This is a genomic window from Mesotoga sp. UBA5557 (assembly GCF_002425715.1).
Lineage (GTDB): Bacteria > Thermotogota > Thermotogae > Petrotogales > Kosmotogaceae > Mesotoga.
This window is the reverse complement of record NZ_DIMV01000056.1, coordinates 1-45,911: the sequence shown is the minus strand read 5'-3', so window position 1 is coordinate 45,911 and position 45,911 is coordinate 1. Positions and strand designations below refer to the sequence as shown.

Sequence of the window (45,911 nt, the reverse complement as noted above, 5' to 3'; positions counted from 1 at the left end):
CGGAACGAAGAACCGGTCTTCTTGGCGGTGGCCCGTTGACGGGCAACGTGGTTTTCATCAGCGACCAGCGGGTTTTTGCTCTTAAGCGTACAGCGGTTCTTTGACAACTTGCAACTGCTCTTTCGAAGGACGGGTCCATGATCTGGGACTAAGGACGACTCTTCACAGCGTTCAGCGGCTCTTTTTTTTTTTGCTTCCTGCGAAGCGGCATCACTTCCCCGGACGTTTCTCCGGTCCTCACTTCCTGCCGAAGGCAGCCTTGCGTCCTAGCGTGGTCTTCGCCAGCCTTGCGTCCACTGATGCTCCTCAGTGCATTGCGTCCGCAGATGTTCTTCACCGCCTTGCGTCTCGCTCTTATCGAAAGACGTCTCCTACTTTAGCATGAAGAAATGTGAGAGTTCTCAGAAGGATATTGGTTTTCTGACCTCTTTCCTCATACCTCTGACATCTAAGGTTTTTTGATCTCAAAGAAAAAGACCCGCCGTCTTGGCGGGCCGTTCAGACTATACTCAATCAATCATGACTGCCTTTATTACTTTGTCTCTTTCATTTTCCGCCTTGACCATCATCTCACCGATTTCTTCCAGCTTGAAGGTGTCTGTTATCAAAGGCTTCACATTTACAGCTCCGCTCTTTATCATATCGATGCATCTGGGGAAGTACAGAGCTGGAACTGCGTGGGAGGCTCTCAACTGAAGTTTGTTGAAATGGAACTTGTTTGCATCGAACTTTATGAAGCGGCCTTCGCCGTAATCGATTCCTATGAAGCCGACGACTCCTCCAAAATTCATGACATCGAGCACTTCGGGGATTACGTAAGGAGGTGCGGTGACAAGAGCTCTATCAACGCCGCCCTTGGGAAATTTGTAGGAGCCAATCGGGGTCTTGTCGACGAGTATGACATCCTCCACTCCGAAGCTCTTTGCAACATCTATCCTTATCTTAGATCTGGAATGATTGGCAACGAAGACCTTTCTCGCTCCCATTGCCTTGACTATCTGAACTGCCATGAGACCTATGGGGCCTAGACCAACGACCAGCACATCGTCGTTGAACTTTGGATCGACAGTGTATGTCAGATCGAGCGCTACTCCCATTGGCTCGACGAGAGAAGCTTCTTCGAACGGAACTCCTTCGAATGGCACCGCATTTTGTTTATCGATTATTACCTGCTCGGCAAAGCCCATGGTCAGATTTTCTCTCTCGGCTCTTATAAAGACGTTAGGTGCTCTGTCATGGCAGAGATCGACTCGCCCGTTTCTACAGTCCTCGCATGTCCCGCAAAAGGAGCCACTCTCTACCAGTACGCTCTGGCCGACTTCCACATTTTCGACATTTGAACCGATCTGTTCCACAATGCCGACTATCTCGTGGCCGAAAGTCTGCCAGTCTTTGGCTTCCGTTCTAGCTGTGTGAAGATCTGTCCCGCAGATTCCTGAGGCCTTTATCTTAAGCAACACGTCATTCGGTTTCAGAGAGGGAAGATCTACGTCACGGATCTCGAATTTGAATGGTGATTTTACAAACGCGGCTTTCACATAGACACCCCCTAGAGCTCCAAATTGGAATTAGAGATTATCTCTTCTATCCTTTCGTATAATCCGTCATCCATATCCCATTCGACTGCGCCAAGATTCTGTTCTATCTGTTCGACCTTCTGAGCACCCGCGATAACCGATGTCACCGCTTCATTTCGGATAAGCCAATTGATGGCTATATGACTCAGAGGCTTCCCTATCTCATTCGCCAGCCTGTTCAGTTCTACGACGACTTCGAAGTACTTGTTGAACTCCGGTGTATTCAGCTTCGGATTTGCGGCCCGTACATCGTGTTCGCTGAACTTCTTGTCGCTCATTGCTCCAGCCAAGAGGCCCTGGAAGAGCGGACTGTATGGCAGAAAGGCCATTCCATTCTCCAGAACAAAGGGAAGTACTTCCTTTTCGACTCTGTAATCGAGCGGAATATTGTGGTAGCTCTTTGGATTCCTTTCGAGCATGTTGTAGAGACCCTGCATGCTGCATACCTCTCCAACCTTCATCGCCCTTTTTGCCTCGGGAATTGAAAAGTTTGACAGCCCTATGTATCTGATCTTCCCCTCTTTCTTCAGCTCGACCATAGTCTCCATTGTCTCTTCGATTTCGACCTCTGGATCGGGCCAGTGTAGCTGATAGAGATCTACATGATCCGTTCCGAGTCTTCGGAGACTATCTTCGATCTCTCTTCTTATGCTCTCCGGTTTGAGACAGTTTCTCGTTCTTCCCTGATCGTCCCAGAGAAGACCGCACTTGGTTGCAATAAAGATCTTATCCCTAGAGCCTTTCATTGCCTTTCCGAGGACCTCCTCTGCATGTCCGAGACCGTATACTGGCGCTACATCAAAGAAGTTTATTCCTCCGCTTATCGCCCTCTGGATCGTCTTGATCGAGTCTTCATCGGTCGTTCCATCCCAGAAAGAAGGACCGGAAATTCCCCAACAGCCGTAACCGAGTGCCGACAGTTTCTCTTCTATCTTTTCCACTTTTTTATACTTCAATTCCTTGACCTCCCTTATTCGAGATTTGCGTGGTTCTTGAACATCATTCCAGAATCTATGCTCGATCTCTCCATTAAGTTCATTACGATGATATCCGTCAATATCAACAGCGATTGTTCGAATAGATTCCCCATCGGTTGAACCGAAGAGACACCAGCCCTGTCGGGCACTTTGGGTGTCTTCGTGGGGATTGTAATGACTATGTCGCTATGTCCCGCCACTGTAGATTCCTTGCTGGCAGTTATAGAAGCTATTGCGGCTCCTAATTTTCGAGCCTTTTTGCAGTTTAGAACCACTGAAGGAGTCTCCCCCGAAGCGGATCCGATGATTAAGAGGTCTCCCTCTCCCAAAGAAGGAGTAGTTACTTCCCCCACAACATGGACCTTCAATCCCAAATGCATTAGTCTCATCGCGAAGGCCTTGATTACCAGACCAGACCTGCCCATTGCAAAGAGAAAGACTCTTCTTGCCCTTAGAATACTTTCGGAGAGCTCTTCGATCGATGAATCCTTAACTCCCGAAAGGACGGATCTTATCTCGTCAATAACAATGTCAAGCGTGCTTTCGAATTTCATGAGCCCTTCTCCAGTCTCTTCTTTATCTCCGAAGCCGCTCTTGCAGGGTCCTCAGCTTCCCAGATCGATCGTCCCGCGATCACTACATCGGGCTTCAACGGGAAGACATGGGAGAGATTGTCGGAAGATATTCCGCCCGCAACGGCGATCTTTGTCTCCGGAAGGACTCTCCTTATAATTTCTATCTTTTTCGCATATTCGAGCAGATGCATGCTCTCCCCCACACCGCTCAGATCGGCAGAAGTGTGAACGCAGACATACTCAGGCGACAGTGGAGATACCTTCTCCGCAAATGATTCGAGATCGGAGATCTCGATCGTATCGAGCATCATTTCTCCGCCAAATTCGTCTGCCGCTCTTCTCACCTCTGAAATCGTCTTGAAAGAGGCAAATCCCAAAACCGTTACTATATCGGCCCCATTCTCAAAAGCCATGACCGCCTCGACATATCCTCCGTCAACGATCTTCATATCTGCAAGAATAGTATGATCGGGGAGTCTATCGCTAATCTCTCGAACCAGCGCCGTGCCGTGGGCAAGAATAACAGGGGTCCCGACTTCTATGATATCTATGTAATCTGCAACTTCTTCGGCAGTGCGAATGAAATCGGACTTGACATGGGTATCGTTTGCGAGCTGTAGAAGTATCATCAATAGGTTACCCCGCCGACGAGAATGATGCTGGAATAAGGTATCTGCTCCCCGGTTCTGATTACTCCCTTTGATTTTGTATTTGTCAGTTCCTTGAATTCAACATGAGGAACGAATTCCACTTCTATACCTTCGGGTAGATGCTTCATAGTCTCTTCGAGACACTTGGGACTCACGGTTTTCATCTCTTCCGAAAAGATGACCTTCTCGATCTCCAGCTCTTCAAGAATGGGATCCAGCACATCGAATACCCCTGGCTTTCCGCCTACAATACTTACATCTATCCTGTATCTGTTTGAAGCAATAGGCAATCCGGAGTCAGATATTACCAGAAGGTCTGTGTGGCCCATCGAACCAATTAGATTGCATATCTCCTTATTCAGAATTCCACTTTTCTTCATGATCATCTCTCCCTTCAAATCTTAGTAGTCAAATGTATTCGAAACTTGTAGTGTGTAGCCTCATACCAGCATTGCACCAGTTCCACGTGTTCGCCATTGGCTGCACAACCGACTCTCTCGTAGTATAGTATCGGTGCCCCTTCTTCGATCTTCAGGAGTTTCGCAATTCTTCCTTCTGCGAGCCTCCCCTCGATTATCGCGTCTCCTTCAACAACGGCCGTTCCCCTTTCTCTCATAAGTTCATATAGTGAACCCTCGAAGTTCTCTTCTCCAGTGAGGTTCGAGCGAGAAGTGAGAAAGGATATGAAAAGAGCTAGAGGAAAGTAAGCTTCATTTCCCCTCAGTCTGGTAACATGAAGCAACTCTTCGTCTTCCGAGACATGGAGGATTTTTGCCATTTCCGGACCGGCCTTGACTTTTTTTACCTCAACAACCTTCGTTATCGGCACATGGTTCTCGAGCCTCATCTGTTCGGTAAAACTCCTGATGGTCGTAAGCTGCTCCTGCGAAGCACTGTTCGTGACTATCGTCCCTTTTCCGCGGGATCTGGAGATCTGACCGCTGCTTTCCAGAGCCTGCAAGGCTCTCCTCACGGTCGCCCTACTGACATCAAACACTTTCATCATTGCTTCTTCCGTTGGAAGTTTCCTTCCAACGGCGCCTGGTTCCTTCATATAATCCGAAATTATTCTATAAATCTGGTAGTATAGTGGAACCGGACTTGCTCTATCAAGGGCTATTCTTCTATCTGCATTGAAAAGCATGATGAAATCACATCCTTCTTTACGGTACTCGAGAAACGAATAGGCTAATTCGAATACTGTCTCAGTTTGGCAAGGTCTTCATAGGTCTCTATGAGAGAACCGTAGGCCTTATCAAAAACTTCGAAAAGCCTTTCGTAGTACCTGTGATTCTCCGGGTTGTACTCGATGAACTGAACATCCCTCACAAAAGTAGACGCTTCCTTGAACGTCATCTCTCCGGCTCCAACAGCCCCAATAATGGCCGCTCCCATTGACGTTGCCTCTTCAAGATACTCAGGTACCGTAACCGTCTTACCGAAGATATCGGCCACAATATGTTTCCAGTTCCTTCCTTTTGCTCCTCCGCCGATAAGACGAATCTTGTCGAATTTCCCCTTAGTCTCGAGAATATCGAGGACTATTTTCAGGTTGAAGGCAACTCCTTCAAGTACCGCTCTCAACATGTCGGCCTTTCTATGTGTCGAGGACAGTCCTATAAAGGCGCCTCTAGCATTTATGTTCCACCTCGGGCTTCTCTCCCCAAGCAAATAAGGCAGGAAGACTAGGTTTCCCGCTCCGGGTCTGGTCTGGTCAACAAGATCGTCCATAATAGTGAAGGCGCTCAGCCCAAGTGCCTTTGCCTTCTCTTCTTCGTGCTGACAGAGAGCGTCCTTAGCCCAGTGATACGAAGCTCCCCCGGCCTGCATTGTTCCAGTCGGGCAATAGAAACCCTCAATGGGATATGCGAAGTTAAATGTCCTCGACTTCTCGTCGAAGAGCGGTTCTGTGGAGCATGTGCTGACCCAGCTCGACGAACCGAGATAGAGATAAGCCTCGTCTGGACTGACAATCCCTGCTCCCAGGCAGGCGCAGGCGCCGTCTCCGCCGCCGCGGACTATTAGAGTCTTCTTCGACAGTCCAAGTTCCTCAGCCACTTTCGGAAGAATCTTTGAGACGACATTCGTTGAGGAGGTCACGGCAGGAAGTTTCTCCATATCAAGTCCGAGAACCTCAACGAGTTTTTCCGACCACTTCAGGTTCTCGATATCGAAGAGAAGCGTCATCGACGCATCTGAATGGTCAGTCCCGAACTCTCCGGTAAACCTGGAGACGATGTAATCCTTCGCATTCAGAAATTTATGTGCCTTGTTGTATATTTCAGGTTCGTTGTCTTTTATCCAGGCAATCTTCGGGCCGGAGTACGTTGGTGTTATCCTCGATCCTGTAAGCCTGTAGACGAAATCATTGCCGACGTCTTCAAGCCTTTCCGACTGTTCGACGCTTCTCTGATCGGCCCATATGATGGCTCTTCTAAGAAGCTTTCCGTCCCTGTCCACGGGGATGGCTCCCATCATCTGTCCGCTGAAGCTTATAGAGACTATCTCTTCAGGATTGACAGCAGCCCTGGCGATGAGCTCCGAGGTGGTTTTTTTTACGGACTCCCACCATTCCAGAGGATCTTGCTCTACCTGATTCGGACCGGGATGATAGGTCTTGTAACCCGAAAAAGAACTCGCCAGGAGTTTTCCGTCCACTCCATAGAGTGTCGCCTTGTTCCCGGTAGTTCCCAGATCGTATGCGATGACGTATTTCATTTCCTATCGCCCCCAGTTATCTCCATCACCAGAGCTTCGATTTCTTCCCTTTCCGGCATTGAAGGAGACGTACCGAATCTTGTCGTGGAAATGGCCGCCCCGGCACGGGCGTAGTCTATAGCTCTCTCCAATCCCTCTCCCCTCGAGAGATATGCCGCAAAAACGCCGGCAAATGCATCTCCAGCTCCGGTTGTATCGATAGTCTTCACCTTGCAGGCGGGGACAAGCCCTCCATTGACCGATGGACAGTAGACCCCCTTGCCTCCGAGAGTTATGAGCACAGTGTCCACCGACTTCTTCAATTCAGATGCTATTTCCTCTATCGAATCCATGCCGTCGAGGGGAATCCCTGTCATGAGGCTGGCCTCTATCTCGTTTGGCATAATAACGTCGACATATTTGAGGATCGAATGATCAAATTCCTTTACGGGTGCGGGATTTAACAAGACTCTTGCCCCGGAGTCCCTGGCGAGTTTTATCGCCTCATAAGTTGCGTCGAGATTTGCTTCAAACTGTGTAAGAAAAACATCGGAAGAAATGAAGATATCTCTATTCCTTTTTACATCATCAATAGTCAACTCATTGCATGCCTCCGGTGCAACTGCAATAGCGTTGTTTCCGTTGTTCTCATCTACTATTATCAGAGCGACACCGGTTCCGGCAGTATCCGACTCGAGAAGATACTCCTTAGTAATTCCAAATCTGTCAAATGCATTCTTGACAAATGGAGCAAACAAGTCTTTGCCGATCTTCGTCATGAACTTGACATCAGATCCAGCCTTTCTGGCAGCCACAGCCTGGTTGAATCCCTTGCCTCCGGGGCCCATCTTGAATGGACCGGAAAAGACAGTCTCTCCTACAACGGGAATGTGGGGAGAAAGGGTAGTGAGATCCATGACATAGCTACCGAATACAGTCACTTTATTCATTTGATACCTCCAAGCAATCTAATGATTCTATCTGGGTCTCTTCTCTTCAGCGATCTCCAGCAATTCACCGCCCAGACCCTTGAACGTGTTGTAGAAGATTTTTCCGTCAAAAACCGGGATGGGATCGGGCGATTCGAGTTCAATGCCGTTGCTCTTCAGGTAATCCATTGCCTTTTCAATGTCATCCACAACAAAAGAGAGGTGCTGAAAGTGAGACTGTGATTCGGGAGCAAATTCCCTCTCTTTGCTATCTTCGTAACACATCAGTTCTATTTCACAGCCTTCGCCGGCAACAAATGCGACTTCGAGTTTCTTTTCAGGAAGCTTCTCTCTGTTGACAAGTCTCAGTCCGAGAAGACCTATATAGAACTCTAACGCATCATCGAGATTTGGAACTTTTACTGCCACATGAAAGAACTTGTTTATCTTCATTATCTATCACGCCTTTTTTAAGAGTTTCTTCAGACCTTCGCCCTTCTTTCTACTCTTCACAAACTGGTCGAAGAATACTGCTAGTATGATAATCGCTCCGATGACAATCTGCATTATGAAGGGATCTACTCCTAGCAGATTACCGCCATTTCTGATCGTTTGGATTATCAGGGCACCCATGGCCGTACCAAGAACAGTACCAACTCCACCACTAAGACTGGCTCCGCCGATGACGACCGAGGCTATAGCGTCCAGCTCGTAGCCGTTTCCTCCAGTCGGTACTCCTGCAGCCATTCTCGTTCCGAGCATCAAACCGGCTATAGCACTGAAAATCGCAGCAACGATGTAGAAGGAATACATATTAAGTCGGATATTGATACCGGATAGTCTGGCTGCCTCCTCGTTACTTCCTATGGCATACAGATTCCTTCCGAATTTCGTATACTTCAACACAAACATCATAAAAGCTGCAAGAACGATCCACGTCCATGCCAGGGCCGGTATCCCGAGAAATTCGGCAACTGCAAACTGCCTGTACTCAGTAGGAACACCGGTAACCATTCTCCCGCTTGAGATGTACATAACAACGCCTCTTACAAGCGTCATCATACCAAGCGTTGCTATGAAGGCAGGCACTTTTCCGTCATGAACCGCCACGGCATTTATCAGCCCTACCAACGCACTTATTCCAAGAGCGATAAGTATTCCTACAAAGGTCGGAAACTGGAACTCTCCTCTTGTGGAAGTGAATATCGCGAATACCATTCCGCTGAGACCTACTATAGAACCAACAGATAGATCTATACCTCCAGTGATGATAATCAAAGTCATTCCTATCGCAACAACACCGTTTATCGAGGACTGCCTGATCAAATTAGTAATGTTAGCCCATGACGAGAAGTTTCCTTTTGTTGCGATGGCCAGAAAGACCCACATCACAACTAAGATTATCAGAAGGTTTCTTTCGGTAAAAGCCTTTCTATCCCTCTTTCCAGCCATTTCAGACTGCCTCCTTTATCTTTTCTTTCGAAACAAGGTTCTTCATTGCCAGTGTCAAGAGATGCTCCTCTGAGAAGTCTTTCTTTTCTACCTCGGCTGCCATCTTTCCGTTCGAAATTACGTAGATTCTGTCAGACATTCCCATTAGTTCGGGAAGATAGGAAGAGATTAGAATAATTCCCTTTCCGGATGCCAGAATCTCTCCGAACAACTTGTAGATTTCAGACTTAGTTCCAACGTCGATTCCGACAGTCGGTTCATCGAATATCAGTACATCAGTGTTCTTGCAGAGCCATCTCGCGATAATAACCTTTTGTTGGTTTCCACCGCTCAGCTCAGAGACTTTCTGGAATATGCTCCCGATCTTTATGGAGAGTTTGTCGACATAATCTCTTGCTTGCATGTGTGCTTTCCGATAGTTGATTAGAGGACCCGTCATAGTGTTGTCAAAATTGATTATGTTTATATTGAAATCAACATCCTGCTGCAAGAATATCCCCTGTTTTCTTCTGTCTTCCGGCAGATAACCGATTCCGTGTACCAATGCATCTTTAGGATTCTTGATTGGAACATCTGAACCCCTTACATGGATACGTCCTTCACTTCGGTTGTCGACTCCGAAAATAGCTCTCGCTATTTCCGTTCTTCCTGCACCGACAAGACCGAAAAGTCCGACCACTTCGCCGGCCCTTACATTGAAAGAGATATTCTCAAATCTGTCGCCGGAGAGATTCTCTACTCTCAAAAGCTCTTCGCCGGGTTCCGTATCTTTCTTATAGTACATTTCTTCTATCGATCTTCCAACCATTAGGGGGATTAGTTTCTCAACATCTTCAAGTTCCTCTGTGGTATATGTTCCAACTGTAGCTCCGTCCTTCAAAACCGTCACCGTATCGCAGATGTCGAAGACCTCTTCAAGGTTATGGGAAATGTAGATAATCGCAGTCCCCTTCTTTTTTAGATCTCTAATGATCCTGAACAGAATTTTCGTTTCGTTCCTTGTCAAAACGGCAGTGGGTTCGTCGAAAATGACCAGTTTCGATTTCTGCCATAGCGCCTTGGCAATAGTTATCATTTCGCTCTCGGCTATACTTAGCTCTCTGATGTTTCTGTGAACGTTTATATCCAACCCTATTTCATCAAGAAAGTCCTTGGATTCTTTGTACATCTTTCTCCAGTTGACAAATGGACCGATCATGGGCTGCTGTCCAAGAAAGAAATTCTCCGCAACGGTAAGATCGGGCGTTACCATAACGTCCTGGTAGACAGCATATATCCCGAGTGCCTTGGAAATCAGAGGAGAGTTCCTGGTCACTTCGCTTCCCTCGAAGATCATGGTCCCCGAATCTTTCGTGTAAGCTCCTGTAATTATCTTTATCAGAGTTGATTTACCTGCTCCGTTCTCTCCTACAAGACCCCTTACTTCACCACTCTTGACGGAGAGGGAGACGTCGTCAAGAGCCTTAACAGCAGGGAAACTCTTATTTATCCCTTCAAGCTCGATTACAGTCTTTTCATCAGGCATGCCATCGCACTCCTTTAGCTCCCGTATTTCTTCTCATACTCTTTGAGAATTGAAACACTGGCACTTGAGCCGAAAACGGTCGCTCCCAGCTCCATGAACTTCTCAACATGCTCAAGGGTTCTAACACCACCGGAAACCTTGATCTTCTTCTTGCCGGCAACGACAGAGTTTATTAGTTCAACATCGCGATAAGACGTTGCTCTTGGGCCAAAACCAGTCCCGGTCTTAACGAAATCTATTGTTGGCACATCAACTATAAGTTCACAGACTTTCACAATTTCATCTTCTGTGAGTCTGCTGGTCTCTATTATAAACTTGCAGATTCTGTTTCCTTTCTTCACTCTCTCAGAAAGAACTACAAACTCTCTCTCAACGAGATCCCATTTATTCGACTTCACAGCGGAAACATTGATCACAATATCGAAATCAGTAACTGTTTCTCCCAGGGAAAGGTAGTACTCTACTTCCCTCATCTTCATATCTGTGGGAACCATCCCGAGCGGGAAGCCCCCCGGCCCTACGTTAATCCCAACTTCCGTTCCCTGCACTTTGTCTATTACATACGTGGGGATAGCATACCAAGGTACAACGACATTTCTGAAGTTGTACTTCAGCGTTTCATCAACGAACTTCTCGATATCTTCCCACCTAGCCTCGGGATTAAGCAAGGTATTATCAAATCTTCTATTGAAAGCCAGCTCGTTTTTCATCTAGTAATTACCTCCATGTGGCCAAAAATTCTGAAAATGGGCAGCTTTCGCTGCCCATCGTGTTCATTTAAAACAACTTAAGAATCAATACCTCTTTCTAGAAAATGGATCAAGTATCTCCATAGACTCTTCAAGAATGTCCTTGGTGATGATATAGACACCAGTGTCATAGTATTCGGGAAGAGGCTCGCCGTGAATTGCCATGAAGGCGTACATAACACCCTTATATCCCATACCATGGGGGTCCTGAACGATAAGGGCTTTAAGTGCTCCGCTGTCAAGTGCCTCGATTTCCAGAGGATCCGAGTCGTAAGCAACGGCCATTATCTGGTTCTCTAGACCTCTCTGTTCGATAACTCTCGCAACACCGATACCAGTGTGGTTGTTGTCAGCGAAGAAACCAACCAGGTCGGAATGGGCTATCAAAAGGTCTTCTGCTGCGTTGGCTGCTCTAGAAATGTCATTGTCAACATAGATCGTCGGAAGAACTGTCAGATTGGGTGCGATCTCCTTCAGTCTGTTGATGAAACCAGTGTCTCTGTCGGTAAGAACCTGGACACCAGCCATGGCGCTAATCAAACCAACTTTTCCGTCGAGAGGCTTGTTGTTAGCCTTTAGAGCCTCAACGAGCTTGTCGGCTGCCGCCGCTCCACCAACAGCGTTGTTCGTTGCGAGGAATGAATTGAAACCAGTATCATAGACGAAGTTGTCGATGAGAATTATCTTAATTCCCTGTTTGTATGCTTCGTCCAGAATCAGAGAAGGAGCTTCTGAACTTGTAGAAGAGATGACTATTGCATCAGGCTTCTTGTTAACAACATCTTCGAGTATGGATATCTGAAGATCGATATCGGCTTCGGACGGAGGTCCGTAGACCGTGACGTTAACTAGTCCCTGGAGATCGTGTTCGGCATTCTTGCCACCCACAATTGTGTACTGCCAGAAGTCAGAATCCGTTGCCTTGACTATAAAGGCAATTTCGTAAACTGCAAAACCTAGAGTGGCTCCGAAAAGGATAGAAGCCATAACGAGTAACATAAGTACTTTACGCATAAGCAAAACCCTCCTTATATGGTTGTTCTGTACATACGCACGTACACATGTACGTACAAACAAAATAATTATAGCAAGCGAACGAACTCGCAACAAATTTGAAAAACAGAGAGAATTTTCGTAATTAGAAGTTTGGAGTCAGAAAGAAGACATAATCGTCTTTAATCACTCTTGATCATCGCGGATTGCTTCTGGGAAGTTTAGCCCTCTGGAATCAGTCTTACTGTTCAGTTCTCTTTTCTTCGAATACATTGCAAGTTCTGCATTCCTAAGTACGTCATAAAAATCAGTTACAAGATCTTTCTTAGTGGCAACTCCAAAAGAGGCGCTAGCTTCCACAGAGAAACATCCCACCTTGCTCAGGTTTTCCTCTATCCTTGAGACGATTTCCTCTGCCTTTTCGGTGTCTGTTCTCAGAAGAAGGACAACAAACTCATCTCCACCCCATCGAACGACGAGATCCTCGTGCCTGCAGGATTCCTTAATTGTGCGAGATATCGTCTTCAGATAATCGTCGCCGTAGAAATGGCCGAAGGAATCGTTTAGTGCCTTCAGCCCGTTGACATCCGCAAAAATGACTGAAATCGGAAGATTTCTCGAAGTGTCAACCCTGGACACTTCTTCATCGAAGAAGGTCCTGTTGTAGAGGCCAGTCAGCGAATCGTGGAAAGCAAGGAAACGTATTTCTTTAGTTTTCTTGATCTTTTCAAAGGCTCCAAGAGCGTGAAGCATCAACAACTCGGCAAGCTCGGCATCTTCTTGTTTGAAGCTTCCCGATTCAATGGTGACCGTTTGAAAAACACCGTAATCTCCAATAGGAACACTAAGTACTGCCTTGATCTTACTGCTTGAAGGTCTTGCATCGATTTCCTTCGAAACGTTATCGATTATTATTGTTTTCCCCGTCTTCAAAGTCTTTCCAGCAATCCCCTCATATTTCGGAACGCGAGAGTTGACCTCAATGTTACCAGAATGTCTCTTGGCAACTAGATAGTCTCCTTCAACAACATCCAGACTGTAATAGTCGAAACTCAGAATATCGGTGGCCGCTTTCACTATTAGATCAAAAACTTCCTCTTCTTCTGTGCAGCTCTCCATCTTGAAGGCAATATCGTGGAGACTTCTTATCTTGGCCCTCAGGCGCTCGTTTTCAGTTGCCTTCTTCTCAAGCTCCTCGGTTCTTGCCTTGACACGTCTTTTAAGAGTGTGATTCCAGATCCAGAGGAAAAACAGACCAATGGCAAAGAAAACGAGAATTCCTGCGGCCACCAACAGATGCTTCTTATTCTGTTCGAACCAGTTTGCAGAGCCAAACCACTTCTCGAAAATCATGCCGTATTCCCCGCTCTCTCTTACAAGCAGGAGGCCCTTATTCAGTTTATTGAGAAGAACGAAGTCGTCTTTTGCCGTTGCGAAAGCGTAGTCTCTATCGAAGAGCGCGGTACTCGAAACTTCAAGATTATCGATCTTGTTCTCCTTGGCAAAGTAGAGACATTGGTACTTCTCGAAAAGACCAAAGTCGCCACTTCCTGAGGATAGAAGCTTCAGTCCCTCTATCGGAGATTCAACGGCAATGATTTTGTCTGTAATTGAATTCTCGAGCAGATAATCATACATAACTCCGTTGCGCTGAACTACTATTTCTTTACCGAACAAGTCTTCAACCGTCGTTTCCTTTTGACCCTTTCTATAGAATATCCCCATATGGAGGGTATTGTGGGGAATCGAGAAGCTATATATCTTCTGTCTCTCGGGAGTAACGGCCATCCCTAATAGACCGTTAAGTTCTCCCGACTGAAGCTTTTCGACAACACTGTTCCACTCACCAAGCTCAATCTCAATATCCAGTTCGGCCGAGTCTGCAACCGCACGCATCAAATCGACATTGAAACCGGTGGGCTCGCCGTTTTTATCAACAAACTCATACGGGGGATAAGCATTATCTCCGCCAAAAACGAGCTTTTCTGCAATTCCTGATGTAAACAACAGAGTCGAGACAAGCAATGTTAGAACGATTTTATTCATTTTCGATTCACCCCGGTCCAAAATATCATATCACGATCATTACAAAAAAAGAAAGTCTTCATGAAAAGCAGTCTATTGAGTATTGTCTGGAATAGCTATATTCATTACAAGTAGCAAATCTCGTAAGTTCTCACCTAACTTAAGAGTAATATAATCATAATTGTGCTCGATAGATTTGTTCACTTCCGGCAAAGTGTTGGTATTTCATTCTCTTCATTCAGTCATTAGTTTGGTTTTTTGAACCGTAACGGTTTCACGGATTCTCTTCTTCCCGAATCAGACAGAACCAATCTCTCAAGCCGAGTTTGTTTACCTGCTGCTCTCCTGCGAGAAAGTGATCTACCTGTGTATTAATATTGAATAGAGATGACAGTTCGAGGGGGAGTTCATTTTGAAGATTCTTGTTCTTCTAAAACAAGTTCCGGATACCGATGAAGTTAAGCTCAATCCCGAAACGGGGACGATGATAAGAGAAGGAGTTGGGACAGTTATTAATCCGCTTGACCTTCATGCGCTGGAGGCCGCTTTGAGGTTGAAGGAAGCAGGTGATCATTCGATCACCGTGGTCTCTATGGGACCTCCTGTGGCAGAAGAGGCCGTAAGAGAGGCTGTTGCCATGGGAGCCGACAGGGCGGTTCTCCTTACAGACAGAAGATTTGCGGGAGCCGATACATGGGCCACAGCCATGGCTCTAGCGAGATTCGCGGAAAGAGAAGGTCCGTTTGACCTGATCCTTGCTGGGGAAAAGGCAACAGACGGCGAGACAGGGCAGGTCGGACCCGAGACGGGAGCCATGCTGGGCATACCGGTAGCGACCTATGTTTCCAGCATAGTCGATCTCGGGGATAACGGGATTACCGTTGAACGCGAAGTAGAGGACGGCAAAGAGATATGGAATCTCCCTCTGCCTTCACTAATATCGGTGACAAAAGACGTTAACGAGCCGAGACTTCCGACATTGGGTGGCAAGAAACTGGCGAAAGATGCGCCCATTGAGAGAATCGGAAACGATTCTCTTGCAATGGATCCATCGGAGACCGGTCTGACTGGTTCACCTACGAGAGTAGTAAGGATAGGAACGCCAAAACTCTCAAGAAAGGTCGAGATGTACGAAGGAAGCAATCTAAAACATGGGATAGATGAGATAAAAAAGAGACTGCTTCCATATCTGGTGGTGAATCATGAGTGATCTCCTGGTAATCGCAGAAAGAAGAGGAAGCGAAATCCATTCGAGTACTTATGAACTACTGGGGAAGGCTCGCGAGCTTTCACTCAAGCGTCCCTTCAACGTTTCGGTAGCGGTCCTCTCTGACAATCGACTTGAAGAAGATGCAACGGCATCGCTCTTCTCCGGTGGGGCCGACAAAATTATCATGGCTATAGATAAGAGTCTTGGAAGATTCAACTTTGAGCCCTACACAAAGACTCTTGCCGCGATCGTCAAGAAACTCTCGCCGGAAATCGTGCTTGCCCCGGCGACGACTTCGGGGAGAACCTACATGCCCGGACTGGCCGCGCTGTTGAAGACCGGCCTTACTGCCGACTGCACCGGACTGGATATTGAGGAGGACACAGGAAATCTGCTGCAAACCAGACCGGCAATCGGAGGCAATATAATGGCTACGATCAAGACCCCTAACCACAGGCCCCAGATGGCAACGGTTAGGCCAAAGACATTCTCGGCCTTGAAGGAACCCTACATGGGAAGCGGCGAAGTGGAATCCTTCGAGGTTACTCCAGAGATGATCGAGACAAACGCAACGCTTCTCCAGTTCAAACCAATAGGCAAAGGAAAGAAAGGCGTTCAAGACGCAGAGGTAATAATCGCGGGAGGGATGGGTCTCAGAAAAGTTGAGAACATGGAACCGATCTACAGACTTACAAAGCTGATTAATGGGACCGTAGGTGCTTCAAGAAAGATCGTTGATTCAAAGTGGATCGGACATGAAGCCCAGGTAGGACTGAGCGGCCACACGGTCAAGCCGAAGATCTACATCGCTGCAGGAATTTCCGGAGCCGTTCAGCACATTGCAGGAATGCAGACTGCTGAATTCATAGTTGCAATAAACAGAGACAGAAACGCAGCGATATTCAACTTTGCAGACATCGGGCTTGTAGGAGATGCCGTAGAGATCTTGAACGATCTCGTAGAAGCTCTCGAGTCGGAGGTGAAGAAGTGAAATACGGACAGCTTAATGCCAACCTAATAGAAGAGCTTCAAAGGCTTCTACAAATCCCTGTGAAGTACGACGAAGAGTCTCTGGATCGATACTCGAGAGATGAGACGGCAGAAGTGAAAGCCATAAGACCCGAGGTAATTACTTTCCCGGTGAGCACTGCCGAGGTTTCGAAGATTATGAGATTTGCAAATGAGCATCTGATTCCAGTAACTCCGCGTGGAGCAGGAACCGGACTATCCGGAGGTGCAGTTCCGTCTTTCCGGGGAATTGTCATGAGTTTTGAAAAGATGAACAAGATCCTTGAATTCGACGAAGCCAACATGATGATTACTTTGGAGCCGGGGGTTATCACCGGAGAGATCCAGAAACTGGCAGACAGGCACAACCTTGTTTACGGGGGGGATCCCTGCAGCAGCGAAAGCTCATCGATCGGGGGTAACGTTGCTGAGAATGCCGGCGGAAATAAGGTCATGAAGTATGGGCCCACCGGATTTCACGTTTACGGTCTCGAGGTGGTTCTACCTTCCGGTGAGGTGACAACTTTCGGCGGGAAGAGGCTCAAAGATGTCAGCGGATTTGACTTCGTCCACCTCTTGGTCGGTTCGGAAGGAACTCTTGGAATAGTGACCAAAATTATCCTAAGGCTCCTTCCGAAGCCGAAGTATTCCGTGGCACTGCTCGTGCCCTATCCAGATATTGATACTGCGATATCAGCAGTGCCGAAACTAATGAGCGGCTCCGGAGTTGTTCCGACTTCTCTTGAATTCATGGACGCCTCATCTATCAAAGCAGCCTGCAGATTCCTGAATGTGGAGTTCCCATACGCAGATGCCGGAGCCCATCTGATAATTGAAGTAGAAGGCAACAGCAAGGATTCGGTATTCGATGATTACGTCAAACTCGGAGAAGCCGCTATCGAAGCGGGCGGTCTTGAGGCCTTCGTGGCGGACAACAGAAATACAAGAGACAAACTATGGAAGGCAAGAAAATCGATTGCTGAAGCCCTCGCTGCAATAAGCCCAATACACAGCATGGAAGACGTCTCCGTTCCGATGGCAAGTATACCAAAACTGATAAAAGCCTCCGAAGAGATAGCCGAGAAGTATGGTCTTGAGATGATCTCCTTTGGTCATGCAGGCGATGGAAATGTGCACGTAACCTTCATAAAGGGGAACCTTCCTCAAGACCAATGGGACAGAACTCTCCCGCTGGCCGAGAAAGAGCTCTTTGACGAAACCACAGAGTTGGGGGGCTGTATCAGCGGAGAACATGGTATAGGAATCAAGAGAAAGAAGTATCTCGCATCGATAATCGATGAATCCCAGCTTGAACTAATACGCGGCATAAAGAAGGCCTTTGACCCGAACAATGTGCTCAATCCAGGGAAGATTGTCGATCTTTGAAAGAGGGGAGAGCCGTGGTAGGGGGTTGGTAAGAGCAAGAGATCAGTTGCAAGATGCAGAAGCGATGCTGCCTCCGGCAGGAAGTGAGGCTCGCTGGCGCGAGGAAGNNTGCCCGGAGGAACATCCGGGGAAGTGATGCTGACGCTTTCGCGCCAGGAGGGAGAAGAAATTACCGAGGTCGGGGATTGCAGGTTGGGGGTTGGTAAGAGCAAAAGATCAGTTGCAAGTTGTTGTTAGTTGTAAGAGCGAAGGCCGGGGTCGGAGGTTTGTGATTGGGGGTTCGAAAGAGCAAGAGAAACTGGTTCTCCGTTCGTTGACAAAGAACCCGTTATTCGTTCCAAAGCGAGGATCTGTTCTTCGTTTTTGGTCAAACCATCCATTTAAATAAAGAGAAGAGAAAAGCAAAGAGGGCAGGCAAGGGTTCGGGATCTCCAAAAGCCTTGAAAAGCTCTTGATCCCCTCTCGAGAGTTCATCATTACCCATAAGTTAGGGAGCTAAAAAGAAATCATATTATGCTTCTTCTCTCTTGGCAGTGCATGCTGTATTTGGCTCCTGATGATCCTGATCTTAAGTCCTTCCTTGAGGGAGGAGGGCCAAGCAGTGGCGGAGGGTGTGCACTAATTCGCAAGATCGAGATCGCAAAAAAAAAAGACGTAAGAGGCAAGAGGTAAGAAGAGCAATTAGATCTTGCCTTTCTGACCTCTAGCCTCAAACCTCTTACATCGTCCGCAGCTCAAGACGGTCGAGATTAGCTCCCGTACAGAACCACTACGGGATGAGAAAGTGAGTGGATTCCAGCGCAGGCTCAGAAGTTTAAGCTCTCGAATGACAGTCCTTGACGTCATCTTGGCACACTGCAACTGACAACTTGCAACTGTTCTCGGCAACGAAAAGTAACTCGCTATAATAAAATCGACTTATTATTATTTCATTCTATATATAGAGCAGAATATCGAACAGAATGGAGGTCATTATGGATTTGAGAGAAGAACTGGTCCTTTTTGCAAGGCTGGCGTGGGACAGAAGACTAACGGAAAGCACCGGCGGAAACATGAGCGTTCGAATCGGAGATCATATTGTGATAACTCCTACAACAATGGTGAAGCATTTTTTGACGGAAGAGGATCTGGTCGAGGTCGATCTTGCGGGAAACAAAGTGAGAGGAAGAAGAGAAGCATCGTCTGAATACAGAATGCACTTGAAGATTTACAGAGAGTGTAACGAAGTTGTATCCGTTTTTCACGCTCATCCTGTCCATGCAACGACTATGGCCGTTCAACAGAAGGAGTTCCCGGTAAACGTCCTGCCCGAAACGGCGCTCATGCTGGCTCCAATAACTTATCTGCCCTACAAAATGCCAGGCACAGACGATTTCGCAGAGGTATTCGGTGAAGGCTTGAAGCAGGGTTCGAGAACCTTTGTTCTCAGGAATCACGGTGTCACCGTTACCGGTAAAAGCATTGAAGAGGCTTACGCCAAGCTCGAAACACTGGAATTTCTGGCGCAGATAACCCATCTCTCAGGCGCAAGGCCCGGCCATCTGGAGATCCCTTCTGAAGAAGTTGAAAGGTTCTTGAGAAAAGTTAGGGGGTACTAGAAGCACCGTAGGTTCTGAACTGATTTCGCTGGAGCGATTTCTGATTCTTTTATGCTGAGACGACTTTCGATACCCTATTTGCGGGTCTGTTCAAAAGAGAGTTCTTGAGACTTAAGAGGAGTTCTTCTCCTTGTAGCCATGCTTCATGAAGTAACAAGACCCCAGATTTTCTGGGGTATCTTTTGAGCTATCTTCACTCGGCCGTGAACTTGTCCCATTCTCATTCATCGATAGACGTTGAGTTTGTCCAACAGTGACTGCCATCTTGCAGAAAGCAGAAGATGCTCGAGATCTACCTTACAGAGCAAAATCTTTCTCATCGCACCTCATTTCTCGAACCCGCGTTTCCTTGAGAACCCTTGGAGCTTATTCCATTCTCTTGTGCAATCTCTTCAAGTGTCTTGTCTGTCTCTGCAAACTCCTTAGCTAATCTAAGTTTGAACTCAGGATCATAACGCTTGCCTCTCGGATGCTTCATCCATATTCACCCCTTCTTAGTCTACTATTCCTAACTTACTTGTCCAATTCCCCTGGGGGGTGAATACGGAGAAACTGAAGGAGAGGCAGTGCAAAAAACACTACCTCTCCAAAATGCGAACTACTCTTCAAATAGCTCTTCAGAAAGCTATCAGAAGAGGACCACCGAAGTGGAAGCCGAAGCTGGGATAGCTCCTTCAAGCTCGGCAATGGCCATGATAACGTATGATCCAGACTCGAGTTTCTCAAACACACTTGCCGGTATCGTGCACTCGAAGACGCCATGCTGGACCATAACAGCCTTGAACTCGACGCTTTCCTGACCGAAAATCAAAGAAACCGTTACTTCTCCGACTGTCGCAGGAATCGCCTCGTCAATCGGGTACGTGACTTCCGCGACGTGGACCGTTACTGGAAGATCGCTACCCTTCCCTATGAAGGCGGGGGTTTCGATACTGTCAATCTCCAGTCTTAGCACCTTCAGTTCCTCTATCCAGTAGGTGTCTTCAAATGGATAGCTTGGATCTCTGAAAGCTCTTAGTTCCATGAAGTTAGATGTTGAATCGAACTTTGAGAGATAGAACGGACCGTTGCTGATGTAAGCATGACCGTAGTTGTCTATGAATTTGATCGCCGCATCGTATCTCTCGAGAACATACTGCTCATCCACAAACTCCTTGATGTAGTTTGGAATGTGTTTCCTTTCCTTCATCTCGACAAGTTTAGCTCTGATGTCTTTCACACACGCAGGAGCAATAGCATCGACTTCGGTGAAGGCAGGATCCATAGTTATTGAGTAAGAAGTGCCGGACTTGCTGCCTTCAGTTACAAGCAACGACATTGCTTCTGCGATTTCCCATGCACAACCGACCGCATGGCCCGATGCAGAGACACTTATACCCGGCGCTCCCCAACTAGCAACTCTTTCCTTGCTCGCGGGGAAGTTGTAGTCGAAATACACCGTTATGGTATCATCCTCGTTCAATACCCAGCCTATTATAGTATCCAACGAACTCTTAAGCGACGAGGAATACGCCCGCTCGTACTGGAGGTCATCATCGCCCTCTTTGTTGGCCCATTCCATCTGGAAGCCCTGAGCGTACAGAAAATCAACTATCGAAATTGGTTGTCCATGATGTAAGTTGCCGAATCTGAACTCATACGTAGCCATAGACATCGATTTTTTCCCTTCTCCAACCTCCAGCCAGGCTTCGTTGAACGGGCAGTAATTTATCGCATTTGTGGGAACATCAAAGTCGCCTAATACATCTCCCTCTTCGTTACGCCTTGCCCTGGTTTCAACTTCAACCGGTACCGCTCTTAAAGGTGTGGGGATAGCTGAGGCCGGACTTTCGAACATCGCGGAATCATAAAGGTTTCCGGCTATGTAATTCGAGTATACGCTGTCAAAACCGTCCGTCCCTATCGGGTCCCAGGCATCCATGAAGAGCGACCCCATAGCCGAGAACTGCGTTATGAATAGCGTTCGGTCATCTGTAACGGCAGTTCTTATCGACCAGGTGTTGAGACCGTCCCCAAGCCCATAAGCGAATCTCTGCTTCAGTCTCGCCGAGTTGGCAACGAAGAAATCCAACTGATTTACAACATATATCCTGACTGCTTCCTCAAGACCCAGCTCAAGACCTCTCAGCGCCAGTTCCCAGTACTCCTCCTCGGTCAGGAAGTTTCCGGTATAGGCATTCAGTGTAACCTCATCAATCTCATCCTGTTGATAGTTCCAGAAGCCTTCCGTCATTCCACCTGGCATGTACCCGTACCACGGGGCGTACATCTGGGCGACGATATGCTCCCAGAAGGCTCTTGTTGCTCCTGCTCCCCAGCCTTCTGTGTACATCTGCCAGGTGAATTCCGCCGGATCTCCACCGTAAACAACGCTGCTGCATTTGATCCTGTCCCAGTAAAGCCTTTCAGCCTTCAGTCCTGCCTTTTCCAGCTGATCGGCGATGTAATCTCCTTCCTTTAGGCGGCCTTGAGGGTCGTCCACTCTAATGGCGATTTTGATCGTAACGGGCTCATTGTCAAAGTACCAGAAGCCATCGGCTCTCTTCACAAGCCTTCCGACATTTTCCGGAAGATTAGCCGCAGCTTGCATAGAGCTTTCTATTACTTCCAAAGCTCTTGCCTCGTTACCCTCTGCTGTAAAGCCAAACTTCGTTGCGAGAAGGTTATAACGGTACGTTCCAGGCTGTCCCGTTGTAGCCATAGTGAAGGCCGGAGTGCCTGCACCTCCAAGAATCTCATCGACTAGGTACTGTCTGTTAATCAAGTCGTTAATCGCAAACCTGATATCCCTGATAGCAAAGGCATTGAAGTACTCCTTGCCCCCAACTTCTACTACATAGGGCGCTTCGTTGGGAATCGGGTTCATCAGTAGCGACCACGAACCGGATGGAACGGCATACAAATCAAGCTTGTCTCTGGTGGCCTGATCGAGTCCGAAGATCTGAGGACCAGATAGACCCCACATGAAGATATCGGTCATCCCTTCCGCAGTATCTTTCAGAGCGATATCTTCGGACATCCTAACGTTGAAATAGACAAGATCAGGATAGGGCCCCTTCTGCACTGCAAGCGCAAGCCCGCCGAGCAGCAACAACATCACTAACACAGAAGTTGTTAGTCTTCTCTTCACTTTTTTCGCCTCCTTTTGTAGTTGCTAGTTCGTAAGAGACACAGTTTTGACTGGGATAAAGCTGTTTCAACTAGGTAATGACAAGAAACGAGAGAGATTATCAAAGAGCAAAAAAAACAGTGTAATCGATGATCGATACTGAAGTAATCAACGCTTCATAAAAAAGCAAATGTCTTACGATACTATTATATTACATTTGGACTCAAAAGACGAAGAACTTCTCTCTTGAGTAGATTTAATTGTGATGCATTACAGAACAAACTAGCCTTAGTTACTGAGAATTTGCCGGATAAACCGATGTCTGTTACTTCTCTCTATCGACGTATCCCTTTTCCTTCGATAAGCTCACCGTGCCAAGGACATTCTACGCAACTGTGAAACCATCTTCATCAAGAATAAAGTAGGCTGCAAGGGCCCAATCGGCAAATCTTCTCCCGATCAGAAGTAGCCGGCTGTTTGAAATTCCTTCCTTCAGGAACCTATGTGCTCCTAGAAACCAACCTTGGGTACACTCTCAGCAATATCGTCAGTCTCTTTGTTCTACAATGAAAGCATTCAAGAACGCAGGCATCCTCTTATCCGAAGAAAGACTTAACAAAGATCCTAATGACCTCGGCTCCCCCGATAAAAGTCCCCACACTGCTTCCAACGTTCGCGAATACTACAACCAGAAGGATCTTCGTAACTCTGTTTTTCCAGAACCCTTTGAATGAACTTACATCTTCGTTCAAGTTTTCAAAGTCGAAGACCTTTGGCTTTCTCACCAGCGCCTCCACAAGACCGGCAAACCACCCGGCAGCGAGAATAGGGTTCAAGGAACTCACCGGAGCAATGAAGAAAGCAGTCAATATAGAGAGAGGGTGGCCAAGAGCTGCAATAGTCCCCAGAGCAGAAAGCGATCCGTTCCAGAGGATCCAGGCCAGTATCTGGTCTAATCCGGCATCCCTGTTCACGATAATAGTAGATACCATGAGAGCAATAATGACTATTGATATGGTCCAGCCGATAATCTTACCGGTCTTCTTCTTCGGAGGGATCTTGCTGAGTGCCGCAAGGTCCTGATCCTCTTTTATAGCCTCTTTCAAACCCGGGACATGTCCGGCACCAACGACTGCGACTACTTTCTTTCCTGGAGCCGTCTTGATCTTCTGGGCAAGAAACTTGTCCCTCTCGTCAATAAGAGTCTCCTTCAGCTGCGGAAAAGACTTTGAAAGTTCACTAAGAGCCGATGTAAGCATATCACCCGACTTCATCTTTTCAAGATCTTCTTCGGTTATCTTCTCATCGCTGAAAATTGACAGAACGAGAGTGAAGAAGAGTTTCGTCTTTCCCCAGAAGCCGAGATTTCCCCATATTCTTGCGAAAGTAACCTGAATATCTCTATCCGCGAGAACAAGCTGCGCTCCTATCTCTTTTGCCGACTCAATAGCCTGCAGCATCTCCTGTCCAGCTTGAATTCCTATCTGCTTCGCCATTCTCTTCTGATAGGAAGAGAGTATGAGATTTGCCAGAAGAAGAAAGGATTTCTTCTCCTTAACAACCTTTGCGATATCGGTCTTCTTCCATCTATCCTGATCCTGCATCGATTGATAACGGGAATTACACAACTCTATAGCAACGGAATCGGGTTTCTCTTCCTCAATGATCGTCTTCACTTCTTCGGCGCTGTTCTTTGATACGTGGGCGGTACCGATAACTATCAATTCTTTGTCATCAAGCATTATTCTGTGCACTGTCTCGGACAACGAAATCACCCTTTCGATTTAATTATCAAACTCTATTTAATCATAATCTTGCAGCTAACTCGTGTTTATGAGATTATCAATTATATAGCTGATTAAGATGATGTTGGGAGGTGTTCTCTTGAGCAGCCCCGTCCGAGCTGAGATCGGAGATCTCGAAGGAGCTATTGAGCTCGCATCTCTGGTCTTCAATACTGAAATGGGCAAGATCTTTCCTGTGCTTTTCTCCGAGGAAAACGTTAAGAACATAACCGTTGTCAAAGAGGCTGGAAGACCTGTAGCGATGATCGGGCTCCTTCCCAGAGAAATATCTCTATTCGGTCACAGAATGAAAGTTGGACTCGTTGGTTCGGTATGCACTCACCCAGACTACCGCGGAAAGAATTACGGCGCCGTGACTCTTGCCAAGGCAGAGGAATTGGCTATAGATCTGGGACTATCACTGCTCATCATATCCGGAGGAAGAGGGATGTATCAGCGTTTTGGAGCGGTCAAACCCCCCGGTCTCAAAAAGATTGTAGTGAAACATGGTAGAGCAACCGCGATGAGGGAAGCGAAGCGTACCGACATCGGAAGGATTCTTGACCTGTACCGACTGAAACCCGTCAGATACATCAGGAGCTTTTCGGATTTTGAGAAGATCTTCTCGACAGGATACGCAGTGGCCAGAAAGACAAAGACCTATATCAACGACAGAGCGTACATCACCGTTGTGGAAAAGGAAACGGTGAATCACGTTGTGGAATATGGAGGCAGCAGCAAGGACGTAATATCCTTGACAAGAAGCTTCATAGAAAAAGAAGGACTTGAAGAGTGCACTATAATCGCCGACAGACTATTCAGAAGCGAAGAAAGCCTGCCATGCGAGTTTCCGGGAACGGCAAAGGTCATTTCGAAACGCCACTTCTTCGATCAGATGGAAAGCTATTTCACCGAGGTAATGCTTTCGGAGGATTACGACAGATTTCTGGAGAGTGCTGAAAGACTCTCTTTGGCCGAACTTAATCAGGAGATTCTATGCTGCAGCAAGTTCAAGGGTCTTCCTATAACTCTTCCAGACTACGGTTTTGATTACGTGTGATGAGGAGGAGTCTGCTTACAGAGTCCAGTCAAAAGGCTAAAATCATCGCGCCTGTGAAGGCTACGCCTTCGCCAGTTTCGCTTCGCGGCCGAGACCAGTTGCAAGTTGCCAGTTCCACGTTGCAAGATCTAGGTGCGAAAAATAAAAGATCAGACTAAAGGCAGGCGCCGAAGAACATCGGCGGACGCAAGGCCGGGCAAGAACGTCCCAGGTCGCAATGCCTTCTTCGCGGGTATGAACCGGGTCCGGGGTCTGGTTAGATCGCTAGAAGCCTTTCTTGGGAGAACAGCTGTTTGTTCGAAAGAGCAGTTGCGAGTTGCATGTTCCAAGTTGCAAGCATAAGAACCGCTGTGCGCTTAAGAGAAAAAATCCTCTGGTCGCTGAGCGAAAGAATCCGTCATTATGAACTCCATTCAGAATCTCGTGTTCGTGGTTTTTGATCTAAACCAAGAACGAAGAACAGATCCTCGCTCTGGAACGAAGAATTTTCCTCGGAGAACGGTGAACTGTTCAACGGAGAACCAGTTTCACTTTGCTCTTTCCAACCCCCTAATCCGCTACCCCCCCGCCCCGGTTTTCATAGAACATTCTTTTCTTTACATTTTCCTTCGAAGAAATCTATTGATCTTTTCAGAATCGTCTTCTTGAGGAGTATTGAGGTCAAATGGCCTGTAGGCATCCATCGGAGTGTCGAATTTGGTATCCTCTCTGAGAGTTCCTTTGTGGAGCGTCTGGGGACGAAAATGTCGAAGAGGGCACCGTTTATGAGAGTCGGACACTTGACAAACTTCGCGAATGTCAGTGGGTCGTACTCAAAGCAGGATATTGGAGCACTACCGATTTCCAGCTCGGGGCCCTCCAAGGAACGGATGTATCTCTCATAATCTTCACCATGCAGTTTCTTGCATTTCTCCTTGTTGCAGGACCCGTCCTCTTCGTATTTGACTCTCATCACACCTGTCACGAAGCTCTTCCAGGTTATGTGGTAGAAATTCCCGCCCGTGACGACGAGCGAGAGTGCGCAGATCGACCTGTCGAGTGCCGCCGTTATGACAGATATAAACCCTCCGAAGCTGTATCCCATCAGAAAGTAAGGGGGAGGGCACTCCCATTTGAGGTAATTCAAACATGTAAGACCGTCAACAACCGCGTTTTCAAAACGCTCCCTAAGCACATCTGTTCTAGGATCGAGAAACAGCTCTCCCGATCTGTAGCCTATGGGGGTTCTTTCGAAATGATAGGGAAGTATCATCATAGCACCGGCGTAACCCGTCTTCGCAAGGTTTTCGGGAAACCACCTCAGGTAATCGAGGTTCTTTTCCCCCCTTCCATGAAAGAAGAGAACAGTCCCCTTTCTTCCTCCTTTGTAAAGGTATAGAGGAAGATCTCCGTTCTCTGAAAAGCCACTCGGATAGTTGGACTTCAGAATTATTCTCGAGCCTTTATCGCTATCGGATCTCTCTATTATTTCTGGATGATCGGAATAACGTCTTGCAAAAACCACATTCTCCATTTACTTCTACCTCAACAAAATTATATAATAATTCGATAAGCTAACCTGTACCCTTGGGAGGAATCAATGAACACTCTAGCAGTTGCAGTAGCTATCGTTGTCTTAATTGTATCTCTAAAGATCCTCAAAGACATTTCCTTGTCGCTTTTGATCTCGGTCATTGGTCTTGGTATTGTGCTAATGATCTCCCCGGCAAACTATCTTAGCGCGTTCGTTGAAGAGATTACAGACTGGGAATTCTGGAAGGTTATCATTACAGTCTTCTCGATTTATCTCATGGGAGAAACAATGGACAAGAGTGGCAACTCTTCAAGGTTTGTGAAAGCCGTTGAAAGGCTTTTCCCCGAGCCAAGAGTCTCGATAGCCCTTATGCCGGCAATAATCGGTCTTCTTCCAATGCCTGGAGGGGCGATGTTTTCTGCTCCAATGGTGAAAGATCTGGCAAGGGCCGATCCCACGATTTCCAATGAAGACGGACTAGTGTTCAATTACTGGTTCAGACACGCGATGGAGTTTTTCTGGCCGCTCTATCCAGCCCTCGTAATTGCCTCGGGGATATCTAGAATCAGTTTGAACACACTGGTAATATGGCTAATGCCCATTGGGGCCGTTGCGCTTGTTGCGGGCTATCTACTTATGATTCGCAAACCTATTAGAATCCGTTACAGCCATTTCGCGATGAGAGAGCTTATTATCAGCGCGTGGCCGATTATCGCCGTGATCGTGCTTGTAATTCTCAATCAGCCAGGGTGGCTGGCAGTTCTGGGAACCTCGATAGTATATATGCTTATAAACAAAAACAAGAAGAAGGTTCTCGTTTCTTCTTTGAAATACAAGACTTTCATTCTTCTTCTAACAGTATTCTTCTACAAGAACCTCGTTGAGACAGTCGGGATTCCACAATCTATGGGTTCGGAACTTACGGCCTGGTCGATTGCACCGCTGACTCTCGTAGTACTTCTGCCCTTTCTCATGGGATTCATGACTGGGGTAACTCAGGCCGGCGTCGGACTCAGTCTTCCACTGATTCTAAGTATGGGCAACGGTTATGGCACACTCTCTACAACGATTCTCGCCTACACTTTTGCAGTTGTGGGAGTTCTTGTTTCACCAGTCCATCTCTGCCTAGTATTGACGAGCGAATACTTCAAGGTAGAGTATCCAAGAATAGTGAGGAGAATTGCCGTTGCCACTTTGCTATCAATAACGGCAAGTGTAGTTGTCTTTGTACTCCTTAAGTCAACTTGAATTAACACAATTCCGGAGCTTTGTAGGGTATACTGTTACTTGCTTCAAAGATGACTGGAGGTGAGAATAGTTGAAAGAATACTCCGTTGTCCTATCGAACGTGACGAAGGTCTTCGATAACTCCTTTACAGCTGTGGACAACGTTTCTCTTAAGATAGAACAGGGTGAGTTCTTCTCTCTTCTTGGGCCCTCCGGTTGCGGAAAGACAACTATTCTAAGAATGATAGCCGGGTTTGAGGACCCTACCTCTGGCAATATAACTCTCAATGGCAAGAACATAATTGGAACTCCTCCCAACGAACGAGAAGTAAATACCGTTTTTCAAAATTACGCACTCTTTCCTCATTTGAGTGTTTTTGAGAACATAGCCTTCAGCCTGAGACTCAGGAAGGAACCCGAGAATGAAATCCGGCGCAAGGTTAAGGAAATGATAGATCTTACCCGCCTCAACGGACACGTTGAAAAGATGCCCTCACAGCTCTCCGGAGGTCAGAAACAACGCGTGGCGATCGCAAGAGCCCTTGTGGGAAACCCTGCCGTGTTGCTGCTTGATGAACCTCTCGCCGCACTGGACGCAAAGCTTAGACAGCACATGCTCGTTGAGCTTGACACGATACATGATGAAGTGGGGATCACCTTCATATATGTGACTCATGATCAGAGCGAAGCCATGTCGATTTCCGACCATGTGGCCGTGATGAACGATGGAGAAATTATTCAGCTGGGGACTCCCTTCGAGGTCTACGAGAGCCCGGTGAATGCTTTTGTTGCTAATTTCATTGGAGAGACGAATTTCTTCACCGGGAACGTCGAGAAAGTAGAATCCGAATACTTCCTGCTGGTTACCGAGAGATTCGGAAAAGTCTGGTTCTACAAGGATATGGAAGTAAGAGAGGGGCAGGAAATACAGGTCTCATTGAGGCCCGAGAAGGTGAAGATTACAAAGGACAAACCCGTTGTCCCCGAAGGCGCCAAGCTCAACGTCTTGAAGGGAGTGGTCGACGAGACCATTTATCTTGGAAACCAGACGAAGTACACCGTAGCTATCGGCGAATACTATATGAAAGCGTTCAAGCAGCATGTTAGATATCTGCTAGACGAAGTTATCATCTCCTGGAAAGATGATGTCTTTGTCTGGTGGTTCGCAGATGATAGCTACGTTCTTAGGGAAACGGGCGGTGTTCCAGTTGAAGAGTAATCGGAATCTGGCCGGATTCCTCGTTTCGATGCCTGGAGTTCTCTGGTTGACGGTTTTCTTTCTGATACCATATTTCATCATCATACTGTACAGTTTCCTGACGTCGGGAATATATGGTGGAGTTGAGCTTCCATTCACTTTGGAAAGCTACACTAGGATGCTGGGTAACGCAGGGTACTGGCAGATACTTTGGAAGACTGTTTGGATTTCTCTGGTTGCCACCGTGATTTGCCTGGGAATCGGTTTGCCGACTGCCTACTTCATAGCGACATCGAAGAGAAGCAACCTCTACCTCACTCTTGTTATCGTTCCTTTCTGGACCAACTTCCTCGTAAGGATATTCGGCTGGATGGTCATTCTGGGCAGAAACGGGGTTATTAACTCTTTTCTGCAGCTGTTCGGTCTTGAAGAGCCTCTTACTCTAATGTATACAACAGGGGCGGTGATCCTTGTCATAGTGTATATGTATCTCCCCTATATGATTCTTCCTCTTTATAGTGCAATAGAGAAGTTCGACTTCCGGCTTATTGAGGCTGCAATGGATCTAGGAGCGAAGAGAACCGAGGCCATCTTCAAGGTTCTTATTCCTTCCATTAGAGGAGGCATTATAGCGGGAATCATTCTAGTTTTCATTCCCGCTCTCGGCTCATACGCGATTCCCGATCTGGTCGGCGGAACGGATGGAGCTATGCTCGGAAACCTTATTGCAAGACAGCTTACTGTGGCAAGAGACTGGCCGTCTTCCTCGGCGATCTCAATGATCTTCCTGCTGATATCTACGTTGGGCCTGCTGGTCTACATGAGAATAAACAAGGTACAGAATAAGAGGCGGCTTACGATCCGCGAAAACTATATGAGAGAGGAAGAGATCTGATGGAGACAAAGAAGGTTATTGGAAGACGTAGATTCTCCATGACGATCACAACGCTGGCCTTCGTCTTTCTCTATTTGCCGATCGTGGCGCTTATTGTACTCTCTTTCAACAGCGCAAGACAGGGAGTTACTTGGACGGGCTTCACCCTGAAGTGGTATTCCGAGTTGTTCAGACAGGCAGATGTCTGGAGGGCATTTCTCAATACGGTAATAATCGCATTGACCTCTTCTCTGGCCGCCACAGCGATAGGAACGTTCTCAGCTATGGCTCTCTACTGGTATCAGTCAAGGCTGAAGGGTTATCTGGGCATTCTTGTGTACACGCCTCTGATAATCCCGGACATTTTGATGGGAGTCTCGATGCTGATCTTCTTCGTCGCCGTCGGCGTTCCTCTTGGCCTTTTTACGATCTTCGTGGCACACGTTACTTTCTGTGTCTCTTACGTTACCGTAACGGTTATGACCAGACTTGAAGACTTCGACTATTCTGTGGTTGAAGCTGCAAGAGATCTTGGAGCCAAAACCCATGAGGTCTTCAGAAAAGTGATCGTTCCAATTATCATGCCCGGAATCATCGCCGGTTTCCTGCTCAGTCTCACTCTGTCAATAGACGACTTCGTAATAACATTCTTCGTCGCCGGCCCGGGATCTACAACACTGCCTTTAAAGATCTATTCAATGATTAAGTTCGGGGTCTCCCCGGTAATAAACGCGCTTTCCACACTGCTTCTGGTTGGTACTATGTTTATTTCCTTCTTTGGAAGCAGATTCAGAAAGCTAATCTTCTAGGAGGTGGGATTATTGATTAAGAGATTTACCATTACAGCTGTTGTGCTTCTGGTTGCCGCGCTGATGCTAGGTCAGGGAAATCTGATCATCTACGGCTGGTCGGATTACATACCAGATGAGGTTATCGAGGTTTTCTCTCAGGAGTACGGCATTAGAGTGACTTATGACACTTACGATTCAAATGAGACGATGTTTGCAAAGCTCAAAGCAGGTGCCCGCGGCTACGATCTTGCTATGCCTTCGGCCGATTACACAAGCATAATGATCAAGGAAGAAATGCTGCTCACGATAGACAAGTCGCTGGTCCCCAATCTTGCCAATATTGATCCCAATGTCATAGAAAAGATGTATTACGACCCCAACAACAACTTCAGCATCCCCTATATGGTAGGAACAACGGGAATTGCTGTCAATACGAAGTACATCAAGAGTTATCCGAGGTCGTGGAAGATCTTCGAACTGCCTCAACTTCAGGGAAAGATGACAATGCTCGACGACATGAGAGAGGTCTTTGGGGCCGCCTTGAAGTATCTCGGATACTCGGTCAACACGACCGATGTCAGTGAGCTTCAGGAAGCAAAGAACCTAATCCTGAACTGGAAGAGAAATATCGCCAAGTTTGATAACGAGCTCTTTGCCAAAGGAATAATCTCCGGTGAGTTCTGGGTAGTCCACGGATACGGAGAAAACATCTTCTATGAGGCAACCGAAGAAGAGCTTAAGGACATCGATTTCTTCATTCCCTTTGAGGGCAGTACGATGTGGATCGACAGTTTCGTTATTCTAAAAGGCTCGAATAACGTTGAGAACGCTCATCTGTTCATAAACTTCATTCTGAGACCCGAGATAGCGGCTATGATCTCAGACTATCTACTTCTTCCCTCTCCAAACGTGCCTGCTAGAGAGCTTATGGAGGAAGAGCCCGTCTACACCTTTGAAGAAATGGAAAACACCGAATTGATCAAAGATCTCGGGCCGGACCTTAGACTTTACAACACTCTGTGGAACGAGATTCGTTTCGGTCTCTAGTGTGGATACTCTGAAGATTCTTTGGGAGTCACATATCTTTGATAGTTTGCGTTGACCTGTGCTAGACTCTACAGGTCATGGAATTTGAAGAGGTGGTTCATGATTTCCATTGCAGATTTCGGAAGCAAGCTCACCAATAACATATCGAAAGTGATAGTAGGCAAAGAACCTATTATCGAGAGAGTTCTCGCAGTCCTTCTAAGCGGCGGCCACGTCTTGATAAATGATGTACCCGGAGTTGGGAAGACGATGTTGGCCAGAAGTCTGGCCATTTCCCTGGGACTCGATTTCAACAGACTGCAGTGTACTCCCGACCTTCTCCCAGGAGACGTTACGGGCATCAGTATTCTTAACCTCAAGACCAATGAGTTCACATTCAGAAGGGGGCCGGTTTTCACCCAGATTCTTCTCATCGACGAAGTGAACAGAACAACTCCGAGAACGCAATCTGCCCTACTCGAAGCTATGGCAGAGAGACAAGTCACAGTAGACGGCAAGACCTTCAATATGGAGCATCCCTTCTTCGTTATTGCGACTCAAAATCCCGTCGAATTTGAAGGGACTTTCCCTCTTCCCGAAGCTCAACTGGATAGATTTTCCATATCTTTGACAATGGGCTACCCAGGCGAGGAAAGCGAGAAGAGTCTTCTTAAGGGAATCTTTCGGGAGCATCCGATAGCTTCGTTAGGATCTGTTTCCAATTGCGAGGAGTTGAACGAAGTCCTTCGGCTGGTCAAAGAGGTCGCAATTGAGGACTCCCTTCTCGGGTATATTGTCTCCATTGTCAATGCAACAAGAAGACACAAAGATGTTCAGCTAGGCTCTAGCCCAAGAGGTTCAATCGCTTTGATGGAAACCGCCAGGGCTCTAGCCGGACTGAGAGGCAGGGATTACGTCATTCCCGACGATGTAAAGGAAGTGGCTCCAGATATTCTCTCTCACAGAATTATGATCAAGCCAGAAGCCCGTCTCATGAGGAGATCCAGCAGAGAAATCGTTCTTGACATCGTCGAGTCTGTACCGATCCCTATAGACTATGAAGAGGCTTGAACTCGAGGAGATAAACTCGAAAGGAAAACCGCTAATAATAATGACGGCAGTTTCCATTTGCTGGTCGATATTGTTCTTCAACGCGTATTCGGCAACATTCCTCACTCTCTCGGCAATTGTATGGCTCTATTACTGCATCACAAGAGCGACTATAAGAAAGCTAGTTATCAGTCGTTCCCCGGATAGAGAAAGGCTTTTCTCCGGTGAATCTCTCACTGTTGAATACACAATCGAAGGTGGCTCTCTGGTATCTCTTAACTGTACTATATTTCCTGTCATAAGAGCGGAGAGAGAATACCTTGGATCCGAGGAGAGTTCAGTAATCCTTTCTTCGGACAATAACTCCGTAGTAGAAACTAGGCTGACTTTCAGGAAGCGAGGTAAGAAAGATATATCGCGTGTAGTTCTCATTTCAAGAGATACGCTTAGGTTTTTCTCGCACACTGCAACATATTCGGCAGTCGAATCCGTTCTTGTGCTTCCAAGAGTCCTGAATCTCGATTCCTTTCCCCTGAGACTCAGAGAACTCCTTCCAGGTAAGCGGAGCGATTTCCAGTTGATGGAGGACCCGGTCGATTTCAAGGGTATTAAGGAGTATGAAAGAGAGCCTCTTAACAGGATCCACTGGAACGCATCTGCCAGGCTCGGAAAACTCATGAGCAAGGAGTTTGGCTACACCGCCGTTAGCAAAACCCTGCTCTACCTCGACCTCAACCTTTCAAAGGAGATATTCGCCCGCGATGTGTGGGAGAAAATCAGAATCGACTATGAAGAGATCGCAGTCCAGCTTGCTCTTGGTCTTGTCAGGTTCTCATATGAAACTGGAGGAAGTATAGGACTCGTAGTTGTCGGTGAGAAGATACTTAGGCTGAGCGATTCGGGCCGAGACTGGACAGACTTCGCCGAAGCGCTCTCCGAAAGTAAAGGCAGTGATCAGGGCCCCCAGCTTCCAGATGTTCTGGAAGGAGATCTTGAACGCTTCGATCCCTCAACTACGGTCGTAATAGTCTCGCTTTATCTCGGAGAGGAGATCCTGCCGCATCTGCTTAAAGCAAGGTCACACTCTAGCCGTGTAGTTGTTATTATTGTTCCGTTCAATCCCAGAGAACCGTGGACCAAACGTACTATCTCTTACCAAATGCTTCCCAGAACTATCGAAGAGCTCAGAAGGCGTGCCGCCCTTCTTGAACAGGAACAGATAATCGTACGTGTCGTAGGGGACAATCAGTCGATCCAGGAGGTGCTGATCGATCTTGAGAATCGATAGAACCTCGCTGACGGGGGCCGCTACAGTCTTTTTGATCTGCTTCGTGCAGTTGTTCTTCGCTGGAGGAGCCGTTTTTGCCGTCTGTCTTGCTGGACTTGTAGCCTTTCTCTTTTACCTCGGACGAACAAAGACGGGGTGCAGCGTCTACTTGCTTCTTCCAATCCTGCTATTCACAACAACTATTCTGTTGTTTGGAGTTTTGAGAAGCGGTTTAGCTCTTTCGGTTTCCGCACTGGGAGCTATGGCAGGAATCGTTCTCTCGATGGACAGAAACGAATACATCTCAGTTGCAGGAGTCTTCATTGTGGGAGTTTCTCTTTCGGTTAGTCCCGTTCTACACCACACTGGAGCCTATGTCACTCTGATATTGATATTCGTAAGACTGCTTCTAATACCGAAGGCACCAAGAGTCTTCCTTACTCTAGCGGTCCTTCTTCCTCTGCTGACCATAGCCCTTCTGGGCGATTACAGAGGAGGGTTGATTCCTTCAGCAAACAGAGCCGCTGTCTCTGAGGTCTCAGAAAGCGAGATAGAGTCTTCGAGAGACGAGGAGCAACCTTCATTCTTCTCTGAAGAAGCAGAATCTTCAATGGCACAGAGAGCCGACGGCGGTTTTGAAATCGCTATTCCAGAAGAGGTCCCCGAAGTCGGCTTCATAGATTCTATCTTTCTCTTTGGGTTCTACACAATCATCCTGATTCTCGTGATTTCAGTGGCAAGGAAGGCTCTGAGAGAATTCAAAGGGTGGGTACGACTTGTTCCGCCTCTTATGATATTGGTATCTGTAGTTGTAGTTCTTGTCGGGGGTTTCATGTATCTAAGATCGTTACCTCTTTCAGAAGATATCGTATTTGGAACAGGCGGTATCTCCAGCGATCTTTCAACTTCTATGCCTTCCTCTGGAGGGGAAGTTGCTCGGCAGGAGGAAGGCGAGCCTCCGTCTGTAGAGACTGCCAGTGCCGGGCTGTCGTTCTACTTGATCCTAAGAGTTGCCACCCTCACCGGTATAGCCCTTCTCTCGGCGGCTCTTGCCTACATGGTATTCTTTATCACTAGAAGACGCCAGATGAATCCTTCGACGCCTGAGGCAGAAGAACCAATCGAGGAGGAAGTGCATCGCATTGTAACCGAACTCCCCGCATATGAAGAAGGGAAGGAGTTCATAATATCAGCTTATCAATGGCTCAGAGAAATGTACTTTAGCGATTATCGTCAGCTGACTCCGTATGAACTGGTCTGGCAAACAAAGGGCATAACAAAAAGTCTGTTGACCAAACTGACAGCGATATATGTTCCTGTCAAGTATGGAAATCGCGATCCGGAAAGAACCAGCTGCGAGAAATTCGAAAGACTTTTCTTGAAACTAATTAAATCGCTGGAGACGGCTATCAATGGCATGTAAAAGATTTTACGGATTTTGTTTTGGTGATTGTTTCAAAGACAAAATGCCTGAATATTAGAAATAGTCAAATTAATCTTGCGGTCAACTTGCATTTTATTCGAAAGTCTGTGTTATAATCAATCTGTCCAAAGGACACTATCGCTTTGCAAGTGGTGCAAGGTAGTTTTAAGGAGGAACATTTAGGTATGACAGGAACAGTAAAGTGGTTCAACGGAACAAAAGGTTATGGATTCATTACTAAGGATGACGGTGGGGATGTTTTCGTTCACTTTTCAGCTATTGAGATGGACGGTTTCAAGACCCTTGACGAAGGACAGAGAGTCGAATTCGATGTTGAAGACGGTCCAAAGGGTCCTCAGGCAGCAAAAGTTAGAATTGCGAAGTAATCGATTGTCCATATAGGAACCGGATCGCCCGCTTTTAGCGGGCGATTTTTTTGTCGCTCTCCCTTATGATCATCTGACTAATCATTCATCCTTGTGCTAACATATCAATAATCAAACTAAACAACGGGAGGAAATGATGGACTCCAGATCAATGAATCTACTTGACGGAACCATGTTCTTCAGTGCCTTCTCTTCGGGTGCTACGGCTGTTATCAAGGAGCAAAACTATCTGAACAAGATAAACGTCTTCCCGGTCGCAGACGGTGACACCGGAACTAATCTCGCCTCAACGATGAAGTATATACTTGAGCTCACCTCTGTCTCCAAATCGATAGGCAAGACGACCAGATCAATCGCTGATGCTGCTTTAATGGGTGCGAGGGGAAATTCAGGAGCGATTTTTGCCCAGTACATGCATGGGCTCAGTACTGCAATAGGAAATCGTGAAAGCATAGACAGGCAGACTTTCGCACGAGCGGCTCAAGAAGCAATATCCTACGCTTATAACGCAATGGTTACTCCAGTTGAAGGAACTATGCTGACCGTTATGAAAGACTGGGCCGATGCTCTCAGTACTATTGACGGTTCCGACAAATCGCTGCTTGAAGTGATAACTCAGTCTCACGCAGTCGCTCAGAAGTCGCTCGAGGAAACCCCTGAGAAACTCTCCATACTGAAAAAGGCCGGCGTAGTCGATGCCGGCGCAAAGGGCTTTGTTGCCTTCATCGAAGGGATCAAAACCTTTCTAAGCGGCAAGGGTGTGAATCTCGAAGATGAGATAATCCCTGATGTTGAGCTAAGAAATCACGTTCACATCGACGAGGGGAACATTGAGAATAGATTCTGTACTGAAGCGATAATTGAAGGTACTAAACTAAATATCGAAGGAATTAAGTCAATCATTAGCGAATCTGGAGACTCCGCTCTTGTTGCCGGCACCGAGAGCAAAGCAAGAATTCATGTTCACACAAATGAACCGGCTGAGCTGTTTTACAAGCTCAAAGATTTCGGTGCTGTCACTCAGCAGAAGGTTGACGACATGGAGATGCAGTTCAGAGTAAGTCAGAAGAGGAAGTATCCAATCGCTCTCGTTGTTGATTCGGTATGCGACTTGCCGAAGGAAGTGATAGACTACTACCAGATTCAGATGGTTCCTCTTTATCTGAACTTTGGTCAAAGCCAGTATCTGGACAAGATAACCATGAAGGCCGATCAGTTCTATTCTTTGCTCGATTCCGCAGATGAATACCCCGTTTCAGCACAACCTGGTATGAACACTCTCCAGAATCTTTACCACTTTCTAGGAACTCACTATGACTCAATAATCGCCATTCATGTCTCAGACAAACTCAGTGGCACGTGGAACGCAAGCACCAAAGCCGCCGAAAAACTAAAGAAGAAGATCAGTGTTATCAACTCCCGCCATGTTTCCGGATCGATCGGCCTGCTCGCACTGAAGGCCGCCCGGATGATCGAAGAAGGGAGTGTCCACGATGATATCGTCGAGACGATCGAGTCCCTGACAAAAAACACAAGGATCTTCGTAAGCGTCAATACTCTCAAATACATGGTGAAAGGCGGGAGGGTAAGCCCCGTTCTTGGACTTGTGGGAAAGGTAATGAATTTGAAGCCAATAGTCTCAGTTGACAGAGAAGGCAATTCAAAGCTTTATGGAAAGGCCTTCAGCAAGTTGGGCAATATGAAGAAGATACTTGGATTCGTCGAGGAGCTGAACAGCAAGTGCAACGTTGTCTCATACAATATAACCCATGCCCACGCTCATAAAACGGCAAAGGCTTATGAAGACAGTCTGACCAAACTGCTCGGCAGGAAGCCTGAATACATAATGGAGGTCTCTCCCGTTGTCGGCATCAGCGCGGGAGTTGGAGCTATAAGCGTTTCAGTTCTTTGCAAGAGCGACACATGGGCCCCCGATGTAAGAATCAAGTGAGGTGCAATGATGGCATATGTGATCCTTTTCAATGCTTTAGTCGTAGTCGCCTACATGTCTGCATTCTTCGTAATCGGGACAGCAAAGAAGGATAACTCTGTCGTAGACATCGGCTGGGGCGCCGGGTTCGTTGTGGTGGCCTTTTTCACGCTCTTCGTGTATGGTGAGTTCAACGCCAGGCAGATAATCACAACCACGCTGATCACATTCTGGGGAACGAGGCTGAGTACCCACATATTCAGAAGGAATTGGGGACGGGGAGAGGATTTTCGCTACTTACAGATGAGGGAGAAATGGGGAGACAAGGTACTTGTAAGATCCTTCCTTCAGATTTACATGCTCCAGGGGTTTTTCATGTTAATAATATCGTACTCCGTCATGTTGATAAATAGCCATTCAGGCCGGGAATTTGGACTTGCCGATATACTCGGCATTTTGATATGGGCCTCCGGGTTTGCTGTCGAATCGATCGCCGATGCTCAGCTAAAGGCTTTTGTGAAAACCAAGAAGCCGGGAGAGGTTATGACTGGAGGACTGTGGAGGTACTCTCGGCATCCAAACTATTTCGGAGAAGCCGTGCAGTGGTGGGGCATTTTCGTGATTGCCCTTTCTATCGATGGCGGACTTTGGGCTATCATAAGTCCGATAACCATAACCATACTGTTGAGATTCGTCTCGGGGGTACCTTATCTGGAGAGGAAGTACAGAGATTACCCTGCTTTTAAAGAGTACTTGAAAGAGACCAACGCCTTCATTCCCTGGTTCCCACGAAAGAAGTAGCGTGATTGACATGGAAGTTGTTTACTCCGCCATCTTCGCTTATCTAGTAGGATCTATTCCAACAGCGTTTCTTTTTGGGAAGATTCTCTATGGGTTTGATATAAGAAAGCAGGGCACAGGAAACATGGGCGCCTCAAATATGGTGGCCGTTAAAGGCTGGAAGATTGGCATACTAACAGGGGCAATTGACTTCATGAAGGGAATGGGCACGATTCTTATAATCAAAGGGCTCTCAGCTCATTGGACATATCAGATGCTCTTCATTGCGGCAAGTTTCGCGACAATCGGCCACATGTATCCCATCTTTCTGAAGTTCAGGGGTGGTAAGGGAACTGCCACATTGGCCGGTGGCCTCGTAGGTCTTGATTACCAGGTCGCGCTGATCTGTATGGTCATACTTCTCGCTTTTATCGCGATTACGGACTACGCAGCTCCGGGTGTTATCGCCGTCTCTTCAGTAATGATCTTCCTTTTCAGAATCTTCGGGTACAGATGGGGAATATCTCTTCTGCTGATACCCATTGCAGTGATTATGATAGCTAGAAATCTCGAGAATATCCAAAGGATTTTGCGGGGAGAAGAACCGGGGCTGAGGGCGCACATAAGAAAAAAGAAAAAGGCCATACAAGAAGAGACCTGAGGGTCATTTCTCAAATACCCAGGTAAACTTTTCGAACTTCTTCACTCTCAAGGAGCTCCTTTGCAGGCCCCTCCAGGGTAATTTTGCCGGTTTCCAGTACATAAGCGTATTCAGATATCTCCAACGCCTTTGCTGCGTTTTGTTCTACGAGTAGAATCGTCACGCCTTTCGAATTCAATTCATGAATCGCTTGAAAAACCTCTTCCACGACAATCGGCGCCAGACCAAGTGAAGGTTCATCCATCATAATCAGATCTGGGTTTGCCATAAGACTGCGGCCTATCGCCAGCATCTGTTGTTCTCCACCCGAGAGCGTCCCGCCCAGTTGCTTAAGTCTCTCTCTCAGTACCGGGAAGAGGGATAAAACCGTATCGAAGTTCGCTTCGATTTCCGATTTGTCTTTTCTGTTGTATGCACCCATTAGAAGGTTTTCCCTAACCGTAAGATTCGAAAATATTCTTCTTCCTTCAGGCACGAGAGATATTCCTCTTCTTGCTGTTCTAGCGGCACCAAGTCGGTTTATGCTATTCCCTCTGAACGATACGGATCCTCCGGATGGTCTTATCAAGCCGCTGATAGCTCCAAGCGTTGTGCTCTTGCCGGCTCCGTTTGAACCGATTATCGTCACAATACTGCCTTCTTCTATGGAGAGGGTAATACCCTTAACGGCTTTAATAACTCCATAGGAAACCTGAAGTTCTTCTACAGTGAGGATTTCACTTCCCAAGGGTAACCCACTCCCTTCCCAGATAGGCTTCGATAACCTTCACATCCTTCTGAACAAAGGCGGGATTTCCTTCACTAATCGTCCTCCCATGGTCTAGAACCATGATTCTCTCACATAGACCCATCACAAGCTTCATGTCATGCTCTATGAGCAATACGGTTAAGCCAAAGTCGTCCCGGATTCTCCTTATGGTATTCACCAGGCCAATTGTCTCCGAGGGATTCATTCCGGCGGCCGGTTCGTCTAGAAGGAGTAGAGTTGCACCCGTAGCCATGGCTCTTGCAATCTCAAGAAGTCTTTGTGAACCATAAGGAAGAGAGCTGGATTTCTCGTCTGCATGTCCGTCAAGATCAAAAACGCTCAAGAGCTCCACCGCCTTAGATCTCATTTCACTTTCCTTTTGCGAATAGCCGATTCTTGAAACGCTCTTGAAGAACCAGCTCATAGCCTCTCCATTGCTGGCAATAGTATGATGTTGAGACACCATAACATTCTCGAGAACTGTGAGATCCTTGAACAATCTTATATTCTGAAAAGTCCTGGCAATTCCATTTCTGGTAATTCTGTCCGGCGGCAGTCCCGTTATCTCTTTATCCTTGAATAGAACTCGCCCCTCTGTTGGCCTGTAATGGCCGGTAATCATGTTGAATACTGTTGTCTTACCGGCTCCGTTAGGTCCGATAAGCCCGAATATCTCTCTTTCCTTTACCTCAAGACTTACCTCTCCTATGGCTGTGAGTCCTCCAAACTTCATCGTAATATTATCTAGAGTCAAAAGGCTCATTTCTTTTCTCCTCTCCTGAAGAGCGAGACGAGCCCCTCCCAGGAGAACTCGCTCCTTCCCATTATTCCTCTGGGCCAGAAGATCATTATTATTACAAAGAGGCCGGAGAAAACAAGCATTCTCATCCCGCTCATCCCCACGATTTTGAAGCCAAATAGATTCATGGGACCTTCTAGGAATCGCAGCCATTCGCTCAAGAATGCGAATAGCGCACCCCCTATAATCGCTCCTGTTATGCTCCCCAGACCTCCAAGCACGATCATTATCAGCACATTGAATGTGAGAAGGATGCCAAAAGTGTTTGTTCTGGGATCTATTGTGCTTAGCCAGTGCCCGTACAGAGAGCCTGAGATACCCGCAAAGAAACCTCCTACTACAAATGCCATCAGTTGATGTTTAAAGACGTTGATACCCATAGCCTGAGCCGCTACTCTATCTTCTCTAATAGCTCTCAAGGCCCTTCCAAAGGTGCTGTAAGAAAGACTCATCACACATGCGACTGTCACGAGTAGCCAACCCCATGCCCACCAAACATTTGAGTAATCGGGAAGTGCCTTCAAACCGAGTGCCCCGTTAGTGATCGAATTGAGATTGAGAGCGAAGATTCTTATTATCTCGGAGAAACCGAGAGTTGCAATAGCAAAGTAGTCACCGGTGAGCCTAAGAGATGGCCATCCGATGAAGAAGGCGAACAATGCAGCAACCAAACCCGCAATTATCGTCGCCCAGAAAAATGGGATCTGGATCGAATTTAGGGGCCAGATCAGCTTCTCGATTAGAAAAGTCATCTCCTTCTGCTGGGGAGAGAGAGTCAAAAGGGCCGAAGTGTATGCACCAAGTGCAATGAAGCCGGCATGCCCAAGGGAGAAGACACCAGAAATGCCATTGACAAGTGTGAGGCTTACCGCCATTATTCCATATATTCCGATTAGAGTTATTATTCTCGAATAGTAGCTGTTCAGCAGTTCCTGCGAGAGAAACAAGAGAAGCGCTATCACCGGCAGGGCAGACAGCGTGAGTAGAGTCTTGGTCTTTTTCGACATACCAGTCACACCTTCACTATTTCCGGTTTACCCATGAGCCCTGAAGGCTTCACAGAAAGGATAACAATCAGAATAATGAAAGCGAATGCGTCCCGGTAACCTGCTGCTCCAGGCATTATCCCGACCATCATTACTTCGGTTATTCCAAGTATCAGCCCACCGAGCACCGCTCCCGGTACCGACCCTATCCCGCCAAAAACGGCGGCGACAAACGCCTTCATTCCAGGTATGAATCCCATGTAAGGCCACACCTGTGGATACCTGATCGCCCAGAGTATGCCACCAATTCCCGCAAGCGCCGAACCTAGAGCAAACGTCATTCCAATCACTTTATCAACATTCACGCCCATTAACGACGTTGTCTGGATATCTAGAGAAACGGCTCTCATCGCCATCCCAACTTTCGTCTTGAAGATGAACCACCAAAGAAAGACCAGTGCTATTGCAGCAACGATTAGCGTTATGAGGGAGATGACGGGGAATCTTATTCCTCCAACTATCACTTCTCTGCCGTACTTCATCTCGATCTGGCCACCGATTATTATCATCTCGTTCAAAGACTGAGGGAAGATGGTTCTGAAGGATCTGGGAATACCCGAAAAGATGACGACGGCAAGGCTTTCGAGGAAGAAAGAGACCCCGATTGCAGTTATTAGCGCAGATATTCTCGGTGCATTCCTTATCGGCTTGTAGGCGATCCTGTCAACCGTGAATCCAAGAAGTGCCGCACAAGAGATCGCGAATACCGCGGCCAGATACCACGGTAGCTGCGCCAGGGTCACAAAGAAAAACGCGAAGTAGACAGCCATCATGAAGATATCTCCATGAGCAAAGTTGATCAGCCTCAAGATTCCGTACACCATCGTATAACCTATGGCTATCAATGCGTAGAGGGAACCAAGGCTGAGACCGTTGACAAAGTTCTGTAAGAGAGTCTTAGGATCCAAGTTCACACCTCCGGCCGATTGGAAAGAGAAAGAAGAGGGCGGGGCCGATTAAAGCCCCGCCTGCTCTATGGATTGATCGTTGTATCGTACACGAACTTCCCGTCTTCGATCCTTACAATCGCTACGGACTTTATCGCATCGCCATTTTCATCAATCGTGATTATCCCCGTCACGGCAGGAAAATCCTTTGTCTGTCTAACGGCCACGGCAATGGCTTCTCTATCTGTGCTCCCCGCACGTTCTATTGCGTCCCTTACAACGAGATAAGTATCAAACCCGAGGGCAGTGAATGTTCCTGGTGCTTCGCCGTACTTCGCAGTGTACGCTTCGACAAAGAGCTTTGCATTCTCAGTCAGCGCAGGGCTTCCGGCATCGTAGTGAGTGGTGAAGTACAAACCGTTGACTGCATCTCCTCCGATTTCAATCGTCTCGGGAACGGCCGCGCCGTCACCTGCGATTATCGGTTCGTAAAAACCCAGTTGCCTTGCCTGGATGGCAATAAGGGCTATCTCTTGATAGTATCCGGGAATGAAGAAGGCACCGGCTCCTTTGAAAATAGCATCTGAGATCTGAGCAGTGAAGTCCTGATCTCCAGATTTGTAATACTCGTAGAAAACGCTCCCCCCGAGCTCAAGTGCAGTCTCTTTGAAGTAATTCGCGAATCCGACCGCGTAATCCTGCTCAACGTCTACGAAGACGGCAACATTTTCTGCACCCATGTTGTTGAATGCAAGCAAAGCTGCCGCGACTCCCTGGAATGGATCGCTGAAGCAGACACGAGAAACATACTTCTTGTCTTGCGTTACGAGAGGATTAGTTGAACTTGGTGATACCATCGCGACTCCGTTCTCTTCTGCAACCGTTCCCCCTGCGATCGTGTTCGAACTTATCACCTGGCCGATAATCGCAACTACTTTTTCCTGTTCTATTGCGCGGCGGGCGGTGTTAACGGCCTGAACCTTGTCGGAGTTGTTGTCAAGCAAGACAATTTCGATCTTTTCCCCAAGTACTTCTGGAAAGAGCTCATTAGCGAGCTCGACACCCTGCCAAATCATCTGGCCAAAGGCGGCGACTCCACCCGTCATTGGAAGAATAGCTCCCACCTTGATTGAAGCAAGTGCTGACACGGAAAGAATTACGACTAAAAGAATTACAAAGAGTTTTCTCATACTTCTACCTCCTCCTGAAGTGGTTACAAGTGAATGAGACTAACCCAGTAAATGTAAGATCTCAACAAATCCCAGCAGGTGCCAAATTCAGAGTTCTAAGCTAATTATTCCCCCGAAAGTACGCCTAACTAGCTTGAACGAAGATATACGAGCTCTTGCATGTTGTACGAATACTACCACTAAAGACAATAAGGAAATATGAACAAGTGCAACAACGAAGCGAATTTTGGTAACATATCGAAGACATCGGGTGTAAGCGGATGTAGTCGCCTCTGAATAGACTTGACATTGCGACTTCTATATTACAGGGTTCAGCCAGCCTTTCCTCAGAATAACAACGGCCGCAACAAGAGCAATTACAAGATTGCTGATGAGCATTGCGTACCAGATTCCAGTGGTTCCAAGAGAGAGACCAAACATATATATCAATGGGAGACGGATAGCCCACAATCTTGAGATGTTAAGTACCATAGACTGCACAGTGTGACCTGACCCCCTCAAGGCCATATCAAATATGTTGTAACTAGCAAAGAAGGGTACCGAAAAGGAGACTATCCTGAAGTACTTCTCGCCTTCGATAAGAACGAGCGGGTCGTCTATGAAGAATGCGGTGACTTCCTTTCCGAAGAAGAATGTCCCTGTGCAGATTATTCCAACAATCAGCACATTTATTCCCGTCGCTTTCCATACAACTGAATAAGCATCATTCTTCCTTCCGGCCCCGAGATACTGCCCAACCATCGATGATGTTGCCTGAGATAGGCCAAATGAGAACATCGTTGCAAGCGATGTTATTCTGTTGCCTACACCGAGAGCGGCAGTTGCCACGGAGCCGAATCTGGCAACTATCGAAGTTATTATCAGAAAGGCAAGTGCCGTTATCGACTGTCCGGCCGAAGACGGCAGACCTATTCTCAGAACTCTAATAAGAGTATTCCTCCTTGGCCAGAGATCTTTCAACTGGACTTTGAACCCTCTCTTCCCCTTGAACAAAATGACTGTCGCAACTATTACTATAAGTCCTCTGGAAACAACTGTAGCAAGCGCCGCCCCAAAGACCTCAAGTCTCGGAAAGCCTATTCCGAAGATCAGAAGTGGGTCGAGTACTGCATTCATCGATACGGAAACTCCCATCAGATACATCGGGGTTTTCGTGTCTCCTATGGCAGTGAAGAGTGAGTTGAAGGTGAACATTGTGAAGGTAAACGGAGCTCCAAGGAAGATAGTTCTCATATAAGTATTTGTCACCGAGAGAAGCTCGGGTGGAATGCTGAGAAGCTTCAAGACCATTTCGGAAAAGACCGCTCCAAGAAGACCTACAACAACGGCAACAATGAAACTTATCGATATTACCTGTCCGGCGACATGAGAAGCCTCTTCTTTTCTGCCCGCTCCGATATTCTGAGAGACAAGTGCGAGCGCGGCTACGGCAAGTCCGCCACCGATAGAAATCAGAAGAAATATCGCTGGCCACGCAATCGTCGGTGCAGAGATCTCTACCTTCCCTAGTTTTCCAAGCCAGTAAGCATCAACCATGTTGTAGACTGTTTGAAATAACATGGTGATAACCGCTGGCCAGGACAATTTCAAGAGAGCGGCCATCATCTTCTCATTCAGTATATTGACTCGTTTCATGTTCACTCCTATGATTTCGAATGCGTACCAATTCATTTATAACATATTCGTTACGAAATACGAAGCGAAGCCGAGGTTAGAGGACGGTGGTCAGAGGTTTGAAGAACAACGAACTAGATGGAAATTGCGCGCCAGTGATACTTTTGCACGCCGCCCGTGGTAGGGGGTTGGTAAGA

General features: G+C 47.1%; 41 protein-coding genes. 17 read left to right on the top strand and 24 right to left on the bottom strand.

Annotated elements, in window-relative coordinates; all coding sequences use genetic code 11:
- Nucleotides 1-509 precede the first annotated feature (509 nt).
- The 14 genes from B3157_RS07570 to B3157_RS07505 form a co-directional block, all read right to left on the bottom strand.
- The gene (locus tag B3157_RS07570) at nt 510-1,538 is read right to left on the bottom strand and encodes a zinc-dependent alcohol dehydrogenase (protein WP_214078873.1); all 1,029 of its coding nucleotides are present in this window, start codon (nt 1,536-1,538) and stop codon (nt 510-512) included.
- Nucleotides 1,539-1,549: 11 nt separating this feature from the next.
- Nucleotides 1,550-2,533 (bottom strand): aldo/keto reductase, encoded by a 984-nt coding sequence (locus tag B3157_RS07565; RefSeq protein ID WP_292589907.1) that lies wholly within the window; start codon nt 2,531-2,533, stop codon nt 1,550-1,552.
- A 14-nt stretch (nt 2,534-2,547) separates the two neighbouring features.
- Entirely contained in the window at nt 2,548-3,108 is a 561-nt protein-coding gene (gene hxlB, locus B3157_RS07560; RefSeq protein WP_214078874.1) for a 6-phospho-3-hexuloisomerase, read from the bottom strand.
- Nucleotides 3,105-3,758, bottom strand: coding sequence for an orotidine 5'-phosphate decarboxylase / HUMPS family protein (locus tag B3157_RS07555; RefSeq protein ID WP_292589917.1), 654 nt, complete (start codon nt 3,756-3,758; stop codon nt 3,105-3,107). Before B3157_RS07555 ends, hxlB begins: the two co-directional genes overlap by 4 nt.
- Entirely contained in the window at nt 3,758-4,159 is a 402-nt protein-coding gene (gene rbsD, locus B3157_RS07550; protein WP_102818711.1) for a D-ribose pyranase, read from the bottom strand. Before rbsD ends, B3157_RS07555 begins: the two co-directional genes overlap by 1 nt.
- 14 nt (nt 4,160-4,173) lie before the next feature.
- The gene (locus B3157_RS07545) at nt 4,174-4,923 is read right to left on the bottom strand and encodes a GntR family transcriptional regulator (RefSeq protein WP_214060018.1); all 750 of its coding nucleotides are present in this window, start codon (nt 4,921-4,923) and stop codon (nt 4,174-4,176) included.
- Between the two features lie 44 nt (nt 4,924-4,967).
- Complete coding sequence (gene xylB / locus B3157_RS07540; RefSeq protein WP_214078876.1) at nt 4,968-6,497, bottom strand: xylulokinase; 1,530 nt, start codon at nt 6,495-6,497, stop codon at nt 4,968-4,970.
- Nucleotides 6,494-7,426 carry a ribokinase gene (locus tag B3157_RS07535; RefSeq protein WP_214078877.1) on the bottom strand — a complete coding sequence of 311 codons (933 nt, stop codon included), beginning with the start codon at nt 7,424-7,426 and terminating at the stop codon, nt 6,494-6,496. The genes xylB and B3157_RS07535 overlap by 4 nt, the downstream gene beginning before the upstream one ends.
- Nucleotides 7,427-7,453: 27 nt before the next feature.
- Nucleotides 7,454-7,858 carry a VOC family protein gene (locus tag B3157_RS07530; protein ID WP_214078878.1) on the bottom strand — a complete coding sequence of 135 codons (405 nt, stop codon included), beginning with the start codon at nt 7,856-7,858 and terminating at the stop codon, nt 7,454-7,456.
- 6 nt (nt 7,859-7,864) lie between these two features.
- Nucleotides 7,865-8,857, bottom strand: a complete 993-nt coding sequence (locus B3157_RS07525; RefSeq protein ID WP_103135007.1) for an ABC transporter permease — start codon at nt 8,855-8,857, stop codon at nt 7,865-7,867.
- A 1-nt stretch (nt 8,858) separates the two neighbouring features.
- Nucleotides 8,859-10,382, bottom strand: a complete 1,524-nt coding sequence (locus tag B3157_RS07520) for a sugar ABC transporter ATP-binding protein (protein ID WP_292589906.1) — start codon at nt 10,380-10,382, stop codon at nt 8,859-8,861.
- Nucleotides 10,383-10,396: 14 nt separating this feature from the next.
- Entirely contained in the window at nt 10,397-11,092 is a 696-nt protein-coding gene (gene deoC, locus B3157_RS07515; protein WP_099830471.1) for a deoxyribose-phosphate aldolase, read from the bottom strand.
- An 84-nt stretch (nt 11,093-11,176) separates the two neighbouring features.
- A complete protein-coding gene (locus B3157_RS07510; protein WP_099830470.1) occupies nt 11,177-12,145 on the bottom strand; it encodes an ABC transporter substrate-binding protein in 969 nt (322 codons plus the stop codon).
- A gap of 165 nt (nt 12,146-12,310) precedes the next feature.
- Nucleotides 12,311-14,170, bottom strand: coding sequence for a diguanylate cyclase domain-containing protein (locus B3157_RS07505; RefSeq protein ID WP_292589905.1), 1,860 nt, complete (start codon nt 14,168-14,170; stop codon nt 12,311-12,313).
- 391 nt (nt 14,171-14,561) lie between these two features.
- Between B3157_RS07505 and B3157_RS07500 the strand changes: the two genes are divergently transcribed.
- The 4 genes from B3157_RS07500 (at nt 14,562) to B3157_RS07485 (ending at nt 19,351) form a co-directional block, all read left to right on the top strand.
- The gene (locus B3157_RS07500; RefSeq protein ID WP_292589904.1) at nt 14,562-15,359 is read left to right on the top strand and encodes an electron transfer flavoprotein subunit beta/FixA family protein; all 798 of its coding nucleotides are present in this window, start codon (nt 14,562-14,564) and stop codon (nt 15,357-15,359) included.
- Nucleotides 15,352-16,350, top strand: coding sequence for an electron transfer flavoprotein subunit alpha/FixB family protein (locus B3157_RS07495; protein ID WP_292589903.1), 999 nt, complete (start codon nt 15,352-15,354; stop codon nt 16,348-16,350). The genes B3157_RS07500 and B3157_RS07495 overlap by 8 nt, the downstream gene beginning before the upstream one ends.
- Nucleotides 16,347-17,753 carry an FAD-binding oxidoreductase gene (locus tag B3157_RS07490; protein ID WP_292589902.1) on the top strand — a complete coding sequence of 469 codons (1,407 nt, stop codon included), beginning with the start codon at nt 16,347-16,349 and terminating at the stop codon, nt 17,751-17,753. The genes B3157_RS07495 and B3157_RS07490 overlap by 4 nt, the downstream gene beginning before the upstream one ends.
- Nucleotides 17,754-18,727: 974 nt before the next feature.
- The gene (locus tag B3157_RS07485; protein WP_102818706.1) at nt 18,728-19,351 is read left to right on the top strand and encodes a class II aldolase/adducin family protein; all 624 of its coding nucleotides are present in this window, start codon (nt 18,728-18,730) and stop codon (nt 19,349-19,351) included.
- 316 nt (nt 19,352-19,667) lie between these two features.
- Here B3157_RS07485 and B3157_RS07480 read toward each other — a convergent pair whose 3' ends face one another.
- The 3 genes from B3157_RS07480 to B3157_RS07470 all read right to left on the bottom strand — a co-directional run bounded on the left by B3157_RS07480 (nt 19,668) and on the right by B3157_RS07470 (nt 24,226).
- Complete coding sequence (locus B3157_RS07480) at nt 19,668-19,829, bottom strand: transposase (protein WP_112109488.1); 162 nt, start codon at nt 19,827-19,829, stop codon at nt 19,668-19,670.
- A 150-nt stretch (nt 19,830-19,979) separates the two neighbouring features.
- The gene (locus B3157_RS07475; RefSeq protein WP_292589901.1) at nt 19,980-22,481 is read right to left on the bottom strand and encodes an ABC transporter substrate-binding protein; all 2,502 of its coding nucleotides are present in this window, start codon (nt 22,479-22,481) and stop codon (nt 19,980-19,982) included.
- Nucleotides 22,482-23,056: 575 nt separating this feature from the next.
- On the bottom strand, nt 23,057-24,226 hold the full coding sequence (locus B3157_RS07470; RefSeq protein WP_214060320.1) for a TraB/GumN family protein: 1,170 nt from the start codon (nt 24,224-24,226) through the stop codon (nt 23,057-23,059).
- A gap of 118 nt (nt 24,227-24,344) precedes the next feature.
- Here B3157_RS07470 and B3157_RS07465 point away from each other — a divergent pair, with 118 nt between their 5' ends.
- Nucleotides 24,345-25,304 carry a GNAT family N-acetyltransferase gene (locus tag B3157_RS07465; RefSeq protein WP_214060319.1) on the top strand — a complete coding sequence of 320 codons (960 nt, stop codon included), beginning with the start codon at nt 24,345-24,347 and terminating at the stop codon, nt 25,302-25,304.
- A gap of 577 nt (nt 25,305-25,881) precedes the next feature.
- On the opposite strand, the gene B3157_RS07460 is transcribed toward B3157_RS07465, so the two are convergent.
- Nucleotides 25,882-26,817, bottom strand: a complete 936-nt coding sequence (locus B3157_RS07460) for an alpha/beta hydrolase family protein (RefSeq protein ID WP_292589898.1) — start codon at nt 26,815-26,817, stop codon at nt 25,882-25,884.
- A 66-nt stretch (nt 26,818-26,883) separates the two neighbouring features.
- Between B3157_RS07460 and B3157_RS07455 the strand changes: the two genes are divergently transcribed.
- From B3157_RS07455 to B3157_RS07400, 12 genes are all read left to right on the top strand, one after another.
- Nucleotides 26,884-28,065 (top strand): DUF401 family protein, encoded by a 1,182-nt coding sequence (locus B3157_RS07455; RefSeq protein ID WP_214060317.1) that lies wholly within the window; start codon nt 26,884-26,886, stop codon nt 28,063-28,065.
- A gap of 70 nt (nt 28,066-28,135) precedes the next feature.
- On the top strand, nt 28,136-29,263 hold the full coding sequence (locus tag B3157_RS07450) for an ABC transporter ATP-binding protein (RefSeq protein WP_099828615.1): 1,128 nt from the start codon (nt 28,136-28,138) through the stop codon (nt 29,261-29,263).
- Entirely contained in the window at nt 29,253-30,137 is an 885-nt protein-coding gene (locus B3157_RS07445) for an ABC transporter permease (protein WP_292589897.1), read from the top strand. Before B3157_RS07450 ends, B3157_RS07445 begins: the two co-directional genes overlap by 11 nt.
- On the top strand, nt 30,137-30,925 hold the full coding sequence (locus B3157_RS07440; protein ID WP_099828613.1) for an ABC transporter permease: 789 nt from the start codon (nt 30,137-30,139) through the stop codon (nt 30,923-30,925). The genes B3157_RS07445 and B3157_RS07440 overlap by 1 nt, the downstream gene beginning before the upstream one ends.
- 63 nt (nt 30,926-30,988) lie before the next feature.
- The gene (locus B3157_RS07435) at nt 30,989-31,954 is read left to right on the top strand and encodes an extracellular solute-binding protein (protein WP_414674202.1); all 966 of its coding nucleotides are present in this window, start codon (nt 30,989-30,991) and stop codon (nt 31,952-31,954) included.
- A gap of 99 nt (nt 31,955-32,053) precedes the next feature.
- A complete protein-coding gene (locus tag B3157_RS07430) occupies nt 32,054-33,004 on the top strand; it encodes an AAA family ATPase (protein WP_292589895.1) in 951 nt (316 codons plus the stop codon).
- Complete coding sequence (locus tag B3157_RS07425; RefSeq protein WP_214060295.1) at nt 32,991-34,271, top strand: DUF58 domain-containing protein; 1,281 nt, start codon at nt 32,991-32,993, stop codon at nt 34,269-34,271. The genes B3157_RS07430 and B3157_RS07425 overlap by 14 nt, the downstream gene beginning before the upstream one ends.
- A complete protein-coding gene (locus B3157_RS07420; RefSeq protein WP_292589894.1) occupies nt 34,258-35,673 on the top strand; it encodes a hypothetical protein in 1,416 nt (471 codons plus the stop codon). Before B3157_RS07425 ends, B3157_RS07420 begins: the two co-directional genes overlap by 14 nt.
- Nucleotides 35,674-35,858: 185 nt before the next feature.
- Nucleotides 35,859-36,059 (top strand): cold-shock protein, encoded by a 201-nt coding sequence (locus B3157_RS07415; protein ID WP_099828610.1) that lies wholly within the window; start codon nt 35,859-35,861, stop codon nt 36,057-36,059.
- Nucleotides 36,060-36,192: 133 nt separating this feature from the next.
- Nucleotides 36,193-38,010, top strand: coding sequence for a DAK2 domain-containing protein (locus tag B3157_RS07410; protein WP_292589893.1), 1,818 nt, complete (start codon nt 36,193-36,195; stop codon nt 38,008-38,010).
- Nucleotides 38,011-38,016: 6 nt separating this feature from the next.
- Nucleotides 38,017-38,790 (top strand): DUF1295 domain-containing protein, encoded by a 774-nt coding sequence (locus B3157_RS07405; RefSeq protein WP_292589891.1) that lies wholly within the window; start codon nt 38,017-38,019, stop codon nt 38,788-38,790.
- Between the two features lie 10 nt (nt 38,791-38,800).
- Nucleotides 38,801-39,430 carry a glycerol-3-phosphate acyltransferase gene (locus B3157_RS07400; RefSeq protein ID WP_214060302.1) on the top strand — a complete coding sequence of 210 codons (630 nt, stop codon included), beginning with the start codon at nt 38,801-38,803 and terminating at the stop codon, nt 39,428-39,430.
- A 10-nt stretch (nt 39,431-39,440) separates the two neighbouring features.
- Here B3157_RS07400 and B3157_RS07395 read toward each other — a convergent pair whose 3' ends face one another.
- From B3157_RS07395 to B3157_RS07370, 6 genes are all read right to left on the bottom strand, one after another.
- On the bottom strand, nt 39,441-40,157 hold the full coding sequence (locus tag B3157_RS07395; protein ID WP_099828607.1) for an ABC transporter ATP-binding protein: 717 nt from the start codon (nt 40,155-40,157) through the stop codon (nt 39,441-39,443).
- Nucleotides 40,147-40,941: an ABC transporter ATP-binding protein gene (locus B3157_RS07390; RefSeq protein WP_214060298.1), complete on the bottom strand. Its 795-nt coding sequence runs from the start codon at nt 40,939-40,941 to the stop codon at nt 40,147-40,149. Before B3157_RS07390 ends, B3157_RS07395 begins: the two co-directional genes overlap by 11 nt.
- Nucleotides 40,938-41,984: a branched-chain amino acid ABC transporter permease gene (locus tag B3157_RS07385; RefSeq protein WP_214060299.1), complete on the bottom strand. Its 1,047-nt coding sequence runs from the start codon at nt 41,982-41,984 to the stop codon at nt 40,938-40,940. The genes B3157_RS07390 and B3157_RS07385 overlap by 4 nt, the downstream gene beginning before the upstream one ends.
- A 5-nt stretch (nt 41,985-41,989) precedes the next feature.
- On the bottom strand, nt 41,990-42,931 hold the full coding sequence (locus B3157_RS07380; protein ID WP_292593936.1) for a branched-chain amino acid ABC transporter permease: 942 nt from the start codon (nt 42,929-42,931) through the stop codon (nt 41,990-41,992).
- A gap of 65 nt (nt 42,932-42,996) precedes the next feature.
- Nucleotides 42,997-44,100 carry an ABC transporter substrate-binding protein gene (locus tag B3157_RS07375; RefSeq protein WP_214061539.1) on the bottom strand — a complete coding sequence of 368 codons (1,104 nt, stop codon included), beginning with the start codon at nt 44,098-44,100 and terminating at the stop codon, nt 42,997-42,999.
- A 297-nt stretch (nt 44,101-44,397) separates the two neighbouring features.
- Nucleotides 44,398-45,735 carry an MATE family efflux transporter gene (locus B3157_RS07370; RefSeq protein ID WP_214061538.1) on the bottom strand — a complete coding sequence of 446 codons (1,338 nt, stop codon included), beginning with the start codon at nt 45,733-45,735 and terminating at the stop codon, nt 44,398-44,400.
- Nucleotides 45,736-45,911 lie beyond the last annotated feature (176 nt).

Excerpts from the sequence above, each read along its gene's own strand:
- B3157_RS07520 (WP_292589906.1), bottom strand. The coding sequence starts at position 10,382 with ATGCCTGATGAAAAGACTGTAATCGAGCTTGAAGGGATAAATAAGAGT.
- B3157_RS07415 (WP_099828610.1), top strand. The coding sequence starts at position 35,859 with ATGACAGGAACAGTAAAGTGGTTCAACGGAACAAAAGGTTATGGATTC.
- B3157_RS07390 (WP_214060298.1), bottom strand. The coding sequence starts at position 40,941 with ATGAGCCTTTTGACTCTAGATAATATTACGATGAAGTTTGGAGGACTC.
- B3157_RS07430 (WP_292589895.1), top strand. The coding sequence starts at position 32,054 with ATGATTTCCATTGCAGATTTCGGAAGCAAGCTCACCAATAACATATCG.
- B3157_RS07435 (WP_414674202.1), top strand. The coding sequence starts at position 30,989 with ATGCTAGGTCAGGGAAATCTGATCATCTACGGCTGGTCGGATTACATA.
- B3157_RS07440 (WP_099828613.1), top strand. The coding sequence starts at position 30,137 with ATGGAGACAAAGAAGGTTATTGGAAGACGTAGATTCTCCATGACGATC.
- deoC (WP_099830471.1), bottom strand. The coding sequence starts at position 11,092 with ATGAAAAACGAGCTGGCTTTCAATAGAAGATTTGATAATACCTTGCTT.
- B3157_RS07405 (WP_292589891.1), top strand. The coding sequence starts at position 38,017 with ATGATGGCATATGTGATCCTTTTCAATGCTTTAGTCGTAGTCGCCTAC.
- rbsD (WP_102818711.1), bottom strand. The coding sequence starts at position 4,159 with ATGAAGAAAAGTGGAATTCTGAATAAGGAGATATGCAATCTAATTGGT.
- B3157_RS07400 (WP_214060302.1), top strand. The coding sequence starts at position 38,801 with ATGGAAGTTGTTTACTCCGCCATCTTCGCTTATCTAGTAGGATCTATT.
- B3157_RS07370 (WP_214061538.1), bottom strand. The coding sequence starts at position 45,735 with ATGAAACGAGTCAATATACTGAATGAGAAGATGATGGCCGCTCTCTTG.
- B3157_RS07375 (WP_214061539.1), bottom strand. The coding sequence starts at position 44,100 with ATGAGAAAACTCTTTGTAATTCTTTTAGTCGTAATTCTTTCCGTGTCA.
- hxlB (WP_214078874.1), bottom strand. The coding sequence starts at position 3,108 with ATGAAATTCGAAAGCACGCTTGACATTGTTATTGACGAGATAAGATCC.
- B3157_RS07425 (WP_214060295.1), top strand. The coding sequence starts at position 32,991 with ATGAAGAGGCTTGAACTCGAGGAGATAAACTCGAAAGGAAAACCGCTA.
- B3157_RS07480 (WP_112109488.1), bottom strand. The coding sequence starts at position 19,829 with ATGAAGCATCCGAGAGGCAAGCGTTATGATCCTGAGTTCAAACTTAGA.
- B3157_RS07555 (WP_292589917.1), bottom strand. The coding sequence starts at position 3,758 with ATGATACTTCTACAGCTCGCAAACGATACCCATGTCAAGTCCGATTTC.
- xylB (WP_214078876.1), bottom strand. The coding sequence starts at position 6,497 with ATGAAATACGTCATCGCATACGATCTGGGAACTACCGGGAACAAGGCG.
- B3157_RS07385 (WP_214060299.1), bottom strand. The coding sequence starts at position 41,984 with ATGTCGAAAAAGACCAAGACTCTACTCACGCTGTCTGCCCTGCCGGTG.
- B3157_RS07460 (WP_292589898.1), bottom strand. The coding sequence starts at position 26,817 with ATGGAGAATGTGGTTTTTGCAAGACGTTATTCCGATCATCCAGAAATA.
- B3157_RS07530 (WP_214078878.1), bottom strand. The coding sequence starts at position 7,858 with ATGAAGATAAACAAGTTCTTTCATGTGGCAGTAAAAGTTCCAAATCTC.
- B3157_RS07485 (WP_102818706.1), top strand. The coding sequence starts at position 18,728 with ATGGATTTGAGAGAAGAACTGGTCCTTTTTGCAAGGCTGGCGTGGGAC.
- B3157_RS07525 (WP_103135007.1), bottom strand. The coding sequence starts at position 8,857 with ATGGCTGGAAAGAGGGATAGAAAGGCTTTTACCGAAAGAAACCTTCTG.
- B3157_RS07505 (WP_292589905.1), bottom strand. The coding sequence starts at position 14,170 with ATGAATAAAATCGTTCTAACATTGCTTGTCTCGACTCTGTTGTTTACA.
- B3157_RS07410 (WP_292589893.1), top strand. The coding sequence starts at position 36,193 with ATGATGGACTCCAGATCAATGAATCTACTTGACGGAACCATGTTCTTC.
- B3157_RS07455 (WP_214060317.1), top strand. The coding sequence starts at position 26,884 with ATGAACACTCTAGCAGTTGCAGTAGCTATCGTTGTCTTAATTGTATCT.
- B3157_RS07545 (WP_214060018.1), bottom strand. The coding sequence starts at position 4,923 with ATGCTTTTCAATGCAGATAGAAGAATAGCCCTTGATAGAGCAAGTCCG.
- B3157_RS07535 (WP_214078877.1), bottom strand. The coding sequence starts at position 7,426 with ATGAATAAAGTGACTGTATTCGGTAGCTATGTCATGGATCTCACTACC.
- B3157_RS07495 (WP_292589903.1), top strand. The coding sequence starts at position 15,352 with ATGAGTGATCTCCTGGTAATCGCAGAAAGAAGAGGAAGCGAAATCCAT.
- B3157_RS07510 (WP_099830470.1), bottom strand. The coding sequence starts at position 12,145 with ATGCGTAAAGTACTTATGTTACTCGTTATGGCTTCTATCCTTTTCGGA.